We start from the raw sequence: 50,436 nt of genomic DNA, 5'->3' as shown, positions 1-50,436 counted from the left end.
CATATTGGTCGGTGACGATGACGGTGAGGTTCCACCTGTTCCCATTCCGAACACAGAAGTTAAGCTCACTCGTGCCCAAGATAGTTCGCTGGAAACGGCGCGTGAAAATAGGTAGTCGCCGACTTAAGTGAAAGCTCTGAGATGAAAGTCTCAGGGCTTTTTTGTTGTGTATTACCGAAATGCGAAGATACAGTTTGTTCAAACCGCGCAAAGCGTGCTACTTGACAAACTGGCTACTATGTAATACAATATAGATAAGCTACAACGCATTACATAGTAGGTGGAAAGGAGGAAGTTGAATGGAAAATAATGCACAGCTGCTAAAGGGTGTATTGGAATATTGCGTGCTGCGGCTGATTGAAAAAGAACCAACCTATGGCTATGAAATAGTGATGCAGTTAAAACAGGTCGGTTTTGCAGAGATCAGCGAAAGCACGCTGTATCCGCTGCTTTTACGCTTGGAGCAGCAGGAGAAGGTGACAGTGGAGCGGCGACCTTCTCCCAAGGGACCAAGCCGGAAGTACTATGTGATCACCGAAAGGGGGACGGATTCTCTTTTGGATTTTCAACAGGAATGGAACCGACTGTGCGGTTTGGTAGAAAAGATTTTTCGGGAGGATAGAAGATGAACAACTATTTTACCATGCGAAGAGCGAACCGTCTGCGCGTAAAACTGCTCAACAGCAAAAGCCAGGAGCAAATCAGAGAGGTTATTCGATATCTGCGGCGTACCAGTTGGGATGAGTGCGGCGTAGAGCTGATATACAGTGACCTGATCGATATGGCGGTGCAGGCCAATGAGAATGGGCAGGAACTATTCAACGTGATTGAGGATGCAAAAACCTTTGCTGAGGAGGTTAAGTCAAGCCTTAAAACTTTGAGGACTGGAGATTATTTCTGGTTTGTGGCACCATTGTATTTCTTCTTTGGCTGGGGGATAGGGGGTCTGCTGCTGTATCCGGTGGTTCCGGACTGGGTGTTTGAACTCTCACTTGGGTATTTGGTGCAGCTTGTGGTCTGCATAACTGCTTTTTGCTGGCTATTCCGGAAGATGATGGAGCAGGCGGGGTTTCCGCCAAGCAAGCATCGTCTGAAATACTGCGGTTGGCTGGTGCTTTATATTGCAGTGCTGTATGCAACAGGTGCATTTTTTACACGGATCGCTGGAGCTTTTGTTTTGCTGCGCCTGCCGATTTTGCCTTATGCCCTTTTCAGCCTCCTGCTGGGTGCGGGGTTGTATGGCATAAAATTTTGGAAGTATGGCAAAGATGAACGCTTGAGAGAACGTATCTGAATCCTCCTTATGATGCACGTCTGTCGGACCGTGGAAAACGAGCTCATCCCTGATCTGAACAAAGTACAGAAGCGCTTCATCCTCTCCCGGATGAGGCGCTTCTTTTCTCATAGATGATGGGTGCTTACTGCCCTCCGTGGCGGCGGGCTTCGGCGGCAAGCTCCTGCTGCAGCGCGGCCTTGCGGTGATCGAGCAGCAGGTCTTTGTTGTACCGGAAATAGCGGTCACAGCCATTTTCGGTGATGAAGGCATGGGAAGCGGGGTTCAAGGTCAGCTCCGTGACGAACACCACCATCTCCTGGCTTTCGGCAAAGGCGTTCTCCATAAAGTCAAATGCAGCTTCCAGCGCGGCGCTGGCGGCTTCCTGTGCCTGATCCCGGGCCTCGGCAAGGGACTGGAACTGTGTGCGCAGGAGGTCAAAGGCGGGCTGTGTGCTTACAGCATTGGCGCGGCGCAGTTCCGCATCCCAGCTGCGGAGGGCGGCATACACCTGCAGGCGGGTATTCAGCGCGTCATGGCCCAGCAGACCGGCGGCACGCTGGCGCTGGGTCTCGGCATCATAGTCCGTGACCATCTGACCGAACAGGGTAAGCTCCCCATCCGGGATGTCCGCAGGCAGGGTGGAAAAGCCCTGTTTGGCCTCCCGCAGGAAGGCGTAGCAGGCATCGGCGACGGCATCGGCCTGCCGGGAAGCAGTGAACCGGGTGTTCAGACCGGACAGGATCAGACTGACCAGCGAGAGCCGTTCATCAAACGGTGCATTGAGCAGGCGGGCATAAACGGCCGGCTTGACCTGACCGGCCAGAATCTCCTCTACGCCGTAGTCGTCACGATACTTATAATAGAGATCAAGATAGGCAGAGAAGTCCTCTGCGATCTTCTGGTGCTGGAGATACTGCCGGATGAGTGCTTCATCTGCCTGCAGGTCCAGCGATTCATAGGTGTCCAGCAGGTTGGACAGATCCTCCCAGCCGCGGGCAGTGACGAACTGTGTGCCGTCCACGTCGGCGTTGATCTGGTAGAAGTTCTGGGGATGCAGATCAAGGTAGCTCAGGATGGCACTGTGGATGTGGGCTGTGCGGGCGTAATCCTTCCATACCTGCAGGTCGGGCTCAATGTCCATCCGACGGACACGATCCAGTGTGACGATATCGAAATCGCGGACGGATTTGTTATACTCCGGCGGGTTGCCTGCCGCCACGATGACCCAGCCGGCAGGCACAGCCTGGTTGCCGAAGGTCTTGCACTGCAGGAATTGCAGCATGGTGGGGGCCAGCGTCTCGGAAACGCAGTTGATTTCGTCGATGAAGAGGATGCCCTCTTTCAGGCCGGTGGCTTCCATCTTGGCGTAGACACTGGAAATAATCTCGCTCATGGTGTATTCGGTCACAGAGACATCCTTGTCGCCATAATGGCGCTGCCGGATGAAGGGCAGGCCCACGGCGCTCTGGCGGGTGTGGTGGGTGATGGTGTAGGCCACCAGTGCCACGCCGCACTCCCGGGCGGCCTGCTCCATGATCTGGGTCTTGCCGATGCCCGGAGGGCCCATCAGCAGGATGGGGCGCTGCCGGATGGAGGGGATGGCATACTCACCCAATGGGTCCTTGGCCAGGTAGGCTTTGACAGTGTGTTCGATCTCTTCTTTGGCGCGTTTGATATTCATAAGTTCACATCCTCACGAGTTGTTCAATTCACGGTAAGGGTCGTCCTCTTCGGCCAGCGCGTCGGCCAGTGCCGATGCGGCCCGGGCCGTTGGCCCTGAAAATTCATCCTCATCCAGAACCACCTTCATGGCCCAGGGGGGAACGTTGGCATCATCGAATTTTTCACCCAGGAACAGGAACGCGGTGTCGTAGGCCGGGCGGCGGGCCGGGTAGGTGCCCATGCCATCGGTAAAATAGAGCAGGCCCCGCAGGTTGGAGAACTTCTTCTCGGCGCAGAGTTGGTTCACATATTCAAAGGCAGGCCGGAAATCGGTGCCGCCGCCGCCCCGCAGCTCAAAGTGGTTCATGGCATGGATGAGCTCGTCTTCGTTACGGATGAGCAGATCCTGCCGGATGGCGTTGTCTGCCTGAATGAGATGCAGGTTCATCCGGTGGAAGAAGTTCTCCCGCCCTTTCAGCAGGGTGTAGGTTTCGGCCAGAAAGGCCCGTACCAGCTCGCCGGAGGTGGAGTAGCTGGTATCAATGACCAGCGCCAGCTCCTCGATCTTCTTGCTTTCCCGGGTCTCCAGGGGCTCGATCAGGGGCATGTTACCGTAGACCGACAGGCCGTAGGTGTAGAAGTTCAGGTCGAACTCATCCGGATCGAGGTGGACCTCCTCCCGGGTCACGCAGAACCGCCGCAGGAAATCCTGATAGCTCCGGCGGCTGCGATTGGCGGCCTTGACCTGCTGCTTCAGGGCGTCGGCACCGTCACCGGCTTCCTTGTCCCGCAGGTCCAGCTCGGTCTGCATCCGCTCACCGATCTTCTGCCACGTCTTCTGGGGCAGGGGCGTGGGCATCTGCTGGGGCTGCTCGGGGGCATCCTTGGGCCACAGGCGGTGGTCATCGGTGTAGAATTCCCGCTCCAGCTGGCGCAGAATGCCGGGGGTCTGGCCCGCCAGCCATCGGTAAGCCGGGGCAGCGGCCACCACCCTGCCCTCCGCGGTAATGGCGGCGTAGGCGTTCTGGCGCACCCAGGTCAGCGGGCGCTTGACACTGGAACGATTCAGGCTGTCCAGCACATTCTCCACGGCGATATCGCAGGCCAGATTCCACAGCCGGGCATCCCGCTTGCCCTTGAGCCAGAGATGCCGGAATACGCAGTGGAATACCGTGTGCAGATACAACCGATTGAGATATTTTGGGTTCTCCTGGTAGAGCCGCAGCAGGGCGCTGGGCTGATAATAGAGGTTCACGCCGTCTGTGGCCAGCACGCCGCACCGCTCGTCCGGTACCGGGGCCAGGGCACTGAGCGCCATATCCAGAAAGCGGAAGTCGAGGTACAGCCCGCTGCGCACCACAGCCAGCACCTCGCCGCCCATCCGGGCCTGCCACTCCTCGTGGGTCTCTGGCCGTTTGGATGCAAAGGGCTTGCGGGGGTCGAAGAATTTTTCTTTGGGCAAAAAATTCACCTCCTAGGGAAAGATTTCCTTCGTCCAACCTCTCCGTCATTGCTTCGCAATGCCACCTCTCCTAGTAGGCGAGGCCTTGGCACAACGCAAAGCTCTGTCTCTTCGCCAGGGGCTCCCCTACTAGGGGAGCTGTCGAGCGGATGCGAGACTGAGAGGTTGTACAGAGAAGCAGTTAAAAGTCAAAGCTGTAACGCTCTTTTTTAGGTTGCTTTTTCTGTTTTTGATGTTCTGCATCCATTAGCAATGCCGCGGCAGCTGCGTTGTCTGCCTTGGCGGCAAGCGCCGTGCCCTCAGCAAAGGCAGCAGCATCCAGCACATCCAGCGCCAGCAGATCCTTTATGCTGTCGGTATCCTGTGCCTTCAGCAGGCGCTGGAGCACAAGGCCGGTGTGAGAGGCCAGAAATTCACGGTAGGGGGCCTTTGCCTTTTCGGTCAGGTTCCATGGCCAACGCAGGCGGTCGAAGCAGAGCATGGCCGCCACGCCCTGATCCTCAGCAGCGTGGCCGTCGGGGAAGATGGCATCATATTCTGCGGAAAGGATTTTTCCATCCAGAAAACACTGTCTGTAATGATATCCCTGCCCCGAAAAGGTGTGAAGCAGGATGTGGGCGGGGCTTTCCTCTACGTCCTCCCAGTAGGCGGGGTACCATAGCCCTGCCCGGGGACGTGCCTCACCCGGGAGCCAGAACAGTGCCCGCACGGCCTCGGTGATGTTGTTCACAAGGGCGAACAGGCCGGTCTTTTCCTCAGGAGCGGCCCGGACAAGAAGGTCTGCCAGCGCAAAGCAGTTCAGGAACACGTCGCTGCCCACGGTCAGATCTCCGGCTCCCACACTGAGCCGCCGCAGCCTGCGGCAGTTGTAAAAGGCGCAGCTGCCGATGACCTGCAGGCTGTCCGGCAGGATGATCTCCTCCACGAAATTGCCGCACACCGGGTGCAGCTCCTCCGGGGCAGCAGCCCCTTCCCCGAAGTCAAGGTCATAGCGGCCATGCCGTCCGGTCAGGTCGCGGCCAAAGGCCTGCACAAGGGTGCAGGTGCCGTCCGGGCCGACTTCATAGCGGCAGAGCGCATCGGCCCCGGGCAGGCTTCTGGGCTTCTCGGAGAAGCAGTAGTCCCCCAGCTCGGTGATGGCCAGCACCCCGCCCTCCGGGCCCGGTACGCTTGCGGGAAGGGCCGCACAGGGCGCGTCGCCGTAAACACGGGTCAGGCGGGCGGTGTTCTTCTGTAACGGGATGATATCGATAAACATAGGGTCTCCTAACAAAAAAACTGCTGCACGGGCAGAGCCGTGCAGCAGTTGGGAGGGATGCGGTTACTGTGCGGCCTGTGAAGAAGCGGTAGAGGCGGCCGCATTGTCGGCAGCTGGAACCGTGCCGGTATTGGCAATATACAGGCTGAGGAACACACCCATGATGAGGGTGGCAACAGCCATCAGGATCGCATTCCGGATCAGATGCTTTTTCATCTGTTTGTACTCCTTTGAAAGGATTTACTTTGCAGGCTTGAAGCTGTCGCGCAGAGTGACCACGCGGTTGTACACGCCGGGGTTCTTGCTGTCCGGGGTGAAGAAGCCGGTGCGGACAAACTGGAACTTCTCGCCGGGCTTGGCAGCCTTCAGGCTCTCTTCCAGCTTGCAGCCCTTGCGCACCACAACGCTCTCGGGGTTCAGGTAATCCTTGTAGTCGCTGCCCTCGGGGATGGCGTTCATGTTGGCCTCGGTAAACAGCTTGTCGTACAGGCGGACTTCAGCATCCACAGCGTGGTCAGCGCTGACCCAGTGGATGGTGCCCTTGACCTTGCGGCCATCGGTGGGGTTGCCGTTGCCGGTCTCAAGGTCGGCGGTGCAGTGGATGGCGGCGATGCTGCCGTCGGGGTTCTTCTCCACGCTCTCGCACTTGACGATGTAAGCGCCCATCAGACGAACCTCGCCGCCAATGGTCAGACGCTTGAACTTCGGGGGCGGTACCTCAGCAAAGTCCTCGCTCTCGATCCACAGCTCGCGGGTAAAGGCGACCTTGCGGGTGGAGGCATCGTTGGCTTCGCGGTTGGGGTTGTTGGCTACCTCAAAGAATTCAGTCTTGTCGGCGGGGTAGTTGTCCACGACCAGCTTCACAGGGTCCAGTACGGCGATCCGGCGCTGGGCGGTCAGGTCCAGCTCACTGCGGATGCAGGCTTCCAGCTGACGCATGTCGATCAGGTTGTCGGACTTGGAGATGCCGGCCTCCCGGACAAAGGTGAAGATGGAGGTGGGGGTGTAGCCGCGGCGGCGCAGGCCGCACAGGGTCGGCATCCGGGGATCATCCCAGCCGTCCACGATGCCCATTTCCACCAGCTCGCGCAGGTAGCGCTTGCTCATCACGGTGTTGGTCATGTTCAGGCGGGCGAACTCGCGCTGCTTGGGGAACTCGGTGCCAAAGATATTCTCGATGACCCAGTTGTACAGGGGACGATGATTCTCGAACTCCAGGCTGCACATGCTGTGGGTGATGCCCTCAATGGCATCCTGGATGGGATGCGCAAAATCGTACATGGGGTAGATGCACCACTTATTGCCCTGGCGGTGGTGTTCAGCATACTTGATGCGGTAGATGGCCGGGTCACGCATGTTCATGTTGGGGCTGGCCAGGTCGATCTTGGCACGCAGAGTCTTTTCACCCTCCTGGAACTCACCGGCACGCATCCGGCGGAACAGGTCCAGATTCTCCTCCGGGGTGCGGTCACGCCACGGAGAGGGACGGCTGGGCTTGCCGGCATCGGCACCACGGTACTCGCGCATCTCGTCACGGGTCAGGTCGTCCACGTAGGCCTTGCCCTCCAAGATGAGCTTCTCGGCGTACTCGTAGCACTTGTCAAAGTAATCGCTGCCATAGAAGATGCCGCCGTTGGGGTCAGCGCCCAGCCAGTGCAGATCCTCAATGATGCTGTTGACATACTCCTCACCTTCGCGGGCGGGGTTGGTGTCGTCCAGGCGCAGGTTGAACTTGCCGCCATACTGGTTTGCGATGGACCAGTTGATGTAGATGGCCTTGGCGCTGCCGATGTGCAGGTAGCCGTTGGGCTCCGGCGGGAAGCGGGTATGGATCTCGCTGATCTTGCCCTCGGCCAGGTCAGCGTCGATGATCTCCGTCAAAAAGTTTTTATCTGCCATAGTGGTTTCCCCCTTGGTTTCAGGGCATCGCAGCCCGGAATTACACTTTCTTTCAATACACTTTATAATACACCATTTTTGGCTCTGCTTCAAGGCAAAAATACAAAGTAAGGGTGGTTTTCGGTGCCCCGGGCAGATTTCCGCATTCTGCGCACTTGACGAATGCACAAAAAAAGGGTATAGTATGGTAGTATTCATTTTTACGGGGTGTTGCGCAGTTGGTAGCGCGCCTGCTTTGGGAGCAGGAGGCCGCGAGTTCGAGTCTCGCCACTCCGATATAAGAAAAAGCCGCGATACAACGCTGGAAATTGCGACTGTATCGTGGCTTTATTTGTTGTATAAATGCTCTGAAAACTCTGGTTTGTGCGTCTTTTGTGCGTTATTGGCTCAAAAATGCTGACAGAACAGACAGAGTTGAACCGTGAAATTTGTACAGCTTTACACTGTTCAACAAGGACGAAAAGTGCTATATTGTTTATGGGGCAGGATAGGCATTTTATAACAGCCCCGCCGGAAAAGAGGTTGAATATGCTGTCTGACGCGAAGAAAAAGGCAAATGCCAAGTGGGACAAGGCCCATATGATGATTTTGGGCTGTAAGGTCCGTAAGGATTTTGCGGCCCAGTTCCGGGAGGCCTGTACCGCAGCGGGGACCACCCCCAACGCTGTTCTGAAACAGGCAGCGGAACAGTTTTTGAAAGAACACGCGGTATCAGAGGGGAAAACCGCCGTGGAAGAATGCGCATAATATCCATACGAAAGGACAGGTGCAACATGAGTACAAGAGAATTGGCAAGAACCCTGCTGGACGAGATGCCGGATCATGATTTGATCTATCTGGTGGCGTATATGCAGAGCTTAAAGGCTCTCAAGGATGCAGAAATTCCCAACGCCAAGACACAAGCGGCGATTGATGAAGTGGACAGCATGATTAGAACCGGCGAGGGAGAACACTTTGAAGGCTCTACCGCTGACTTCTTCGCTCAACTGGCGGCAGAGGGCTAAACCGTGTTAAAACTGAACACTTCCACGCAGTTTAAGAAAGATTATAAAACCTGCATCAAGCGGCATTATAAAATGGATTTGCTGCAGGCAGTTGTTGATGTACTGCGAGTGCCTGACGCATTGCCACAAAAGAACCGAGACCACAGCTTAACAGGCAATTATACCGGCTGCCGTGAATGCCATATACAGCCGGATTGGATTCTGATTTATCGGCAGACAGATACGGAACTGTACTTGGTTGCGACTGGTACACACTCCGATTTGTTCGGTTTGTGAGATGGGCGATTATGATTTGCCCGCTATGCAAGGGCGAAATGAAGCCCAGCACAACAGCCCTGCTGCTCATCATCGAGCGGCAGGGCTGTTGTATTGTTTCTGTCATTTAGATGATATAATCATTCCCCGCCTGATCGGGTGCGGCGAGGTCGGCCAGAGTGATCTTGCCAAAGTAGTCGGCGATCATGTCGTTCAGGCCCTTCCACATCGTATAGGTTCGGCAGTTGGGCATCCGTTCGCAGGCGGGAGCACCGGGCACAAGGCAGCTCACGGGGGCAAGGCTGCCCTCGGTCAGCAGCAGGATCTCTGCCACGGTGTACTGGTCGGGAGTGCGGGTCAGCCGGTAGCCGCCGCCCTTGCCGCGCAGACCTTCCAGAAAGCCGTTCTGCACCAGCACCTTCAGGATGTTTTCCAGATATTTTTCCGAGATCTCCTGCCGTTCGGCGACCTCCTTCAGCGGCACATACCGCTCCGCCTGGTGTTCGGCCAGGTCGATCATTACGCGCAGTGCGTAACGGCCCTTGGTTGAAACGATCATAGCTTTTCTCCTTATCAACCCCTCAGACGCTTTGCGCCAGCGGCCCAGTCAGGGGCGGCAATGCGCAGGCATGGATGGTGGGGTTGTCCTCTTCTCATTAACAAACCTATTATACAACAGGGTTTGTAACTTTTCAATCGCTTTTTTCGTTTCTTCCATTGACAAAGGGGGAAAAGAGGACTATAATACCATCAAACCTACAAACCATGTTGGTTTACAGGAAATATATAATGCGTCAGAATAACATCCCGGGCTCTGCGCCCGCAGAGGGAGGACTTTTACTATGAGCAAGATTTACACTTCCGCAGATCAGCTGATTGGCCACACTCCGCTGCTGGAGCTGACCCATATTGAGAAGGAAGCCGACCTGAAGGCCACCGTTCTGGCCAAGCTGGAATACTTCAACCCCGCCGGCTCTGTCAAGGATCGCATTGCCAAGAAGATGATCGACGATGCCGAGGCTACCGGCAAGCTGAAGCCCGGTTCCGTGATCATTGAACCTACCTCCGGCAACACCGGCATTGGTCTGGCCGCTGTGGCCGCTGCCAAGGGCTACCGCATCATCATCGTGATGCCCGAGACCATGAGCGTGGAGCGCCGCCAGCTGATGAAGGCTTACGGCGCAGAGCTGGTCCTGAGCGAGGGCGCAAAGGGCATGAAGGGTGCCATTGCCAAGGCGGATGAGCTGGCAAAGGAGATCCCCAACGCCTTTATCCCCGGCCAGTTCGTGAACCCTGCCAATCCGCAGGCACACATCGAGACCACCGGCCCTGAGATCTGGGAGGACACCGATGGTCAGGTCGATCTCTTTGTGGCTGGCGTTGGCACCGGCGGCACCGTTACCGGCGTGGGCAAGTACCTCAAGAGCAAGAACCCCAATATCAAGGTCGTGGCTGTGGAGCCTGCCTCCTCTCCTGTGCTGAGCAAGGGCGTTGCAGGTGCGCACAAGATCCAGGGCATCGGCGCGGGCTTTGTGCCGGATGTGCTGGATACCAAGGTCTACGATGAGATCATCACCGTGACCAATGAGGATGCTTTTGCGACCGGCCGCCTCATCGGCCACAAGGAAGGCGTTCTGGTGGGTATCTCTTCCGGTGCAGCGGTCTGGGCTGCGCTGGAGCTGGCAAAGCGCCCCGAGAACGCAGGCAAGAAGATCGTTGCTCTGCTGCCCGATACCGGTGACCGTTATCTGTCCACCCCGCTGTTTGCTGAATAAGCTGTAACCCCAAAGCCGCTGCGCAGAAATTTTTGCGCAGCGGCTTTTTTTGTGCTACAATAAACCCATCAATTCCAAGGAGAACTGTTATGAACTACTACGCCGCCCCGATGGAGGGGCTGACAGACCGCGTCTGGCGGCAGGCCCACCAGCGCTGGTTCGGTGCACCGAAGGCCCCGGTGCGGTACTATGCGCCGTTTCTCTCGCCGCCGGAGAACCGGGTGCTCATCAAAAAGAAGATGGCTGAGCTGGAACCGGCGGCCAACCCGGGAGTGCAGGTCATCCCGCAGCTGCTGGCAAAGGACGGCGAACTTGCGGCCTGGATGATCGGGGAACTGCGCCGGATGGGCTATACCGAGGTCAACCTGAACTTCGGGTGTCCCTCCGGCACCGTGACAGCCAAGGGCAAGGGTTCCGGAATGCTCCGAGACCCGCAGAAGCTGGATGCCTTTCTGGACGCTGTTTTTTCGCAGGCAGGTGGGTCGGTGTCGGTCAAGACCCGGTTGGGTGTGGCCCGGGCGGAGGAGTTCGGGGAGATCCTGAACGTTTACAACAAATACCCCCTCTGCGAGCTGACCGTCCATCCCCGGGTGATGAAACAGCTCTACCGTGGCCAGGCCGACCGGGAAGCCTTTGCTGCCTATCTGCCTGCCTGCACTGCTCCGGTCTGCTACAACGGCGATGTGACCACCGCGGATGACCTGCGGGCACTGGAAGCGGCATTTCCGGGACTGTCGGGCATCATGGTGGGCAGGGGCCTCATTGCAGACCCTGCTCTTCTGCGCAAGGCTGTGGGCGGCCCTGCCGCTTCCCGGGAAGAACTGCGCGGCTACCATGATGAACTCTATCACGGCTACACCGAAGCCTTTGGGATGGCCAGCTGTGCCGTGAGCCGGATGAAGGCCCACTGGTTTTACCTCATCCACCTTTTCGATGGGGCCGACGCACTGGAAAAGCCCCTGCGCAAGGCCCGGGAAGGCTGGGAGTATGAGACGGTGGTGAACCAGATCTTTGCCTGCTGGCCAAAATAAAAAGTCCGCTGCCTCCTGCGAGACAGCGGACTTGTGTAAGCGCGGCTCAGACGTTCAGGTAGCTGCGGAGCATGGCCTGCAGCAGATCGTCACGGTCAACTTTGCGGATGAGGGAGCGGGCTCCCTTGTATGTGGTGATATAGGTGGGATCTTCGGACAGGATATAGCCCACCAGCTGATTGACCGGATTGTAGCCCTTTTCCTTTAATGCATCGTACACCTGCTGTACGATCTCGTGAATCTCGTAGTCCTTTTTGTCGTGGATCGAAAAAATAGCAGTCGCGTCGCCCACGCAATGCACCCCCTTCGGTATCCCTCTCGCATTCCGTTCCGAGAGGTCATTGGAACTTATAGCCCATTGTACACGAAATGAACGCTGACTTCAAGATTCCAAGCTGGAATTTGCACACTTTGCCTAAAAATTTTTGAAAATTTGAGTAAAAAGAACGGAGCGAATTTTCCCGTTCAGGAGGTTTTTCATGGTCTACGGAATCGGCTGCGACCTGTGCAGCATTGCGCGGATGGAAAAGAGCCTGCTGGGCCCCCATGGCGCGGTCTTTGCACGCCGGGTGTTCGGCCCGGCGGAGCAGGCGGCACTGGGCCTGCCTCTGGCAGAAGAAGAGGGCACGGCCCGCCGCACCGCCCATACCGTGGCCAGCGCGGCGGCGGACTTTGCGGCCAAGGAGGCTTTCCTCAAGGCGGCGGGCACCGGTCTGCGGGAGCCCTTCTCCCTCTGCGAGATCGAAGCCGTCCGCCTGCCCGGCGGGGCACCGGCCTATCACTTTTCCGGCCGGAGCGCCCAGTGGGTGGAAGCACGCCGCCTGCGGGCACACCTTTCCCTGAGCCATGAAGACGGCATGGCCATGGCGTACTGCATCCTGGAAACGGAAACCTGAACTTCTCAGCTGCATACAATGGAATAAGCCCACGCGTGCATAGCGGCCCTGCAGTCGGCTCATACTAAAGGCAGAGCGACTGAGGATGCGCAAAACGCACCACATAGCGGGCGCATCCTCCAAAATCAGGGAGGGAAGATTCCATGGAGGTACACAGAGGAGAAGTTTTTTACGCCGATCTTTCACCGGTGGTGGGTTCGGAACAGGGCGGCATCCGGCCGGTGCTCATCGTCCAGAACGAGATCGGCAACCGGCACAGCCCCACCGTGATCGCAGCGGCCATTACATCCCGGCTGGACAAAGCCCGCCTGCCCACCCATATCAACATCCGGGCGGCAGATACCGGCCTTGCCAAGGACAGTGTGGTGCTGCTGGAACAGATCCGCACGCTGGATAAGCACCGCCTGCGCGAGCGGGCCGGGCAGATCACGCCTGAGGATCAGCGCCGGGTGAACCAGGCACTGGATGTCAGCCTTGGGCTGGACAGCTACTGACAAAAAATGAGACTGCCAAGGCCTGGCAGTCTCATTTTTTTGATGATTCCGGTTATTTTACGCTGTCCTGCGCGTCGTGGAGCAGGGCATATTCGCGGATCTTTTCCAGCGTCTGCTCGCTCAGGATATGCTCTGCCTTGCAGGCATCCTCGGCGGCGACCTCCTCGTCCACGCCAAGCTGCACAAAGAAGTGAGTCAGCAGGCGGTGGCGGCTATAAATGCGCTCTGCGATCTCGCGGCCCGGTTCCAGCAGGGTCAGGTTGCCCTCACCGTCCACCGCGATATAGCCGTTCTCCCGCAGCTTTTTCATGGCAATGCTCACGCTTGCCTTGGTATAGCCCAGCTCATTGACCACGTCGATGGAACGGACACGGCCCATTCTCTGGTTGAGCATCAGGATCGTTTCAAGATAATCTTCTGCGGATTGGTGGATCTGCATGATATCGGCCTCCTGCCTTCTTGATTCCCGGCCCGGGGCTGAAAACGCACGTCGGTTCGGTTTGTTATAGAATACCACATTCTCCCGGGGGATGCAAGCAATCCCTAAAAGTTTGCTAAAACAAACCGGCTGAAACATGAAAAATCTGTGGGTTTGTGCGCAGGAACCACCGGGCAGCAGGCAGGGGGAAAGGGAAGAGGGAGGTAAAAGGAAGGTTTTTTGTGTGAAACTCACAGTCTCCAACGTGTTTTTGAACAACAGCTGTGCAAGCCGCAGAAAATGGCTCCAAGACAGAAATTAGGTGTGTCGAAATCTGTTTTTTGTGATAAAATAAGAACAGATATGCGCTTTCAGCATCTGATTTCATCGTCAAGACAACAGGAACATTGAAGGAGTTGTAAGTATGTCCAACGAGATCAATCCGATGGCATTTTTCCAGGAACCCAGCGTGGCAGACCTGCGTCTGCTGGCCTGCCCCGGTGCAGAGGAGCTGACCAAGCTGATCGACCAGCATCTGGTGGAATGGGCAAAGTCCGCAGGCGTGGAGAAGGATAGCTTTATCATCCCCTGTGAGTGCCCCCGCTTCCAGAGCGGTGACGCAAAGGGCCTGGTCAGGGAGTCTGTGCGCGGCGACGATATCTTTATCGTTGTCGATCCGGGCAATTACAGCGTTACCTACAACCTGTTCGGTTACGAGAACCACCTCTCCCCGGATGACCATTTTGCCAACCTCAAGCGCCTGATCCAGGCAGTGGCCGGCAAGGCACACCGTGTGTCCGTTATCATGCCCAGCCTGTACGGCGGCCGCCAGCATCGCCGCGTGGTTCGCGAGAGCCTGGACTGCGCTGTGGCCCTGCAGGAGCTGCAGACCATGGGCGTGCGCAACATCATCACCTTTGATGCCCACGATCCCCGCGTTCAGAACGCTGTGCCGCTGCTCAGCTTCGACAATGCAATGCCCACCTATCAGGTGCTCAAGAGCCTGCTGAAGAAGAATCCCGAGATCAGCTTTGATAAGGAGAAGTTCATCGTGGTCAGCCCCGACGAGGGTGCCATGAACCGCAACATGTACTTCTCCAGCGTGCTGGGCTGCAACCTGGGCATGTTCTACAAGCGCCGCGATTACACCCGCGTGGTGAACGGCCGCAACCCCATTGTGGCACACGAGTATCTGGGCGATTCCGTTGAGGGCAAGACTGTTTTCATCGCCGACGATATCATCGCTTCCGGTGAGAGCATGCTGGAGGTTGCAGGCAACCTGAAGGAGCGCGGCGCTGCCCGCATCATTGCCAACGCGACCTTCCCGCTGTTCACCAGCGGCCTGAAGAAGTTCGATCAGGCAGTTGCCGATGGCAAGCTGGACTACGTTGTGGGCACCAACCTGACCTACCGCCAGCCCGAGCTGCTGACCCGCGACTGGTATGTTGACGTGGATGTCTCCAAGTATGCTGCCTACTTCGTGGTGGCACTGAACCACGATATGTCTGTTTCCAGCATCATCGATCCCATCAAGAAGATCGAGGCTCTGCTGGCAAAGCGCAGCTGATCAGAAAGAATGCAATGCAAAAGGAGCTGTACTCCCGTGGGGGTACAGCTCCTTTTTGTATGTACAGCATTCAGCAGAAGCCGGGACTGCTGCTCCTCAGCGGTTCCGGTAGGCCTCCGGGCCTTCCAGATACAGATCTCCGCCGTGGGCATCCAGGATGACAGTCAGGGGCATATCCTGCACGGTCAGGCGGCGGACGGCTTCACAGCCGAGGTCGGGCCAGGCGATGACCTCCAGCGTCTGGACGCTCTTGGCCATCAGGGCACCGGCACCGCCCAGAGCGGCCAGATAGACCGCGCCGTTGCGGACAACGGCTTCCTTGACAGCGGCATCCCGCTTGCCCTTGCCGATCATAATTTTGTTGCCCAGATCCAGCAGGCGGGGGCTCATGGCATCCATCCGGCCGCTGGTGGTGGGGCCGGCAGAGCCGATGACCTCACCCGGGCGCTCCGGAGTGGGGCCGACGTAGTAGATAGCGCTGCCCTCAAGATCGAAGGGGAGCGGTTCGCCCCGATCCAGTGCTTCGATCATCCGCTTGTGGGCCTGATCCCGGGCGGTGTATACCACGCCGGAGAGCAATACGGTATCGCCTGCCCTGAGGGGGGCCAGATCCTGGGCGGTGCAGGGGGTGGTCAGTCTGTATTCCATTGCAAAGCCCCTCCTTACAGCCGGGCCGACGCGCGGCGGGTGACATGGCAGGAAACGTTCACGGCCACGGGCAGGCCCGCCACATGGGTGGGCATCTGCTCAATGGCAAGGCCCAGACAGGTGGTCTGGCCGCCAAAGCCCTGCGGGCCGATGCCCAGTTCATTGATGGCGGTCAGCAGCTCCCGCTCCAGACCGGCATAGTAGGGATCGGGGTTGGGAACATCCAGCGGGCGGAGCAGTGCCTTCTTGGCCAGATAGGCCACCTTGTCAAAGCTGCCGCCCACGCCGATGCCCAGCACGATGGGCGGGCAGGGGTTGGAACCGGCCAGCTGGACGGTCTCCAGCACGAACTTCCGGAAGCCCTCCACGCCGTCGGCGGGCTTGAGCATCTGGATGCGGCTCATGTTCTCGCTGCCAAAGCCCTTGGGGGCCACGGTGATGGTGCAGCCGTCGCCGTCCACCAGATGAACGGTGATGGCTGCGGGGGTGTTGTCGCCGGTGTTGCCCCGGCGCAGCGGGTCGGCCACGATGCTCTTGCGCAGGTAGCCGTCGGTGTAGCCGCGGCGCACGCCCTCGTGGATGGCGGCCTCAAAGCTGCCGTCGATGTGGACATCGGTGCCCAGCTCCACAAACACGCAGGCCATGCCGGTGTCCTGGCAGATGGGCAGGTCTTTTTCTCTGGCGGCGCTCAGGTTGGACCACAGCAGGTCCAGGGTATTCTTTGCCAGCGGCCAGGGTTCTTCCTGCCGGGCCTTGTCCAGCGCCGCCTGCACATCCTGCGGCAGGCGGGTGTTGGCCTCGATGCAGAGCCGGGCTACGGTATCGGTGATGGCTTGTGCGGAGATGTTCCTCATCTCGTGTTCCTCCCTTTACAGGCGGGCAACGCCGGTCTCGCGGGCAGCCTTTGCCACGGCAGCAGCCACGGCCTCGGCCACACGGGGGTCGAACGCGCCGGGGATGATGTTCTCCTCGCTGCGGTCGGCATCGGTGATCAGGTCAGCGATGGCATAGGCGGCGGCCAGCTTCATCTGGTCGTTGATATCACGGGCGCGGACGCTCAAAGCTCCCTTGAACAGGCCGGGGAAGCAGAGCACATTGTTGACCTGGTTGGGGAAGTCGCTGCGGCCGGTGGCCATCACGCGCACGCCGCCTGCCTTGGCTTCGTCCGGCATGATCTCCGGGGTGGGGTTGGCCATGGCAAAGACGATGGCATCCTTGTTCATGGTCTTGCACAGCTCGGTGGTCAGGATGCCGGGGCGGGACACGCCGATGAACACGTCGGCTCCCTCGATGGCTTCCTTCAGGCCGCCCTTGATCTGGCGGGGGTTGGTCACTTCGCCCAGCCAGTTCTTGTGGGCCTCGGCGCTGTTGCAGCCCTTGTACAGGGTGCCGAACTGGTCCACGGCCACGATATCCTTGGCACCGGCGGTCATCAGCATCTTGATGATGGCAGTACCGGCAGCGCCGGGGCCGTTCAGGACGATGTGCACGTCCTCCATCTTTTTGCCCACCACGCGCAGGGCGTTGATGAGGGCAGCGGTCACCACGATGGCGGTGCCGTGCTGGTCATCGTGGAACACGGGGATATCCAGCTCCCGCTCCAGCGTCTCTTCGATCTCGAAGCACTCGGGGCTCTTGATATCCTCCAGATTGATGCCGCCAAAGGTGGGGGCAATGGCCTTGCAGGCCGCGATCACGCTGGCGGCATCGTGGGCATCGATACAGATGGGGAAGGCATCCACGCCGCCGAACTCCTTGAACAGCACGGCTTTGCCCTCCATCACAGGCAGACCGGCCTCGGGGCCGATGTCACCCAGGCCCAGCACGGCGGTGCCGTTGGAGACAACGGCCACCATGTTGCCCTTGAAGGTGTACTTATAAACATCGTCGGGGTTTTCCTTGATCTTGCGGCAGGGCTCGGCAACGCCGGGGGTGTAGGCGGTAGACAGGTCGTCGCGGGTCTTGACCTCCACCTTGCTGGTAATGCCCACCTTGCCGTGGTGGGTCTCGTGCATTTCAAGGGCGGCTTTGTTGTAATCCATGGGGTGTTCCTCCGTTTGTATCGGGCGCTTCCCACGGAAGGGAGCGGCCGGGGTTTCTCGTATCTCTTTTATTTTAACAGAACCGCGCGGGCATTTCCACCGGAAAAGCCGCTTTTTCGGCCGGTGCCCCGCAAAAGTCGGACAAACCCGGCGCTCTATTTGTGGAATTTCTGCAAAATTCTTTTCTTTTTCACTTTTGCCCTTTATAATAAGGTCTGTACTATGCGACCCGAATCTGAACCCGGCGGGATGCCGGTGTTCCAACAGGAGGAACTTTATTTTGAAAAAGATCATCACAAAGGCGGTCTGCCTGCTCTGCGCCGGTGCGCTGGTGCTGGGCGCAGCAGGCTGCTCCAAGTCCGCTGATTCTTCTTCTGCCGCTTCCAGCACAGCCGCCGCTGTTTACGGCAGCGCGGAAGATTACGATTACGAGAACTTCTCCTACAGCAGCGGTCTGGACGAGAACGGCTACTGGGAGGGCGTGAAGGCGCTTGACTATGTCACCTTGCCCGAGAACTTTGCAAGCCTTACCTTCAAGCGTTCTGAGATCGAGCCCACCGAGGAGGAGATCCAGAGCGAGATCGACAGCCTGCTCAGCGACCACGCCACCGAGAAGCAGGTGACGGACCGTGCCGCAGCGGACGGTGATACCGTCAACATCGACTATGCCGGTTCCGTGGATGGCGTTGCGTTCAGCGGCGGCACTTACAGCGGCTACAGCCTGACCCTGGGCAGCGGTACTTTCATCGATGGCTTTGAGGATCAGATCGTAGGCCACACCCCCGGTGAGACCTTTGATGTCACCGTGACCTTCCCGGAGGGATACAGCGATTCTACCGATTCCGAGGGCAACACCGTTGTTCTGAGCGGCAAAAAGGCTGTGTTCTCCGTTACCCTGAACTACATCAGCGAGAAGGTCCTGCCCGAGCTGACCGACGCGTGGGTGGCCGAGAACTACGGCGAGAGCGATGATGTTCACACCGTGGAGGAGCTGAAGGCGCTCTACCAGAAGATGCTCTACAACACCAACCTGCAGAACGCCATCATGGACGACCTGCTGGCAAACTCCACCTTCAAGGAGCTGCCCAAGGAGGTCACCGATTATCAGGTGAACCAGTGCCTGAACTACTACTACACCATGGCCAACTACTACGGTTACGATCTGGACAGCTTTGTGCAGACCGCCGCTGGCTATGAGAACGCCGATGACCTGCTGGAGGGAATGAGCGACAGCATCACCACCTACTCCAAGGAGGCTCTGCTCTATCAGGCAGTGGCCGAGACACTGGACATTGTGCCCACCCAGGAGCAGATCGATACCTATTCCTCCTACACCGGCACCTACGGTGAGAATTACTGCACCATGGTCGCCCTGATGGATGCCGTCACCGATGCGCTGACGGAGAGCGCAGTGGTGAGCTGAGAAAAGGATTGACATATCAGCGCTTTTTTGCTATACTGTTATCAGTGATTAGATTGCAGAAGCTTGTGGGGCCTGCGATCGGGGGAGCTCCTGCGGGGGCTCCCCTTCGTTTTATAATAAGAGGATGCTGCTATGCCAAAGCCATTTATGACCTATGACCAGCAGATTGCAAAGCTAAAAGAAAAACAGCTTATTATTCCGGACGATGCCAAGGCAAAAGAAGAACTGCGTCGGGTCGGCTACTACGCACTGATCACGGGGTATAAAGAACTGTTCAAAAATCCTACGACCCGCAATTACCGCGATGGCACGACGCTGGATGATATCGTGGCGCTCTACCATTTTGATGAGCACCTACGGGAGCTGACACTGCATTATCTTCTGCAGGTCGAACGCCACATCCGATCTTTGCTGAGCTATGCATTCTGTGACATCTTTGGCGACCAGCAGACGGCCTATCTGGATGCTGGAAATTTCAATGGAAGTTCGCCTAAGCGCCGGGCTGGGATTCAGGTGCTGATCGATAAACATCTGAATCCGCTTCTTACCCGGAAAAGCCAGCACGCTTACCTTGAACATTATAAGCGGGTTCATGGAAATGTACCGCTCTGGGTTCTGGTCAATGCCCTCACCTTTGGAACGCTTTCCAAGTTCTATGACCTTTCGGCACCACAGGTGCAAACTGCGGTCAGCTGTGAATTTGAGGGTATCAATGAGCAGCAACTCGTCAGACTGCTGGAAGTGCTGGCAGACGATCGAAACCGATGTGCACACGGCGAGCGCTTGTTCTCATACCGCTGTGCAACAAAGGATATCCCGGATCTGCCCATGCATCAGAAGCTTCAAATTTCCAAACGCGGCACTACTTACACGCAGGGCAAGCGCGATTATTTTGCGTTGGTCATTGCATTGCGTTACCTGCTCCCGGCAGAGGAATTTCTGGCCTATAAACGAAAGCTGAATGCCCTGATCCAAAAGGCGGTACAGGAGAACTCCCAGATTACAGAAAAGGCGCTGCTCAGTTTAATGGGCTTTCCGGAAAACTGGAAAAAAGTCTCGTCCTATCACAAGGTATAGCCAATGCCCTCTTCCATGCGAAGAGGGTTTTGCTTTTTTGCAAACAATTTGTGAATTGTTGCCGTACCATCGAAAACCCTATTGACAAAGTGGGGTGTTTGGAGTATAGTTTTAGCAGTCGAACAGATAGAGTGCTAAAAATGAAATGGCAATCGATCTGAAAGACTGCTGAAATAACACTTCCGGTACGAATGGAGGTCGATTCTATGAATACCAATCAATATACGCAGAAAACGCTGGAAGCTCTGCAGGCTGCCCAGCAGCTGGCTGTGGAGTACCAGCACAATGCTTTGGAGCCGGAGCATCTGCTGCACGCCCTGGCTTCGCAGGAGCAGGGCCTGATCCCGCAGCTTCTGCAGAAGCTGAACGTGGACCCGGGCAGCTTTGCCGCTGCCGTGGCCGAAAAGCTGTCGGCCCTGCCCCGGGTGTCCGGCTCCGGCCGTGACCCGGACAAGGTCTATATCTCGCAGGCAGCGGATAAAGTCCTGAGCGCCGCCGCCCGGGAAGCCAAGGCCATGAAGGACGAATACGTCAGTGTTGAGCATGTGTTCCTGGGCCTGCTGGATGAGCCGACCCAGAACACCACGGAGCTGTTCCGCGCTTTCAACATCAAGAAGGATGCGTTCCTGCAGCAGCTGACTGCCGTGCGCGGCAACCAGCGCGTGACCAACGACAACCCCGAGGATACCTACAACGCCCTGCAGAAGTACGGCCAGGATCTGGTCGATCTGGCCCGGAAGCAGAAGCTGGACCCCGTGATCGGCCGTGATCAGGAGATCCGCAACGTGATCCGTATCCTGTCCCGTAAGACCAAGAACAACCCCTGCCTGATCGGTGAGCCCGGCGTTGGCAAGACCGCCATCGCCGAGGGCCTGGCCCAGCGGATCGTGCGCGGCGATGTGCCCGAGAACCTGAAGGACCGCATCGTGTTCAGCCTGGACATGGGTGCGCTGGTGGCCGGTGCAAAGTACCGCGGCGAGTTTGAGGAGCGCCTGAAGAGCGTCCTGAATGAGGTCAAGAAGAGCGAGGGCAAGATCATCCTCTTCATTGATGAGCTGCACACCATCGTGGGTGCGGGCAAGACCGACGGTGCTATGGATGCAGGCAACCTGCTCAAGCCCATGCTGGCCCGGGGTGAGCTGCACTGCATCGGCGCAACCACGCTGGACGAATACCGCCAGTATATCGAAAAAGACCCCGCTCTGGAGCGCCGGTTCCAGCCGGTGCAGGTGGATGAGCCCACAGTGGAGGACACCATCTCCATCCTGCGTGGCCTGAAGGAGCGCTATGAGGTGTTCCACGGCGTGAAGATCAGCGATAATGCGCTGATCGCCGCCGCAACCCTCTCTGACCGCTATATCACGGACCGTTTCCTGCCGGATAAGGCCATCGACCTGGTGGATGAAGCCTGCGCCATGATCAAGACGGAGATGGACAGTATGCCCAGCGAGATGGATGATCTGGCCCACCGCATCACCCAGCTGCAGATCGAGCAGGTCAGCCTGAAAAAGGAGACCGATGCCCTGAGCCAGAGCCGCCTGCATGAGCTGGAAAAGGAACTGGCTGAGCTGCAGGATAAGTTCCGCAGCATGAAGGCAAAATGGGAAAACGAGAAGAACGCCATTGGCAAGGTGCAGACCCTGCGTGAGCAGATCGAGCAGACCAATGCCGCCATTGAGAAAGCCCAGCGTGAGTATGACCTGAACAAGGCTGCTGAGCTGAAATACGGCAAGCTGCCCGAGCTGCAGAAACAGCTGGAAGCGGAGGAAAAGCTGGCCAACGAGAAGAAGGAGGACAGCCTCCTGCGTGACCGCGTGACCGACGAGGAAATTGCCCGGATCGTGGCCCGCTGGACCGGCATCCCGGTGGAGAAGCTGGTAGAGGGTGAGCGCGAGAAGCTGCTGCATCTGGACGATGTGCTCCACAAGAGAGTCATCGGTCAGGACGAGGCCGTGACCAAGGTGAGCGAGGCCATCCTGCGCAGCCGCGCCGGGATTGCCAACCCCAACCGCCCCATCGGCAGCTTCCTCTTCCTCGGCCCCACCGGTGTGGGCAAGACCGAGCTGGCCAAGGCGCTGGCACAGGCTCTGTTTGACGATGAGCGCAACATGGTGCGTATCGATATGACGGAGTATATGGAGAAGTTCAGCGTCAGCCGCCTGATCGGCGCGCCTCCGGGATACGTGGGTTATGAGGAGGGCGGTCAGCTGACCGAGGCTGTTCGCCGCAAACCCTACAGCGTGGTGCTGTTCGATGAGGTGGAAAAGGCCCACCCCGATGTGTTCAACATCCTGCTGCAGGTGCTGGACGATGGCCGCATCACCGACAGCCAGGGCCGTACCGTGGACTTCAAGAACACGGTGATCATCCTGACCTCGAATCTGGGCAGTGACATCATTCTGAACGATCTGGAGCAGCGCCGGGCACAGGGCACCAACGAACTCAGCGACGAGGCAAAGCATCAGATCGACCTGCTGCTGAGGAGCAAGTTCCGCCCCGAGTTCCTGAACCGTCTGGACGAGATCGTCTACTACAAGAGCCTGACCAAGGACGAGATGCGCAAGATCGTGGATCTGCAGCTGGCAGACCTGCGCAGCCGCATGGACGAGGGCAAGCATCTGAATCTGGACGTGACCACCGCCGCCAAGGACTACATCATCGATTCTGCCTACGACAGCGTCTATGGTGCCCGCCCCATCAAACGGTTCATCCAGAGCCGGGTGGAGACTTTGATCGCCAAGGCGATCATTCAGGGCCGCTATGCCGAGGGCAGCACCCTGACCGTGGATTACGACGGAAATGCCCTTGTGCTGAAATGATTTTCCACAGTTTTACCAGTTTTGTACCTCTGTGCCGGCTGTAATGCTTGCATGGGGGTGCGGAATATGATATTATAACAAGTAACATTGATGTGCTTTTCATCGCGGAACAGCCACGGTGGAAAGCACATTTTTGTATCCCTAGGAAAGAACTCCTTCCGTCATCGCTGCGCGATGCTACCTCCCTCGGTGAGGGAGGCTGACCGTGCGGCAAGGCTCCCTCTTTGAGGGAGCTGGCTGTGAAGCAGACTGAGGGAGTCCGTTCTTTAATAAAAAACAGAAAGTTGAGTGTGATTTTCCTTTATTATGGACGATGGCAGTATGACGCTCTGGGCAGCGCTGGTGATCCTGGTGGGCTTCTCCGCCTTTTTCTCCGCATCCGAGACCGCATTTTCCTCCCTGAATCAGATCCGCCTGAAAAGCCGCGCCGAGGACGGCGATTCCTCTGCCGCCCGGGTGCTGAACATGGCGGAGCAGTATGACAAGCTGCTTTCCACCATCCTCATCGGCAACAATATCGTGAACATCGCCGCCGCTTCCATCGGCACCATCCTGTTTACCCAGATGCTGGGTGCCGAGCGGGGCGCAACGATGTCTACCATTGTGCTGACGATCATCGTGCTGATCTTTGGCGAAGTGACTCCCAAGAGCCTGGCCAAGGAGATGCCGGAAAAGGTGGCCACGGCAGTCTCGCCCTTCCTTGTGCTCCTGATGGCCCTGATGACCCCGCTGACCTGGCTGTTCACCCAGTGGAAAAAGCTGCTGGGCCACTTTGTCCACAGCGGCGAGGCCGATACCATCACAGAGGGTGAGCTGATGACCATGGTCAGCGAGGCTGAAAATGACGGCGAACTGACCGACCGGGAAAGCGAGCTCATCCGCAGCGCCATCGAGTTCGATGACGTGGAGGTGGAGGAGATCCTGACCCCCCGTGTGGATGTGGTGGCTGTGGAGGATGATATCCCGCTGGAGGAGCTGGCCCAGACCTTTGCGGAGTCCGGTTACTCCCGTCTGCCTGTCTACCACGGCACCATTGATAACATCATTGGTGTGGTACATGAAAAGGATTTCTATATCGCCCGCCTGAAAAAGGCGACCAAGATCGATGATCTGGTGGTGCCCACCCTGTATACCACGGGCTCCACGCAGATCTCCCAGCTGCTGCGCACCCTCCGGGAGCAGCACCACCACCTGGCCGTTGTTGTGGACGAATACGGCGGCACCGAGGGTATCATCACGCTGGAGGATATCCTGGAAGAGCTGGTGGGTGAGATCTGGGATGAGCACGACGAGGTCACTGAGGACTTCCGCAAGCAGTCGGACGGCAGCTGGCTGGTGTCCGGCTCTGCCAGCGTCGATGATCTGTATGAGGAGCTCGACCTGCCGGAGGAAGAGGATATCGATTCCAATACCGTCAACGGTCTGGTGCAGGAAAAGACCTGCCATCTGCCCAAGGTAGGCGACCGCTTTACCCTGGGCGAGTACGATGGTGTTGTTACCCGCACCGCCAAGCGCCGCGTGACGGAAGTGCGCCTGACCCCCGCCGCCCCGGCTGAGGATGCCGAGAAGGACGACGAAAAGGATAAGCGCTTCTCCCGCCTTGCACAGCGCGGGGAGAGCCGCTGACAGAAGCGTAAGATAGAAACAGTGAAACGCCGCCGGGTGGAGCTTTTGGCTCTGCCCGGCGGCGTTTTCTTGATTCAAGTCCTTGCCCGCGGCCCTGCACTGTGCTAAACTGAATAAAATACAGAACGCAGGAGGACAAGGAACTTGAAACGGATGTCGAAGTTTGCGCGCCGGTGTGCGGCGCTGATGCTGGCGGTGGTGCTGCTCTGCATGGCAGTGCCTGCCGCCTTTGCAGCGGAAGGGGACACCCTGCCCGCCGGTGCCACCACCATGGGCGGTGCCAACACTACTCTGATCCCGGACGAGGAGGAAAACTGCCTGAGCTGGCTCTTCGGCTCTGGCGATACCATCACCATGCCCTACCTGAACGTCAAGGGGCAGGGCCTGCGCCGGAACGTGACCCTGGATCTTGAGGACTGTCTGGTGGGCATCACCTACACCGAGCTGGGCTCCATCGGCAGCTATGTCAGTGACGCGGCGGCACAGCAGGCGTGGAAAGCGCAGGCGGTGGCCATCCACTCCTATCTGGAATACCACAAGAAATACGGCTCTTCGGCCAACGCGCTGGTGTACACCCCCGTGGATCAGATCCCTTCCTCTGCCCGCAGCGCCATCCGCAGGGCAGTATCTGAGGTCAAGGACGAGGTGCTGACCTGCAACGGCAGCGTCATCGATGCAGTGTGGTCGGCCAGCGCGGGGTACAACACCCAGACCGGCGTGTACGGCACCTGCTCCGGTCTGGATGCCTGGGGCACCGATGTGCCCTATCTGCAGAGCGTGGAAAGCCCCTACGAGGAGCAGTATCACAACCTGATGCGCCGGATCATCGGCAAGGATTACCGCTACATCGAGTATAACGACAGCAAGACCGGCCAGCCCTACGAGAGCGCCGACACCACTCATAAGGATCTGGGCGGCTTTGTCCAGTACAATACCTTTGTCTCGAACGGAAAGAGCTACCGCTACATCGGCCAGTTCGTTTCCTCCCGTTATTGCTTTGATTTCAGCGCGGACGAGAACGGAACCCCCTGCATGAACTACTATGGCTTCGGCCACGGTGTGGGCATGAGCCAGTGCGGCATGGTGGGCTATGCGCAGGAGCAGGGCATGGGCTACCGGGACATCCTGCGCCACTACTATACCGGCGTGTCCTTTGGCACGGTGGGCAGCGGCAGCTCGAACGGCGGCCTGTTCGGCTGGCTGTGGAGCCTGCTGGGGCTGTAATAAATTTTGCACCGGAAAGCGCAGGAAATGCGGAAAAGCGCTTCTCAAACGGGACGAAATCTGGTATACTATTATAGTTTGTAAAAATGCGTCTGGGCGGAGGAATGGCCCAGTGAAGTGGAGAAGTCGGAATGCAGTTGGAGAAAGCAAAGGAAACAAAGCAGGACATGGAGCGCTGCCGCCTGCTGGCACAGCGCATTGCGGAGGAGCTGGCCCCGGCAACAGCTGCGGTGCTGAACGCCGAGACCCCGGCACTGGAAAAGGCCCTGCACCGGGCGGGCGTGGATGCCAATCCCTTTACAGTGGCTGCCCGGCAGGCAGACCTGCTGGTGGTGGAGGACCCCGCCTGGGTGGAGATGCCCGCGCAGCTGCCCGGACAGGTGCTGCTGGTGTTTACCGGCAGCAACGTGGCTGAGGGCTGGGCCGAGGAGCTGGCCCGCCGGGGCTACTACCGGGATTTCCGCTGGCGCAGCCGGGGCCGTGCCCAGCAGTCGGCTCTGTACTGCACAGTCCAGCCTGCCACCGCCGAGATGATCGCGGGCTATGAGAAGGAGCTGGATCTCCTGCGTGACCGGATGGTGCGTGCCGAGCGCACCTGCAACGAGGAAGCCGCCCTCATTGAGCGGCTCCGCAGCGACCTTTCCCTGAGCCGCAGCCATGCCAAGAACCTGGAAAAGACTCTGAACGAGGTGACCAGCTCTACCTTCTGGAAGCTGACCTGGCCCATGCGGTATGTTGTCAGCAAGAGCCGCCAGATCTGGCACACCTTCCCGCTTTTCGTCCTGCTGGGTGAGCTGCGCCGGGACGGCATCTCGGGAGTGCGGGAGCACGCCCGCGCCAGGCGGGAGTATGCCGCCCTCTTCCCGGGGAACCTCCTGCGGGCCGACCGCTTTGCCCCGGTGGAGCTGCTGGTCAGGCAGGCGAACGATCAGCCTGCCGGTCCCAAGATCAGCATCGTGGTGCCTCTGTACAACACCCCGCTGGATTTCCTGGACGAGATGCTGGATTCCGTGGTGAACCAGACCTACAAGAACTGGGAGCTCTGCTGCGTGGATGCCGGTAAGGACGAGGCCGTAGGCCAGCATGTGCAGGTCCGTGCGAAGGCCGATGCACGCATCCGGTATCAGAAGCTGGAAAAGAATGAGCTGATCCCTGGCAACACCAACAAGGGCTTTGAGATGGCTACCGGTGAGTATATCGCCCTGCTGGACCACGATGACCTGCTGCATCCCTGCGCCCTGTGGTACGCGGCCAGGGCCATTGCCGAGCAGAAGGCCGACTTTGTCTACACCGACGAGGCGACCTTTGAGGGGAAGCCGGAGCATGTGGTGCTCTACCACTTCAAGCCCGATTTCATGCTGGACAACCTCCGCTCCAATAACTACATCTGCCACCTGACCGTGTTCAGCCGCGCCCTGATGGAGCGGGCCGGCGGCGGCGAGCGGATGGAGTACAACGGCAGCCAGGATTACGAGCTGTTCCTCCGCCTGACGGAGCAGGCTGAGAAGATCGTTCACATTCCTCATGCCCTGTATTACTGGCGCTCCAGCCCCGGCAGCACGGCGGCAGATATCTCCGCCAAGACCTACTGCATCGACGCAGGCATTGCGGCCCTCAAGGCCCACTATGCCCGCTGCGGGATCGCTGTGGACGATGTTGCCCTCATCCCCGGCACTCCGGGCTATTACAAGACCGATTACACCATTGAGCACCCGGGCCGGGTGAGCATCCTCATCCCCACCTGCGACCACATCCGGGATCTGGAGCTCTGCGTGGATTCCATCTATGCCCGCACCACCTACCCGGATTTTGAACTCATCCTCATCGAGAACAACAGCAAGCAGCCCGAGACTTTCCGCGCCTACGAGCGGATGCAGAAGGAACACCCGGACAACCTCAAGGTCGTGACCTGGGAGGGCAAGGGCTTCAATTACAGCGCCCTGAACAACTTTGGCGAGCAGTATGCCACCGGCGAATATCTGCTGCTGCTCAACAACGATACCGAGGTCATCACCCCCAACTGGCTGGAGGAAATGGTCATGTACGCCCAGCAGAAGCGGGTGGGCTGTGTGGGTGCAAAGCTGCTCTACCCCGATGACACCATTCAGCATGCCGGCATCGGCTTTGGCATCGGCGGCGTGGCGGGCCACCTGCACAAGTATTTCCCGGCGGCATCCGATGGCTACATGGGGCGGCTGAACTATGTGCAGGATGTTTACGGCGATACCGCCGCCTGTCTGCTCATCCGCAGAGAGATCTATGATGAGATGAACGGCCTGGACGAGAGCTATGCCGTGGCCTTCAACGATGTGGATTTCTGTGTCCGTGTGCGGGAAGCGGGCTACACCAACGTGTTTACCCCCTTTGCCCAGCTCTACCACTACGAGAGCAAGAGCCGCGGCACCGAGGACAACCCCGAAAAGCAGAAACGCTTCCAGGGCGAGGTGCTCCGCTTCCAGGCCCGCTGGGGAGACCTGCTGGCCGCGGGCGATCCCTGTACCAACCCCAACTTTGATATCCAGCGTGAGGACTTCACGCTGAAGATCCTGCCTTTGGAGTGAATTGATGAAACTATCAGCCTGTATTGTTGTTTACAACGGCTATGACGAGGCGCTGAAGGCGGCGCAGACGGTGCTGCACTGCACGCGCCGCTACCCGGTGACCCTGTATCTGGTGGACAATGCCAGCCCGGACGGCAGCGGCAAAAAGCTGGAGCAGGCCGTGGCGGACGGCCTGCTGGCAGCAGGTCCGGGCCAGCAGGTGGTGGTGCACTGCCGCACCGAGAACGGCGGCTTTGGCACCGGCCACAATATGATCCTGCCCGAGCTGGACAGCGATTTCCACTTTATCCTCAACCCGGATATCCAGCTGACCGCTGATACCCTGAGTGATCTGGCCGACTGGATGGCCGCCCACCCGGATGCCGTGATGGCCCGGCCCTCGCTGGTGTTCCCGGACGGCAAGCCCCAGCAGCTGCCCCTGCGTCGGTGCGCCCTGCGGCCCATGCTCTACCGCCAGCTGCCCCGGCTCAGCTTCTGGAAATGCCAGAACGACCACTACCTGATGCTGGATGAGGACCTGACCAGGCCCATCGAGATCGAGTTCTGCACCGGCAGCTTTTCCGGTGTGCGCACCAGCACCTTCAAGGCGGTGGGCGGCTTTGACGAGAGCTACTTCATGTATGTGGAGGATGCGGACCTCACCCAGAAGATGCGCACCCGGGGCAAGGTGTATCTGGTGCCCCAGTATACCGCCATCCACGCCTGGCACCGCGCTGCCCACCGGGATCTCAAGCCCGCCCTCTGGCAGACGGGAAACCTGCTGAAGTATTTCCATAAGTGGGGCTTCAAGTGGTAAGAAACGCTCCACCATCGCGATGTGCTGCCGCCGTGGGCGGCTGAACGGTTCTGTTTGACGGCCTGTTTCGGAAAAAATTCTGGAACAGGCCGTTTTTTCTTGCTTTTTTTTCGATTTGAGAGTAGAATAAGGTGTAAAACTATCTGATGCCGCCCCGCGCGGCCGGAACTTTTACCCTGTAACTTTGTTGACAGCGGACGCAGCTCCGCTTTGAATATTACGAGGTGAGCGTTTCACCCCGTATAGCTGCACAACTTTTTCAATACAAATAAAGGAGTGCACAAATTATGAAAGGCATTATTCTGGCCGGCGGTGCCGGCACCCGGCTTTATCCGTTGACGATGGTCACCAGCAAGCAGCTGCTGCCTGTCTACGATAAGCCCATGATCTACTATCCTCTGTCCACCCTCATGCTGGCGGGCATTCAGGATATCCTGATCATCTCCACCCCCACTGATACGCCGCGCTTTGAGGCGCTGCTGGGCGATGGCAGCCAGTACGGCATCCATCTGCAATATAAGGTCCAGCCCTCTCCCGATGGTCTGGCACAGGCCTTTATTCTGGGCGAAGAGTTCATCGGCGACGACTGCTGCGCCATGATCCTGGGCGACAACATCTTCTACGGCAACGGCTTCTCCAAGATCCTCAAGACTGCCGCCGCCAATGCAGAGACCAAGGGCCGCTGCACTGTGTTCGGCTACTATGTGCAGGACCCCGAGCGTTTCGGCATCGTGGAATTTGACCAGAACGGCAAGGTGCTGAGCGTGGAAGAAAAGCCCGAGCACCCGAAGAGCAATTACGCCATCACCGGCCTGTACTTCTACAACAAGGAAGTGGTCCAGATGGCAAAGCAGGTCAAGCCCTCTGCCCGCGGTGAGCTGGAGATCACGACCCTGAACGATATGTACCTGAAGAAGGACGAGCTGGATGTTCAGCTGCTGGGCCGCGGTTTTGCATGGCTGGATACCGGCACGATGGAGAGCCTGGTGGATGCCGCCGACTTCGTCCGCATGGTCGAGAAGCGTCAGGGAATCAAGATCAGCGCTCCCGAAGAGATCGCCTTCAAGTACGGCTGGATCGACCGCGAGACCCTGCTGGAGAGCGCTTCCCGCTATGGTAAGAGCCCCTACGGCCAGCACCTCAAGAACGTGGCCGATGGAAAACTGAGATATTGATGCAGGAGGGGAATCACCCATGAAAATCATCGTCACCGGCTGCAAGGGCCAGCTTGGCACCGAGATCATCAAGCAGCTGCGGGAGGGCCGCAGCGAGATCGGCCCCATTCCCGAAAAGCTGATGAATGCCACCGTGATCCCGGTGGACCTGCCGGAGCTGGACATCTCCAACTATAAGATGGTGGATGACTTCATCCGCCGCCAGCGCCCGGATGTCATCATCAACTGCGCCGCCTACACCAACGTGGATGGCTGCGAGGTGAACCACGACGCAGCCTTCAAGGCAAACGCTCTTGGCCCCCGCAATCTGGCACAGGCCGCCGAAAAGACCGGTGCCCGCCTGGTGCATGTCTCCACGGACTATGTGTTCTCCGGCCGTGAGAACGGCGGCATTGCACAGGACGAGGCCACCATCCCCGGCCCCATCAGCGCCTACGGCTCCACCAAGCTCATGGGCGAAAAGTATGTGGAGCAGTTCTGCCACCGCCACTTCATCGTCCGCACGGCATGGCTGTACAGCTACTACGGCAAGAACTTCGTCAAGACCATCGTCAACGCCGGCCGGAAATTCGGCAAGCTGGAAGTGGTCAACGACCAGTGCGGCAACCCCACCAACGCGGTTGACCTGGCCCATGAGTTGCTGCAGCTCTGCGTGACCCATGAGTACGGCCTGTATCACTGCACTGGTGAGGGCATCTGCTCCTGGTACGATTTTGCTTCCGAGATCATCCGCCTGTCTGGTGTGGATGCCTCTGTGGCCCCCTGCACCAGCGAGGAGTACAAGGCCAAGCATCCCGAAAGCGCCGACCGCCCCAAGTGGAGCGCACTGGACAACCGGATGCTCCGCTGCACCGTGGGCAACGATGTGCGGGACTGGAAAGAGGCCCTGGCCTGCTTCTTCGCCCACTGGGACGGCGAGAATGGGATGAAAACGAATTAAACCTCTCAGTCAATGCTTCGCATTGCCAGCTCCCCTAGTAGGGGAGCCCTTGGCATAGCGAGAAACAGCTGCGCAAAACCTGAGAATGATAGAAATAAAGGGAAGATAATACTTTATGAAAAAATATCTGATCACCGGCTGCGCCGGTTTTATCGGCTCCAACTTTGTCCACTATATGCTCAAGAAGTACCCCGAGATCCTGCTGGTCAACTTGGATAAGCTGACCTACGCGGGCAATCTGGAGAACCTGAAGGATGTGGAGGGCGACCCCCGCCATGTGTTCGTGCAGGGCGACATCTGCGACAAGGAGCTGGTGGAGAGCCTGTTTGCAAAGTACGATTTCGATTATGTCATCAACTTTGCCGCTGAGAGCCATGTGGACCGCTCCATCAAGAACCCCGAGATCTTTGTCCAGAGCAACGTCATGGGCACCGTGAACCTGCTGCAGCGTGCAAAGGAAGCCTGGTACGATGCCGATGCCAAGACCTGGAAGGAAGGCAAGAAGTACCTGCAGGTCTCCACCGATGAGGTCTACGGCGCTCTGGGTGCCGAGGGCTACTTCATGGAGACCACCCCGCTGTGCCCCCACAGCCCCTACTCCTCCTCCAAGGCCAGCGCTGATATGTTCGTTATGGCATTCCACGATACCTACGGTATGCCCATCAACATTACCCGCTGCTCCAACAACTACGGCCCCTATCAGTTCCCCGAGAAGCTGATCCCCCTGATGATCAACAACGTCAAGCACCACAAGCAGCTGCCTGTCTACGGTGACGGTATGCAGATCCGTGACTGGCTGTACGTTGAGGATCACTGCAAGGCCATCGATATGGTCTGCAACGGCGGCAAGATCGGCGAGGTCTACAATGTGGGCGGCCACAATGAGCGCCCCAACATCTTCATCGTCAAGACCATCATCGCGCAGCTGCACGATCGCCTGAAGGACGACGGCATCAGCGAGGATCTGATTAAGCACGTTGCCGACCGTCTGGGCCATGACCGCCGCTACGGCATCGACCCCACCAAGATCAAGAACGATCTGGGCTGGTACCCCGAGACCCCGTTCGAGAAGGGCATCGTCCTGACCATCGACTGGTATCTCGACCACGAGGAGTGGATGGAGCACATCACCAGCGGCAACTACCAGAAATACTACGAGGAAATGTACAAGAATAAGTAAGTTCTTGTTCGGTATATTGAAAAAGAGGGAACGTCCATCCGCAGACTGTTCGTAAAACAGTATTCAACAAATGACACGGCAACTGGATGTCAGGATTGGTTACTGTTCACTCCGCTAGGTCTAAAAAGCAAAAAGTCCCATGCCCGCACCGCCAAAGTGCTGGGCATGGGACTTTTTGCGTCTGGGAACGGTACACCTCTATCGAGGTGTAACATACTAGACTTTGTACCAAAGTCGTGTGCCAAAGGAGATTGTGCTCCTTTGGAATTTCCGTCATCATAGAGGAAAGAAACAATCTATTAACTTTCCCATGCAGCAACAATGCTTCTTTCTGGGTTTTGAGGATCAATAGTCACCTTTATAGGTGTTCCCTTGCTCACGAGAGGATTGAACCAAAACCAATGGGACTGTCCATAATAAGTGTCTTTTCCAATCTTATATTGGTACCGGATCACCCAAGGATAAATTACATCTTCATCAGCAAGGTGATAGGTACTCATGTGGAATTTTATGTGAACCCTTTTTACTGCATTAACTTTTCCGGAAACAATTTTTCCGTTTTTCAGCAGGTCTGCTTTGCGGATGTCTGTAATCCATGCTACCCCGATAATTGCGATAGCAATAAGCCACGCAGCTATGAGTGCCCCGATTCCAACTTGCTTATAGGCGATAGAAATCAGAAAAGCAACAAAAATCCCAACAGCACCAAGAATATGGAGCAGATCTTTAGAAAAGAACTTATGGATTTTTTTCATGGAGAGACACTTCCTTTCACGAGGTTTTGTTACACTTGGAATACGGATAAACCGGGAAGAAGATTGCGGTCATGCCGGAAAGATTTCTCAGCCCAAACTGATTCCCATGCGTTTTGCAACGGTGAGGAGCTCGCAGCCCTCAGGGATATTGCGGGTCTTACCGGCGATATCCTCCAGACGGTTGGAGATGACGTGGTTGTTCACGAGAGCCACCGTAACGCCGTACTGCTCGATCTCCACCAGCTTGGCGGCGTAGCTGCCGAACTGGGTAGCCAGCACACGGTCGTAGGCGCTGGGGCTGCCGCCGCGCTGCATGTGGCCCGGGATGCAGACCCGGGTCTCCATGCCGGTCTTTTTCTGGACGGCGACGGCAATGCGGTTGGTGGCGGTGGTGTAACCGGCCTCGGCGCGCTTGGCGGCCCACTCCTTGCGCTTCAGCTTGGCCTCGTCCACGTTCATGGCACCCTCGGCCACGGCGATGATGGAGAAGTTGGAGCCGCGCTTTGCCCGGCGCTCCACGGCCTCGCAGACGCGGTCGATGTCGTAGGGCTGCTCGGGCAGCAGGATGATATCCGCGCCGCCTGCAATGCCGGAGTAGAGGGTCAGCCAACCGGCCTTGTTGCCCATGATCTCGATGCACATCACGCGGCTGTGGCTGCCGGCGGTGGTGTGGATGCGGTCGATGACCTCGGTGGCAATGTCCACAGCGGTGTGGAAGCCAAAAGTCACATCGGTGCCGTAGATATCGTTGTCGATGGTCTTGGGCAGACCGATGATGTTCAGGCCTTCCTGCGAGAGCAGGTTGGCGGTTTTATGGGTGCCATTGCCGCCCAGGCAGAGCAGGCAGTCCAGCTTTGCGTCCTTGTAGGTCTTTTTCATGGCCGCGACTTTATCGATCTTGTCGTCCTCGACCACGCGCATCAGTTTGAAGGGGGTGCGCTTGGTGCCCAGAATGGTGCCGCCCAGTGTCAGGATGCCGCGGAAGTCATCCTCGCACATCTCCTTGTATTCGCCGTTGATCAGGCCGTGGTAGCCGTTCAGGATGCCCACGATCTCCACATTATCACCCATCCGGGCATACAGTGCCTTTGCCACGCCGCGAATGGTTGCGTTCAGGCCCGGGCAGTCGCCGCCGGAGGTCAGGATGCCAACACGTTTTTTCATCTCACAAATCCCTCGTTTCCTCTTGATCTTTCCCGCCGCAGAGCAGGGGATATCTGGTACTATAAGAGTATTCCCAAAGGGGAAATGTGTCAAGAAAAAATTTTGTAAAAAGAAAAAAGAGACACACCGAAGTATGTCTCTTTTTCAATCGGAGCAGCGGGATTTGAACCCACGGCCTCCTCGTCCCGAACGAGGCGCGCTACCAACTGCGCTATGCCCCGAAAATACCGCAGCCGGAAGGCGACTGCGGTTTTCTGGTTGGGGATGAGAGAATCGAACTCCCACAAGTAGAGTCAGAGTCTACCGCACTACCACTATGCAAATCCCCATCATTCTGTTGTCGTCAGCTTTGAACCTCGCCGCTGACAAGGAATATTATACTATACGGCCCGGGTCTTGTCAACACTTTTTTTGAGATTTTTCGCCTGAGCAGAAAATGCCAAAAACTTTCTCTTTCCGGCAAAGTATGTTAGAATAGAGCCACTAAGATTCAGGAGGATATTTTTATGCTGAAACGTCTGCGCGCAAAGCATCCCGTCGGCTTCTGCGTTTTATCCGAGGTGCTGTTTCTGGGCAGCCTGCTGCTGGCATCCTATCTCATTGTGTTTGCACTGGTGCTTTTTGGGGTGGACCTGGAACGGGTGGACTCCTACTTCCTCAGCGCCGTGCAGGAGGCGGTGGGCATGGTGGTGGCGTTGGTCATTCTGGGCCGCACCGGTAAGATGTACCTGCTCCGCCGCCGGGGCAGCGGCTTTTTCAATGGGCTGCTGGTGGGAATGTATCCGCTGGTGCTCATCGGTTACAGCCTGTATACCAAGCTGATGTTCGGGATGCCCGAGGATGGCCAGCTGCAGCCTGCGTTCAGCATCTTCAGCTTCTTTTTGAGCATGGCACTGGTGGGCGTGGCGGAGGAGTTCATCTTCCGCGGGGTCATTGCCCAGAGCCTGCTGGAGCGCTTCGGCACCGGCAGGGCGGGGGTCTGGAAAGCCTGCCTGCTGTCGGGCCTGCTGTTTGGCGCGGCCCACCTGACCAATCTGCTGTCCAGCGCTCCCTTCGGTGTGCTGATGCAGTGTGTCTTTGCGGCATCGCTGGGTACGCTGTTCGCAGCCATCTATTTCCGCACCGGCAACCTGTGGGTCACGGTGTTCCTGCACGGGGCCATGGACATTGCCTCTATGCTGGTGGGCGGCCTGTACGGCACGGAGGACGTGGCCGAGAGCATTTCGGGCTATGATGCCAGCATGATGCTCTCGATCTTGATCTATCTGATCCCGACTCTCTTCCTGCTGCGCAAAAAGAAGATCGGCGAGGTGGCGCTCTACTTTGGCCGGGACTGCGCCCCGGCAGCTGCTCCGGCCCCGGAGGAAAACGGGGAACGGCTCCGGTAAGGCCTCTTGCCTTTTGAAACAAAAAGGATTACAATCAGTCAAGGCAAACCGAGAGACAAATACTTCGATTCGGAGGAGAAGATATTATGGCATGTACAACGCTTCTGGTTGGTAAAAACGCATCCTATGACGGCTCCACCATGATCGCCCGCAACGACGATTCCGGTTCCGGCCATTTCACGGCAAAGAAATTCGTGGTGGTCCAGCCCGAGGAGCATCCGGCGGTCTACCGCTCGGTGCTGTCCCATGTGGAGATCCCGCTGCCCGGTGACCCCATGCGGATGACCGCCATGCCCAACGCCGTGGAGGGCAAGGGGATCTGGGCCGCAGCCGGTGTCAATGCCGCCAATGTCGGCATGACCGCCACCGAGACCATCACCTCCAACCCCCGCGTGCTGGGCGCTGACCCGCTGGTGGTGTACCAGCCTGCCAGGGGGGAGCAGCCCGAGGTGCCCGGCGGCATCGGCGAGGAGGACATCGTCTATCTGGTGCTGCCCTACATCCACACCGCCCGCGAGGGCGTGGAGCGGCTGGGCAAGCTGCTGGAGACCTACGGTACTTACGAGATGAACGGCATCGCGTTCCAGGATGTGAACGAGATCTGGTGGCTGGAGACCATCGGCGGCCATCACTGGATGGCACGCCGCGTGCCCGATGACAGTTATGTGGTGATGCCGAACCAGCTGGGCATCGATGCCTTTGATCTGGACGATGCCTTTGGCGCGCAGGAAAATCATCTCTGCTCGGCTGACCTGAGGGAGTTCATTGCAAAGTATCACCTCGACCTGGCACAGGACGGCGTGTTCGACCCTCGTGCCGCCTTTGGCAGCCACACCGATTCCGACCACGTTTACAACACGCCCCGCGCCTGGTACATGCTGCGTACCCTGAACCCCACCACTTGGGTCTGGGATGGCCCCGATGCCGACTATACCCCGGCTTCCGACGACCTGCCCTGGTGCATGGTGCCTGAGAAGAAGATTACCCCCGAGGATGTGAAATATGTGCTGTCCAGCCATTATCAGGGCACGCCGTATGATCCGTATGCAAGCTACGGTGCCAGAGAGAACCGGGGCGTTTACCGCTCCATCGGCATCAACCGCAACGACTTTGTGGCGCTGATCCAGCTGCGGCCTGATCTGCCCGCCGACCTGCAGGCAGTGGAGTGGGTGGCCTACGCCTCCAATGCCCTGAACGCCATGGTGCCCTTTTACGCCAATGTGGAGACGACCCCGGCCTATCTGGCCGGCACCACCGGTGAGGTGTCCACCGACAGCTTCTACTGGGTCAGCCGGATGATCGCTGCGATGGCGGATGCTTCCTATGGCAAGTCGGTGTTCCATGTCGAGCGCTATGAGCTGGGGGTGCTCTCCGCCTGCCGTGCCCTGCTGAATCAGTATGACGCAAAGCAGCTGGCCGAGACCGACCCCGCCCGCCGTGTCGCCCTGCGCCAGGAGGCCAACGAGGCCTTGGCTGCTGAGGTCAAGGCCCGCGCCGCCGACACGCTGGATAAGGTGCTGTTTGAGCTGAGCAGCAATATGAAGAACGCATATTCTCGTTCGGATATGTGATATTTGAACGATAAAATCCATCTGGTAGAAATAACAATGCCCTGTACCATGCAAAACGGTACAGGGCATTGTTGTTTTGAAAGATAATTTAAGCGGCCAGAGCGGTCTTGATGGCGTTCATCACGGCATCGCTGTTCTCACAGCACACCATGACCACTTCGCCGGTGGGGACAGTGGCCACCTTGGCGGAGGCGGCGATCTGATACTGATCCTCGAGGTAGTGCTCCATCGTCTGCTGCTGGTTCTGGATATAGGCATCCATTGCGTCCACGACCTCCTGCGTCTTGCCCTCAGCAGGCTTGACGATGGCAACGCCGTAGCTCTGCACCATCATGGCAGAGAGGGAGGCGGCAAGATCGGTGTAGCTGCCCTCGGGCAGGTCCAGCAGGGGGAGCAGCATGTTCTGGATCTCATCGTTCAGGTCATCCGCCGGATAGCTGGCGCTGTAGCCGTACTGGGCGGTGAACTTGCCGTCCTCTGCCGGGGAGAAGATCATATAATAATCATTGTCCTCGGCTTCCCGGGCATCGTGGATGATCTGGGTGTAGTTTTTGGGGGTGGTATCTTTTTTGCTGCCGCAGCCGGTGAACACCAGCAGGGCACAGCCAAGAGCCAGCAGAGCGGCAAGAATGCGTTTTTTCATGGTCGTAGTTCCTTTCGTCTGACAAAGGCAGGGTGATCGTGATCAGTCTGCCCGCCTTTGGGGGCGTTTATGCAGCCGCTGAACAGCGGCCTTGTATCAGGAATACGGCCCGGAAGGCCGGAAGATTGCACAGCAGCTGTAACAGTTCTGTGAACGGCTTACAGCTGCAGTGCTTCCAGATCACCATGGTTGACCGGAGTAGAAAGGATGATCTGGGTGCTGGTGGTGCCCAGCTTCTGGAACTGCAGGATCAGGTGCTCCAGCTGGGGCATGCTGCCGCAGCTGACCTTGATGAGGAAGGTGTAGGCACCGGTGACATGGTAGCACTGCAGCACCTCCTTGCTGTTCTGCATCAGCTCCACCAGCTCGTCCCGGTGGCTGGGTGTGACGGACAGGCTGATGAGCGCATCCACATAGACACGGTCTGCCGGGCGGTTCAGCACCACGGTGTAGCCGCTGATGATGCCGTCGGTCTCCAGCTTGTGGATGCGGCTGGAAACAGCCGGGCTGGTCAGTGCCACCTGCTCGGCGATCTCCTTGACGGGCATCCGGGCATTTTTTGCGAGAAGGGAGAGGATCTTGCGGTCTAAATCGTCCATGAGAAAGGTCTCCTTTTATATTTTTGTTGAATTGTACAAAAATTTTTGAAAGTAAAGTTTTACTGTTGTCGTAATCGCATAAACTGCGGAAAAACTCGCTTTTGTGTTTTCTGTGTTAATTATATAAAGTTTTGATCGAAATGTAAAGTGCTAAATTAAAGCAAATGTCAAAAATTTTGTTTGACAAGAAAAGAAAAAAGCGTATAATACATATCGCAGGGCACGGTAAGCGCCGAAGACTGCGCAAAACACGTTGTTTCTCAAGTGCCTGCATTTGAATTGCGATTCCCAACTTTATATACTTTCCCACCCCTCTATACACAAAAACCCGCTGCCAGGCGGGTTTTTGTGTATAGAGGGGATTTTTTTATTTGTTCGAGACGATAGGACGGCGGGGAGTTTCCCAAAGCAAGTGTCCGGAGGGTGGGACCCGACTGCCGTCAGGCAGTTGGGCGGGGGATGGAATGCCCCGTATCACTTGCGTGGGAAAGCTCCCCAACGGCCGATTCCCTTTATTAAACCAAGAATCCTTCAAAACAGTGCAGGTCCTCGGTTTTGACGATGCCTTCCAGATAAAGCCCGTCCTCCCGGTATTCCTCCACCTGCACGCTGCCCCGCTCCCGCATGGGGGCGGCCAGGCCCAGCTTATCATAAGGCAGCAGCACCCGGATGGTGTGCACCCGGTCACTGAGCAGCTCGTCCAGCTTTTTCAGCAGGGCATCCAGACCGTAGCCGGTCTTGGCGCTGGTCAACAGGATGTCCGGGTCAAAGTTCAGGGCATTGGGCTTGTCACACTTGTTGTAAACGGTCAGACGGGGGATGTCGGCACAGTCCAGCCCGTCCAGGACCTCATCGGTAATGGCCAGCTGCTCTTCCCGCTGGTCGTCGCCCGCGTCCGCCACCCGCACGATGACATCAGACCATGCGGCTTCCTCCAGCGTGGATTTGAAAGCCTCCACCAGATTGTGGGGCAGACGGGAGACAAAGCCGACCGTGTCCACCAGCAGAACGGCCATGCCGCTGGGCAGCACCAGCTTCCGGCTGGTGGGGTCCAGGGTGGCAAACAGCATGTCGGCCTCGGCCACGCTGGGGCCGCACAGGGCATTCATCAGGCTGGATTTGCCTACGTTGGTGTAACCCACAAGGCTGACCACCGGCATCCCGGTCTTGGCCCGGGCCTTGCGGCTCTCGCCCCGGCGCTTTTCCATCTCGGCCAGCTTTTCGGCCAGTGCGTCGATGCGGGCGTGGACGTGGCGGCGGTCCAGCTCCAGCTTGGTCTCACCGGCACCACGGCGGGCACCACCGCCGCCGCCGCCACCGCCGCCCTGGCGGCTCAGGCTCTCGCCCATTCCCTGCAGGCGGGGCAGACGGTAGCGCAGAAGCGCCAGCTCGGTCTGCAGCTTGCCCTCGTTGGTCACGGCGCGGCTGCGGAAGATCTCCAGGATCAGCATGGTGCGGTCAATGACCTCCATGCCGCCCAGCGCCGTGGAGATGTTGCGGATCTGGCTGCCGGTTAGCTCACCGTCAAACACGGCACACTCGGCACCCAGCTCCGCGGCGGCAGCGGCGGCCTCCTCCAGCTTGCCGCTGCCCAGCACGATGCCGGTCTCGGGGGTCTGCCGCTTCTGGGTCACGGATGCCACAGCCTCCATGTGGTTGGCCTCGCAGAGTGCAGCCAGCTCGTTCAGGCTGCGCTCACAGTCCCAAAGCCCCTGATCCAGGGCCAGTAAGATGACCTTTGTGGGGGGCGTTTCTACTAAAATGTCATAAAGTTCGCTCAAAATAAACCTCTCAGTTCTTCGTAATGTTCTCTTGTCAATGCGTAGCACCTGCAGGCAACCGGTGTGCCGTCAAATTTGTGGTAGACAGCATCGTGGTCGTAGACAAAGCCGGCTTTCTGCTGGACCCGGCCGCTGGCAGGATTTTCAAACGCATGGCAGCAGGCCAGCCAGCTGCTATCTGTATTTTTGAACCAGTATTCTACAACTGCTTTTAGCGCTTCGGTGGTAAAGCCTTTGTTCCACCAGGCCTTGCCGATGCAGTAGCCCACTTCCCACACGCTGTTCGTGTGGTCGAAGCCGGGCCAGGGGTCACGCTCCGGCTCGGCGGAACTGGATGTGAACACGCTGATGGAGCCAAACACCTGCCCGGTGGCCTTTTCCACAATGCCCCACTCGTAGTAATCTCCATTGGGGTAGAGCAGTGCCCATGCGGCCAGCAGTTCCCGGGTCTCGTCCACGTTTTTGTGGGGCTCCCATCGCAGCCAGCGGGTCACGTCCGGGTCGTTGGCCCAGTTGGCGTACATCATGGGGGCATCCTCCGGGGTCAGCGGGCGCAGAAGTAGCCGCTCCGTTTCGATCGTTTGTGTGCCTGCATGGCGCATGATACATCTCTCCTCACATGTAAAAGTTACGCATAGGATAGCACAAAACTGCCCTGCCTGCAAGCTGTGGCACGAAAAAACGCTTGACAAGAGGCGAAACTTTATTAAACTGAAGGAAGAGAGCAACAAAAAAACTCCCCGGAGCCCGGGGAGTGGAAGGTTATTCTGCGCTGAAGTCGGTTTTGAGGATGGAGACCCAGTTGCTTTTACCATAGAGGAACCGGAGAATGTGGACGACCTGAGCGGGTTCCTCGATTTGATAAAAAGCCATATAGTTTTGAACAATGATAAAGTGAATGCCAAGGCCATACAAAAACGGGTCATGGACAACAGGATTCTGATTAGGAAAACGATCGAGCTTCTGTAAACTGGTTCCAACACTTTCTGTCAGAAAATCAGCCGCGATGGGATTTTTTAAGGTCAGATCAATATAGTCGTAAGCTTCCTGAATGTCTCGTTCAGCGGCATCAGTGACGTGAATATAGTAGCTCATCGGCGATTCCTCCGATTTCGCAGGTCAGCCATTACTTCATCAAGTGGACGCTCGCGTCCGGCGGCAACATCGTCCAGACCTTCCTGGAGCTTGGAATACAGCTCAAAGCGGCCTGCCAGCTCTTCGTAGGTTTCAATGCTCATCACGGCCAGATCGCCCTTGCCGTTTTTGGTGATGAACACCGGCTCTGCGTAGGTGTGGCAGAAGGTAGAGATATCATTGTAGTTGTTGCGCAGGTCTGCGCTGGAACGAATCTTCGGCATGAAAATACACCTCGCTTTCATAACAAAATTATACCTGAATTTTTTTATATTCGCAAGAGGGAACTGAGGGAAAAGGAGACATTTTATGAAAGACATCCGCGAACTGTTACAGACCCGCCCCCTGCTTTTTGATGGTGCCATGGGTACTTATTATAAGGCGGCTCCCGGGGTGGAGTGCGAGCAGGCCAACCTGACCGACCCGGCGGGGGTGCTGGCTGTCCACCGGGAGTATCTGGCGGCAGGGGCTGATGCCGTCAAGACGAATACCTTCAGCCTGCCCCGGCTGGCGGCGGCACACGCGCCCGGCTGGGAACAGCTGGCGCAGGCAGGCTGGCAGCTGGCTGTGCAGGCCGCAGAGGAGACGGGTGCCGCTGTTTTTGCCGACCTCGGCCCGGCTCCGGATACCGAGGCGGTTCCGGCGGGGCAGGTATATACGGCTGTGGCAAAGCAGTTTGCGGCGCTGGGGGCCAGGAATTTCCTGTTTGAGACCCTGAGCTCCGATGCGGGCATTCTGGATGCCGTGGGGGCCATCAAGGCGGAAGTGCCGGATGCCTTTGTGCTGGTGTCCTTTGCGGTCCTGCCCGACGGCTACACCCGGGAGGGCATGTACTGCAAAGACCTTGCCCGGCGGATGCAGGAAAGCGGCATCGTGGATGCCGTGGGCCTGAACTGCGTGTCGGCACCCGGTGCCATGCGCACACTGGCAAAGCAGCTGGGGGGCACGCTGCCCCTGTCGGTCATGCCCAACGCGGGTTATCCCGTTGTCACCCGGACGCAGGTGAAGTATCAGGGCAGGCCGGAGTACTTTGCAAGGGAGCTGGGCCGTCTGGCCGCCGAGGGCACGGTTCGGATCCTGGGCGGCTGCTGCGGCACCACCCCCGCCCACATTGCCGCACTGCGGGCGGAGCTGGACAGCCTGCCCGTGGTGAAAAAAACGGCTCCGGCAGAAGAGTTTTCCACCGTGAAGGAACAGACGGTGGAAAACGAGGATGCTTTTCTGCGTAAGCTGAACGCAGGGGAAAAGGTCATTGCCATTGAGCTGGATTCTCCCCGCAATGCGGACCTGACCGGTTATCTGGAAGGGGCAAAAAAGCTGCAGGCGGCGGGCGCTGACCTGCTGACCATTGCCGACTGCCCCATTGCACAGGCCCGGATGGATTCCTCTCTGGTGGCCTGCCGGGTCCACCGGGAGCTGGGGCTGTGCACCCTGCCCCACATGACCTGCCGTGACCGCAACCTGAACGCCACCAAGGCCCTGCTGCTGGGCCTGTACGCCGAGGGCGTGCGGGAGGTGCTGGCCATCACCGGTGACCCCATCCCCACGGCAGAGCGGGACGAGGTGAAGAACGTTTACCAGTTCAACTCCCGCAAGCTGGCCCAATACATCGTCTCGCTGGCAGGGGAAGGCCGGGAGATGCCCGGCCCCATGACCGTGTTCGGTGCCCTGAATCTGAACGCCCGCAACTTTGATGTGGAGCTGCGCCGGGCAAAGGAGAAGCTGGAAAACGGCATGAGCGGCTTTCTGACCCAGCCGGTGCTCTCGGCACAGGCGGTGGAAAACCTGAAAAAGTCCCGGGAGACGCTGGGGGCCGATGCAAGGATCCTGGCCGGTATCATGCCGGTGGTCAGCCAGCGCAACGCCATCTTCATGGAGAACGAGATCAACGGCATCCATGTGGAGGACTGGATCATTGAAAAGTTTGCCGGGCTCGACCGTGCCCAGGGCGAGGAGCTGGGGCTTGCCATCTCGCTGGAAATGGCAAAGGCCGCCCTGCCGTATGCGGACGGCCTCTACCTGATGACCCCCTTCAACCGGGTGGCCCTAATGGAGCGGCTGATCGGCAGATTGAAGCAGGAAGTTCTCGGAGCATATTGACAAAACGCCAAAAAAACGTTATATTCTTTGTATAAATGCAACGAGAAAGAGTGTGCGCGGCAAACCGCCTTGCAGAGAGCCGGGGGCAGGTGAGAGCCCGGCAGGTAAGCGCTGCGCACTGTCGCTTTTGAGCAGGGGCGGTGAAGCCAGTAGCCGCCCTCGGAGCTGCCCCACGTTACCGGGGCATCAAGGGGCACGGGCTGTGTTTGCAGCCGGTGCAATTTGGGTGGTACCGCGGTATGTAGTTTACAGCCGTCCCATGGAACGTTCCGTGGGGCGGCTTTTTTCGTCCCACTCATCACATTTTTGGGAGGATACAATGAAAGAACTCGCAAAACAGTACGATCCCAGCCAGGTGGAAGACCGTATCTACCAGTTCTGGCAGGACGGCGGCTACTTCCACACGGAAGCAGACCCCGACAAGAAGCCTTACACCATCGTCATGCCCCCTCCGAACGTGACCGGCCAGCTCCACATGGGCCATGCGCTGGATAACACCATGCAGGATGTGCTCATCCGCACCAAGCGGATGCAGGGCTATGCCGCCCTGTGGGTGCCCGGCACCGACCACGCATCCATCGCCACCGAGGCCAAGGTCGTGGAGGCCATGCGTGCCGAGGGCCTGACCAAGGAGATGGTGGGCCGCGACGGTTTCCTGGAGCGCGCCTGGGACTGGAAGACCAAGTACGGCAACCGCATCGTCAGCCAGCTGAAAAAGCTGGGCACCAGCTGTGACTGGCAGCGGGAGCGCTTTACCATGGACGAGGGCTGCTCGGATGCCGTCAAGGAAGTGTTCGTGCGCCTGTACGACAAGGGCCTGATCTACCGCGGCAACCGGATGGTCAACTGGTGCCCCCACTGCAACACCTCCATCTCGGATGCCGAGGTGGAGTACGAGGAAAAGGACGGCAATTTCTGGCACCTGCTCTACCCGGTCAAGGAGACCGGTGAGATGCTGGAGCTGGCAACCACCCGCCCCGAGACCATGCTGGGTGATACCGCTGTTGCCATCAACGGCGAGGACCCCCGCTATGCCCATCTCCACGGCTGCCATGTTGTCCTGCCCCTGCTGAACAAGGAGATCCCCATCGTCTGCGACGAGCACGCCGATATGACCAAGGGCACCGGTGTCGTCAAGATCACCCCCGCCCACGACCCCAACGACTTTGAAGTGGGTCTGCGCCATAATCTGCCCATCGTCCGGGTGTTTACCTACGACGGCCACATGACCGGTGCTGCCGATAAGGCCGCTGCCGATGCACTGTTTGCCGCAGGCAAGAACACCGTGAACGAGCCCGAGGTGCTGGACTGCGGCAAGTACGCCGGCATGACCACCCTCGAGGCCCGCAAGGCCATTCTGGCAGACCTGAAGGAGGGCGGCTTCCTGAAGGAGATCGAGCCCCTGAAGCACGAGGTCGGCACCTGCTACCGCTGCCACTCCACCATCGAGCCCATGGTCTCCAAGCAGTGGTTCGTTAAGATGGAGCCGCTGGCAAAGCCCGCCATCGAGAGCGTGGAGAAGGGCGAGATCAAGTTCGTGCCCGAGCGCTTTACCAAGAACTACCTCAACTGGATGAAGGGCACCCGCGACTGGTGCATCAGCCGTCAGCTGTGGTGGGGCCACCAGATCCCGGCCTTCTACTGCAATGACTGCGGCGAGACCGTGGTCGCCAAAGAGATGCCCTGCACCTGCCCCAAGTGCGGCGGCAGCCACTTCACCCAGGACCCCGATACGCTGGATACCTGGTTCTCCTCCGCTCTGTGGCCTTTCAGCACTCTGGGCTGGCCCAACGAGGACAGCGCGGACCTGAAGTACTTCTACCCCACCAATACGCTGGTCACCGGCTATGATATCATCGGCTTCTGGGTCAGCCGCATGATCTTCTCCGGCCTGGCCTACACCGGCAAGGCTCCCTTCGACACTGTCTGCATCCACGGCATCGTCCGCGACAGCCAGGGCCGCAAGATGTCCAAGAGCCTGGGCAACGGCATCGACCCGCTGGAGGTCATTGCCCAGTACGGCGCGGATGCACTGCGCTTCATGCTGCTGGACGGCTCCACCCCCGGCAACGATATGCGTTACAGCGAAAAGAAGGTGGAGGCTGCCCGCAACTTTGCCAATAAGCTGTGGAACGCTACCCGTTTTGTCCTGATGAACCTGCCCGAGGACTTCCAGCCCGGCCTGCCCGAGGAGAGCAAGCTGGACATGAGCGACAAGTGGGTGCTGACCAAGCTGAATCAGGTGGCCGGTGCCATGACCGACAACCTCGACCACTTCGAGATGGGGCTGGCCGCTGCCAAGATCAACAGCTTCATCTGGGATGTCTACTGCGACTGGTTCATCGAGATCGCAAAGCCCCGCCTGAACTCCGGCGATGCAGAGCAGGCAGATACCGCCCGCCGTGTGCTGGTGTATGTGCTGGACAAGGCCCTCAAGCTGCTGCATCCCTTCATGCCCTTCATCACGGAGGAGCTGTATCAGGCCCTGCCCGGCTCCGCCGAGACCATTATGACCCAGAGCTGGCCCACCTTTGACGAGGCACACAACTGGGCCGAGGAAGAGGAAGCCTTTGAAAAGGTCATGGACTACATCAAGGCAGTCCGCACCATGCGCACCGAGATGAATGTCCATCCTGCCAAAAAGACCAGTATGATCATCGAGACGGCTGATCCCGCTCCCTTCCGGAATGCAGAGGTCTATCTGGCAAAGTTTGCCTTTGCTACCGACGTGACCTTTACGGAAAAGTACGAGGGCAGCACCGATGGCATGGTGCAGGTGTCCACCCACACCGCCCGCGGCTTTATCCCCATGATGGAGCTGATCGACCGCGAGAAGGAGCTGGCCCGCCTGAACAAGGAAAAGGCCAAGGCCGAGAAGGAACTGGCCATGTTTGAGAACCAGCTGGCCAACCCCAAGTTCGTGGAGCGTGCCCCCGCCGCTCTGGTGGAAGAGATCCGTGCAAAGCGCACCAACAGCCAGAGCAAGCTGGCCAACATCGAGCAGAGCATCAAGGCTCTGGGCTAAGCGGATGCAGGAACAGAATCAACGCACCTCCCCGTGGCTCATCGCGTGGCGGGTGATCTTTACTTTTGCCCTCATCGGCTGCATCGTGTTCATCTTCTCCAACTCTCTGCAGATCGCGGATGTGTCCGAGGGGGCCAGCGGCCGGGTACTGGGGATACTGCAGGGCATCCTGCGGCATCTGGGGCTTCCCGGTGCCGCTGACCGGCTCACCATGCACATTGTGCGCAAGCTGGCGCATTTCTGCGAGTATCTGCTGGAAGGCTTCCTGCTCATGCTCTGCCTGCGGGTGTACACCCGGCACTTCTTCAAGCATGTGTCCTGGCCCATACTGGGCGGCCTGCTCACAGCCCTGACCGATGAGACCATCCAGCTCTTTGTGCCGGGCCGCAGCGGCCAGGTCACCGATATCTGGATCGACTTTTCCGGAGTGATGACCGGCCTGTTGGTGGGGCTCATCCTGCTGGGGCTTGTCCGGATGTGCATCATTCTCTATCAACATCGAAACGAGGTTTGACGCAATGACCATTGAACAGGCAAATGCCTATTTTGCATCTCTGCCCGAGGGCTTTGCCCCGGCCCGGCAGCTGCAGGAAGCCCTCTCTGCTAAGGCAGGCCGGGTGGATTATCTGGGCGTAGCCGGTACGGCTGGCAAAACGACTGCCGCCGCCCTCACGGCGGCGGTGCTCAGGGCTGCCGGCCTCGTTACCGGCAGCTACCACGCAGGCTGTGAGCCGCTCTCTGCCCGCATCCGGGTGAATGGGGAGCCTGTGGCACCGGAGCTGCTTGCACAGGCCGCCGAGACCTTGAGCGCCCGGGAGACCCTGCCCCGTGCTGCCGCCGAGCTGGCTGCCGCTGCCCGCTGCTTTGGCGAGGCAGGCTGTGCGCTGGCCGTGGTGGAGCTGCCCGATGCGGGGCTTGCCGAGGCCCTGCCCAAGATGCCGGTCTGTGCGGTCACCTCCATCGGCCCGGACGGCATCAGCGCCTCACTGGAGCGCTCCGCCGCGCTGGCGGCCGGTGTCATGCGCAGGGGCAGCATCTGCGTCACCGCGCCTGAGCAGCCCAAGGCTGTGGTCAGTGAGCTCATCGTGGCCGCCGGTAAGGCAGACTGTGAGCTGGTCGTGCCGGACTCCGATGACATCACCTTCCTCGAAGCCGAAAAGTTTGCCAGCCGTGTGGACTACGGCGGCTATACCGTGCCGCTGGCCTTCCTGGGCCGTCACGCGGCGGGCAGTGCAGCCATTGCGGTGGAGCTGGCCCTGGCTCTCTGCAAAAAGGGCTATGACATCCCCGATGAAGCCATTCTGGAAGGTCTGGCCGCTGTGGAGAACCGCAGCAGCATCCGGGTCCTTTCCCAGCGCCCGCTGGTGGTGCTGGATGCCTGCCGCACCCCGCAGCAGGCCATTGCCCTGCTCCGCGTCCTGAACATGGCCAAGGTGCGCCACCTGAGCGCTGTCATCGGCCTGGCAGAGGAAGAAGGAGCCGAGGCCTTCTTCTCCGCGCTGGAAAGCGGCTTGACGGCTGAGACCCAGAAAAAAGACCGTACCACCATGCCCGGCATGAGCGAGAATCCCTTTGATAAGGTGTTCCTCGTTCCCCCGGCGGGTACGGATGCCGCCATGACCGAGCGCCTGCTGGAAAAGGCACGCTACCACTTTGATGCCGAGCTCTGCGGGAGCCTGGCCGAAGCCGTGGAGCTTGCCCGGGCCAACAGCCGCCGCGGCCTGCTGATCTGCGGCGGCGAAGCCATCGCACTGGAAGCTGCCGATCTGCTGGCTGAAAAGTAAGCGACACCCTTTTCTAAAATATGCCCGAAAGAGCCTGTACACTGATGAAAACGTGTACAGGCTCTTTTATTTTGGTTTAGAGGAAACCGCTCGGGCTATGCTTCGCTCTGCCGCCCTTCCGGAAAGGGGAAGCCTCTGGCAGGCCGGACAAGCCTGAGCGATTCACGCAAGGAAAGGACAGAAAATGGCAACAGTTACATTCAGTGCGGCGGACGATCTGCTCTATGCCTATCTGGCAGGTGAGATCGACCACGATGCCGCACAGAACCTGCGCATCCAGCTGGACGATGCCCTTTTGGCCCGCACCCCCAAAACACTGGTGCTCGATCTGGGCGGGGTTGGGTTTATGGATTCGTCCGGGGTGGGGCTGATTCTGGGCCGCCAGCGCTGCGCCCGCAGTCTGGGCGGAACCCTGCGTATCCAGCACGCCCCGGAGCAGCTGCGCCGCGTTCTGCGGCTGGCCAATATCCCCTGCACGGATGCAGGACAGGAGGAATGAAGATGAAAGCGGAAAACACGACCAGGATCCAATTTGATTCCCTCAGCGTCAACGAAGCGTATGCCCGCGGTGCGGCGGCGGCTTTTCTGGCCCGGTATGATCCCACTGTGCCCCAGCTGGCTGACCTGAAAACGGCGGTATCCGAAGCCGTCACCAACTGCATCGTCCACGCCTACCCCGACCGGGTGGGGCCCATCACCATGACAGTCTCCGTTTATCCGGGGCGGGTGGTCAGGATCGTGATCGCAGACAAAGGGGTCGGCATCCCGGATATCCCCAGAGCGATGGAGCCACTCTTCACCACCGGCAACCCGGAGGAGCGCTCCGGTCTCGGTTTTGCGGTCATGCAGAGCTTTATGGATAAAGTCAGTGTGCGCTCCGCTCCCGGCCGGGGCACCCGGGTCATTCTGACAAAGCATCTGGAGGAAAAGCCCTCTACATAAAAGGAAATGAGGGAATACCATGGTAACGGACAAGACCCGGCGCAGTGCATTCATTGAACAGAACCTCGGGCTGGTACACGCCTGTGCCGGACGCTTCCGGGGCAGGGGCATTGAATACGATGATCTCTATGGGGCGGGCTGTATGGGGCTGGTCAAGGCGACCGACGGCTTTGATGAAGGACGCGGGGTCTGCTTTTCTACCTATGCAGTGCCAGTGATCCTGGGCGAGATCAAAAAGCTTTTCCGGGAGGGCGGCACAGTCAAGGTCAGCCGCTCCTTAAAAGAACTGGGGCTGCGGGTCAATGCGGCGCGGGAACATCACAGGAAGCTCTGCGGCACCGAGCCGACCCTTTCTCAACTGGCAGAAGAGCTGGGGGAGAGCGTGGAGAACATCACGCTTGCGATCCAGGCTGCACAGCCCGCCCTGAGCCTGACCCCGGAAGGGGAGAACAGTGACCGGCAGATAGATATCCCGGTGGAATCCCCGGAGGAAGAACTTGCGGATAAGATCGGCCTGGCCGAGGTGCTGGAAAGTCTGCCGGAAGAGGACCGGCTCCTGATCCGTCTGCGTTTTTATGCCAACCGCACCCAGAGTGAGACGGCAAAAGTGCTGCATACCACGCAGGTACAGATCTCCCGGCGGGAGCGCAAGATCCTGCGCAAAATGCGGGAGCGGCTATTGGAATGAGCCGTGCAAAAGAAAATAGGGCTTTTCTTGAAAAATGTAAAAAAAGGGCTTGCTTTTTGTCTGAGTCTGTGCTAGAATATATTACTGTCAGGCGGATGTCTGACACGAACGCTTCAGAAAAAACGGATGAAAAGTGACGAAGGTCGATTGGTTCTTCTAAGAACTTCAAAAAATCTTCAAAAAAGTGCTTGACATTCTAACACAAACGTGCTAAAATGTATAAGCTATCAGCCGCTAAGGCTGAGGCGCACAGGACCTTGAAAATTGAACAATATCGAAAAACTTGTAACGGAACCTATTTTCGTGTTGGAAAAACACGTTAAACAATTCCAAACAAAGTAATTCACACAGGAC

48 protein-coding genes, 3 tRNA genes, 1 rRNA gene and 1 other annotated feature are annotated in these 50,436 nt (G+C 58.3%); of the genes, 31 read left to right on the top strand and 21 right to left on the bottom strand.

What is annotated here, in order from left to right:
* Positions 1–7: 7 nt before the first annotated feature.
* From rrf to P0G09_RS15130, 3 genes are all read left to right on the top strand, one after another.
* Positions 8–124 (top strand): 5S ribosomal RNA (rrf, locus tag P0G09_RS15140).
* Positions 125–299: 175 nt separating this feature from the next.
* Positions 300–629, top strand: a complete 330-nt coding sequence (locus P0G09_RS15135; protein WP_005936428.1) for a PadR family transcriptional regulator — start codon at positions 300–302, stop codon at positions 627–629.
* Positions 626–1,294: a hypothetical protein gene (locus tag P0G09_RS15130; protein WP_275253063.1), complete on the top strand. Its 669-nt coding sequence runs from the start codon at positions 626–628 to the stop codon at positions 1,292–1,294. The genes P0G09_RS15135 and P0G09_RS15130 overlap by 4 nt, the downstream gene beginning before the upstream one ends.
* A gap of 124 nt (positions 1,295–1,418) precedes the next feature.
* Here P0G09_RS15130 and P0G09_RS15125 read toward each other — a convergent pair whose 3' ends face one another.
* The 5 genes from P0G09_RS15125 to P0G09_RS15105 form a co-directional block, all read right to left on the bottom strand.
* Positions 1,419–2,957: an AAA family ATPase gene (locus tag P0G09_RS15125; RefSeq protein WP_275253062.1), complete on the bottom strand. Its 1,539-nt coding sequence runs from the start codon at positions 2,955–2,957 to the stop codon at positions 1,419–1,421.
* A gap of 12 nt (positions 2,958–2,969) precedes the next feature.
* Positions 2,970–4,409 carry a VWA-like domain-containing protein gene (locus tag P0G09_RS15120; RefSeq protein ID WP_342760538.1) on the bottom strand — a complete coding sequence of 480 codons (1,440 nt, stop codon included), beginning with the start codon at positions 4,407–4,409 and terminating at the stop codon, positions 2,970–2,972.
* A gap of 172 nt (positions 4,410–4,581) precedes the next feature.
* The gene (locus P0G09_RS15115; RefSeq protein ID WP_275253060.1) at positions 4,582–5,658 is read right to left on the bottom strand and encodes a leucine-rich repeat protein; all 1,077 of its coding nucleotides are present in this window, start codon (positions 5,656–5,658) and stop codon (positions 4,582–4,584) included.
* 63 nt (positions 5,659–5,721) lie between these two features.
* Entirely contained in the window at positions 5,722–5,874 is a 153-nt protein-coding gene (locus P0G09_RS15110) for a hypothetical protein (protein WP_005936439.1), read from the bottom strand.
* Between the two features lie 24 nt (positions 5,875–5,898).
* On the bottom strand, positions 5,899–7,557 hold the full coding sequence (locus P0G09_RS15105) for a glutamine--tRNA ligase/YqeY domain fusion protein (protein WP_275253059.1): 1,659 nt from the start codon (positions 7,555–7,557) through the stop codon (positions 5,899–5,901).
* 203 nt (positions 7,558–7,760) lie between these two features.
* On the opposite strand from P0G09_RS15105, the gene P0G09_RS15100 reads away from it, so the two are divergent.
* The 4 genes from P0G09_RS15100 to P0G09_RS15085 all read left to right on the top strand — a co-directional run bounded on the left by P0G09_RS15100 (position 7,761) and on the right by P0G09_RS15085 (position 8,837).
* Positions 7,761–7,833: transfer RNA gene (locus tag P0G09_RS15100), tRNA-Pro, on the top strand.
* Positions 7,834–8,085: 252 nt separating this feature from the next.
* A complete protein-coding gene (locus P0G09_RS15095; RefSeq protein WP_117477396.1) occupies positions 8,086–8,304 on the top strand; it encodes a hypothetical protein in 219 nt (72 codons plus the stop codon).
* A 26-nt stretch (positions 8,305–8,330) separates the two neighbouring features.
* Positions 8,331–8,561: a hypothetical protein gene (locus P0G09_RS15090; RefSeq protein WP_156060035.1), complete on the top strand. Its 231-nt coding sequence runs from the start codon at positions 8,331–8,333 to the stop codon at positions 8,559–8,561.
* 3 nt (positions 8,562–8,564) lie between these two features.
* Positions 8,565–8,837, top strand: a complete 273-nt coding sequence (locus P0G09_RS15085) for a type II toxin-antitoxin system YafQ family toxin (RefSeq protein WP_117536023.1) — start codon at positions 8,565–8,567, stop codon at positions 8,835–8,837.
* Positions 8,838–8,943: 106 nt separating this feature from the next.
* Here the strand turns inward: P0G09_RS15085 and P0G09_RS15080 are convergent, their stop codons facing one another.
* A complete protein-coding gene (locus P0G09_RS15080) occupies positions 8,944–9,375 on the bottom strand; it encodes an RrF2 family transcriptional regulator (RefSeq protein WP_117477394.1) in 432 nt (143 codons plus the stop codon).
* Between the two features lie 283 nt (positions 9,376–9,658).
* Here P0G09_RS15080 and cysK point away from each other — a divergent pair, with 283 nt between their 5' ends.
* A complete protein-coding gene (gene cysK, locus P0G09_RS15075; RefSeq protein ID WP_275253058.1) occupies positions 9,659–10,591 on the top strand; it encodes a cysteine synthase A in 933 nt (310 codons plus the stop codon).
* A gap of 89 nt (positions 10,592–10,680) precedes the next feature.
* Positions 10,681–11,622, top strand: a complete 942-nt coding sequence (locus P0G09_RS15070) for a tRNA-dihydrouridine synthase family protein (RefSeq protein ID WP_275253057.1) — start codon at positions 10,681–10,683, stop codon at positions 11,620–11,622.
* 46 nt (positions 11,623–11,668) lie between these two features.
* Here P0G09_RS15070 and P0G09_RS15065 read toward each other — a convergent pair whose 3' ends face one another.
* Positions 11,669–11,914, bottom strand: coding sequence for an IreB family regulatory phosphoprotein (locus tag P0G09_RS15065; protein WP_005936452.1), 246 nt, complete (start codon positions 11,912–11,914; stop codon positions 11,669–11,671).
* A 187-nt stretch (positions 11,915–12,101) separates the two neighbouring features.
* Between P0G09_RS15065 and P0G09_RS15060 the strand changes: the two genes are divergently transcribed.
* Together P0G09_RS15060 and P0G09_RS15055 are read left to right on the top strand one after the other, a co-directional pair.
* Entirely contained in the window at positions 12,102–12,518 is a 417-nt protein-coding gene (locus tag P0G09_RS15060; protein WP_117506159.1) for a holo-ACP synthase, read from the top strand.
* Between the two features lie 143 nt (positions 12,519–12,661).
* Positions 12,662–13,012, top strand: a complete 351-nt coding sequence (locus tag P0G09_RS15055) for a type II toxin-antitoxin system PemK/MazF family toxin (RefSeq protein ID WP_005936458.1) — start codon at positions 12,662–12,664, stop codon at positions 13,010–13,012.
* A 52-nt stretch (positions 13,013–13,064) separates the two neighbouring features.
* Here P0G09_RS15055 and P0G09_RS15050 read toward each other — a convergent pair whose 3' ends face one another.
* Positions 13,065–13,451, bottom strand: a complete 387-nt coding sequence (locus tag P0G09_RS15050; protein WP_035395062.1) for a metal-dependent transcriptional regulator — start codon at positions 13,449–13,451, stop codon at positions 13,065–13,067.
* Between the two features lie 403 nt (positions 13,452–13,854).
* On the opposite strand from P0G09_RS15050, the gene P0G09_RS15045 reads away from it, so the two are divergent.
* Entirely contained in the window at positions 13,855–14,997 is a 1,143-nt protein-coding gene (locus P0G09_RS15045; protein ID WP_215666469.1) for a ribose-phosphate pyrophosphokinase, read from the top strand.
* A gap of 96 nt (positions 14,998–15,093) precedes the next feature.
* On the opposite strand, the gene P0G09_RS15040 is transcribed toward P0G09_RS15045, so the two are convergent.
* From P0G09_RS15040 to P0G09_RS15030, 3 genes are read right to left on the bottom strand one after another with little or no spacing between them, the layout of a single operon-like run.
* Positions 15,094–15,645, bottom strand: a complete 552-nt coding sequence (locus tag P0G09_RS15040; protein ID WP_005936462.1) for a Fe-S-containing hydro-lyase — start codon at positions 15,643–15,645, stop codon at positions 15,094–15,096.
* A 14-nt stretch (positions 15,646–15,659) separates the two neighbouring features.
* Positions 15,660–16,499, bottom strand: a complete 840-nt coding sequence (locus P0G09_RS15035) for a fumarate hydratase (protein WP_098923225.1) — start codon at positions 16,497–16,499, stop codon at positions 15,660–15,662.
* A gap of 15 nt (positions 16,500–16,514) precedes the next feature.
* Complete coding sequence (locus tag P0G09_RS15030) at positions 16,515–17,687, bottom strand: malic enzyme-like NAD(P)-binding protein (RefSeq protein ID WP_098923223.1); 1,173 nt, start codon at positions 17,685–17,687, stop codon at positions 16,515–16,517.
* A 280-nt stretch (positions 17,688–17,967) separates the two neighbouring features.
* Between P0G09_RS15030 and P0G09_RS15025 the strand changes: the two genes are divergently transcribed.
* The 10 genes from P0G09_RS15025 to rfbB all read left to right on the top strand — a co-directional run bounded on the left by P0G09_RS15025 (position 17,968) and on the right by rfbB (position 32,508).
* Positions 17,968–19,110 (top strand): trigger factor, encoded by a 1,143-nt coding sequence (locus tag P0G09_RS15025; RefSeq protein ID WP_275253056.1) that lies wholly within the window; start codon positions 17,968–17,970, stop codon positions 19,108–19,110.
* 147 nt (positions 19,111–19,257) lie between these two features.
* Positions 19,258–20,187: an Abi family protein gene (locus P0G09_RS15020; RefSeq protein ID WP_227611987.1), complete on the top strand. Its 930-nt coding sequence runs from the start codon at positions 19,258–19,260 to the stop codon at positions 20,185–20,187.
* A 206-nt stretch (positions 20,188–20,393) separates the two neighbouring features.
* Positions 20,394–23,006, top strand: coding sequence for an ATP-dependent chaperone ClpB (clpB, locus tag P0G09_RS15015; protein ID WP_275253055.1), 2,613 nt, complete (start codon positions 20,394–20,396; stop codon positions 23,004–23,006).
* 306 nt (positions 23,007–23,312) lie between these two features.
* Entirely contained in the window at positions 23,313–24,632 is a 1,320-nt protein-coding gene (locus P0G09_RS15010) for a hemolysin family protein (protein WP_275253054.1), read from the top strand.
* 153 nt (positions 24,633–24,785) lie between these two features.
* Positions 24,786–25,856 (top strand): sporulation protein SpoIID, encoded by a 1,071-nt coding sequence (locus tag P0G09_RS15005; protein ID WP_005936481.1) that lies wholly within the window; start codon positions 24,786–24,788, stop codon positions 25,854–25,856.
* A gap of 131 nt (positions 25,857–25,987) precedes the next feature.
* Complete coding sequence (locus P0G09_RS15000) at positions 25,988–28,417, top strand: glycosyltransferase family 2 protein (RefSeq protein WP_275253053.1); 2,430 nt, start codon at positions 25,988–25,990, stop codon at positions 28,415–28,417.
* 4 nt (positions 28,418–28,421) lie between these two features.
* On the top strand, positions 28,422–29,213 hold the full coding sequence (locus P0G09_RS14995) for a glycosyltransferase (protein WP_117534606.1): 792 nt from the start codon (positions 28,422–28,424) through the stop codon (positions 29,211–29,213).
* A 287-nt stretch (positions 29,214–29,500) separates the two neighbouring features.
* Positions 29,501–30,388 carry a glucose-1-phosphate thymidylyltransferase RfbA gene (gene rfbA / locus P0G09_RS14990; protein WP_005936491.1) on the top strand — a complete coding sequence of 296 codons (888 nt, stop codon included), beginning with the start codon at positions 29,501–29,503 and terminating at the stop codon, positions 30,386–30,388.
* Between the two features lie 19 nt (positions 30,389–30,407).
* On the top strand, positions 30,408–31,328 hold the full coding sequence (gene rfbD, locus P0G09_RS14985; protein WP_005936494.1) for a dTDP-4-dehydrorhamnose reductase: 921 nt from the start codon (positions 30,408–30,410) through the stop codon (positions 31,326–31,328).
* Between the two features lie 115 nt (positions 31,329–31,443).
* A complete protein-coding gene (gene rfbB, locus P0G09_RS14980) occupies positions 31,444–32,508 on the top strand; it encodes a dTDP-glucose 4,6-dehydratase (RefSeq protein ID WP_005936500.1) in 1,065 nt (354 codons plus the stop codon).
* Positions 32,509–32,807: 299 nt separating this feature from the next.
* Here rfbB and P0G09_RS14975 read toward each other — a convergent pair whose 3' ends face one another.
* From P0G09_RS14975 to P0G09_RS14960, 4 genes are all read right to left on the bottom strand, one after another.
* Entirely contained in the window at positions 32,808–33,263 is a 456-nt protein-coding gene (locus P0G09_RS14975) for a DUF3592 domain-containing protein (RefSeq protein WP_156182604.1), read from the bottom strand.
* 87 nt (positions 33,264–33,350) lie between these two features.
* Positions 33,351–34,427, bottom strand: a complete 1,077-nt coding sequence (locus P0G09_RS14970) for an ATP-dependent 6-phosphofructokinase (protein ID WP_275253052.1) — start codon at positions 34,425–34,427, stop codon at positions 33,351–33,353.
* Positions 34,428–34,575: 148 nt separating this feature from the next.
* A tRNA-Pro gene (locus P0G09_RS14965) sits at positions 34,576–34,648 on the bottom strand.
* Positions 34,649–34,682: 34 nt separating this feature from the next.
* Positions 34,683–34,756, bottom strand: a tRNA-Gln gene (locus P0G09_RS14960).
* 177 nt (positions 34,757–34,933) lie between these two features.
* Between P0G09_RS14960 and P0G09_RS14955 the strand changes: the two genes are divergently transcribed.
* Entirely contained in the window at positions 34,934–35,815 is an 882-nt protein-coding gene (locus P0G09_RS14955; RefSeq protein WP_097771811.1) for a type II CAAX endopeptidase family protein, read from the top strand.
* Positions 35,816–35,901: 86 nt separating this feature from the next.
* Positions 35,902–37,386, top strand: a complete 1,485-nt coding sequence (locus P0G09_RS14950) for a C69 family dipeptidase (protein WP_275253051.1) — start codon at positions 35,902–35,904, stop codon at positions 37,384–37,386.
* 88 nt (positions 37,387–37,474) lie between these two features.
* Here the strand turns inward: P0G09_RS14950 and P0G09_RS14945 are convergent, their stop codons facing one another.
* From P0G09_RS14945 to P0G09_RS14920, 6 genes are all read right to left on the bottom strand, one after another.
* Positions 37,475–38,029, bottom strand: a complete 555-nt coding sequence (locus P0G09_RS14945; RefSeq protein WP_207684800.1) for a DUF4358 domain-containing protein — start codon at positions 38,027–38,029, stop codon at positions 37,475–37,477.
* 158 nt (positions 38,030–38,187) lie between these two features.
* Positions 38,188–38,628: an Lrp/AsnC family transcriptional regulator gene (locus tag P0G09_RS14940; RefSeq protein WP_097771813.1), complete on the bottom strand. Its 441-nt coding sequence runs from the start codon at positions 38,626–38,628 to the stop codon at positions 38,188–38,190.
* A 515-nt stretch (positions 38,629–39,143) separates the two neighbouring features.
* Positions 39,144–40,409, bottom strand: a complete 1,266-nt coding sequence (gene hflX, locus P0G09_RS14935) for a GTPase HflX (protein ID WP_275253050.1) — start codon at positions 40,407–40,409, stop codon at positions 39,144–39,146.
* Positions 40,406–41,011, bottom strand: coding sequence for a GNAT family N-acetyltransferase (locus P0G09_RS14930; protein ID WP_275253049.1), 606 nt, complete (start codon positions 41,009–41,011; stop codon positions 40,406–40,408). Before P0G09_RS14930 ends, hflX begins: the two co-directional genes overlap by 4 nt.
* 160 nt (positions 41,012–41,171) lie before the next feature.
* Positions 41,172–41,504 carry a type II toxin-antitoxin system RelE/ParE family toxin gene (locus tag P0G09_RS14925; protein WP_275253048.1) on the bottom strand — a complete coding sequence of 111 codons (333 nt, stop codon included), beginning with the start codon at positions 41,502–41,504 and terminating at the stop codon, positions 41,172–41,174.
* A complete protein-coding gene (locus P0G09_RS14920; RefSeq protein WP_207697827.1) occupies positions 41,501–41,767 on the bottom strand; it encodes a type II toxin-antitoxin system prevent-host-death family antitoxin in 267 nt (88 codons plus the stop codon). Before P0G09_RS14920 ends, P0G09_RS14925 begins: the two co-directional genes overlap by 4 nt.
* 85 nt (positions 41,768–41,852) lie before the next feature.
* On the opposite strand from P0G09_RS14920, the gene P0G09_RS14915 reads away from it, so the two are divergent.
* From P0G09_RS14915 to P0G09_RS14885, 7 genes are all read left to right on the top strand, one after another.
* Entirely contained in the window at positions 41,853–43,643 is a 1,791-nt protein-coding gene (locus P0G09_RS14915) for a bifunctional homocysteine S-methyltransferase/methylenetetrahydrofolate reductase (RefSeq protein WP_275253047.1), read from the top strand.
* A gap of 31 nt (positions 43,644–43,674) precedes the next feature.
* Positions 43,675–43,906 (top strand) — a binding site (T-box leader).
* 56 nt (positions 43,907–43,962) lie between these two features.
* A complete protein-coding gene (locus P0G09_RS14910) occupies positions 43,963–46,668 on the top strand; it encodes a valine--tRNA ligase (RefSeq protein WP_275253046.1) in 2,706 nt (901 codons plus the stop codon).
* A gap of 4 nt (positions 46,669–46,672) precedes the next feature.
* Positions 46,673–47,182 carry a VanZ family protein gene (locus P0G09_RS14905; protein WP_098923192.1) on the top strand — a complete coding sequence of 170 codons (510 nt, stop codon included), beginning with the start codon at positions 46,673–46,675 and terminating at the stop codon, positions 47,180–47,182.
* A 4-nt stretch (positions 47,183–47,186) separates the two neighbouring features.
* Positions 47,187–48,452: a folylpolyglutamate synthase gene (locus tag P0G09_RS14900; RefSeq protein WP_275253045.1), complete on the top strand. Its 1,266-nt coding sequence runs from the start codon at positions 47,187–47,189 to the stop codon at positions 48,450–48,452.
* A gap of 184 nt (positions 48,453–48,636) precedes the next feature.
* Complete coding sequence (locus tag P0G09_RS14895; protein ID WP_005936547.1) at positions 48,637–48,951, top strand: anti-sigma factor antagonist; 315 nt, start codon at positions 48,637–48,639, stop codon at positions 48,949–48,951.
* A 2-nt stretch (positions 48,952–48,953) separates the two neighbouring features.
* A complete protein-coding gene (spoIIAB, locus tag P0G09_RS14890; RefSeq protein WP_035395071.1) occupies positions 48,954–49,394 on the top strand; it encodes an anti-sigma F factor in 441 nt (146 codons plus the stop codon).
* A gap of 19 nt (positions 49,395–49,413) precedes the next feature.
* On the top strand, positions 49,414–50,082 hold the full coding sequence (locus tag P0G09_RS14885) for a sigma-70 family RNA polymerase sigma factor (RefSeq protein WP_117477378.1): 669 nt from the start codon (positions 49,414–49,416) through the stop codon (positions 50,080–50,082).
* The last annotated feature ends 354 nt before the right edge of the window (positions 50,083–50,436 follow it).

The sequence above is a fragment of the Faecalibacterium sp. DFI.5.82 genome (genome assembly GCF_029076575.1).
GTDB classification, from domain to species: domain Bacteria; phylum Bacillota; class Clostridia; order Oscillospirales; family Ruminococcaceae; genus Faecalibacterium; species Faecalibacterium duncaniae.
Note: the sequence above shows the minus strand (reverse complement) of the source record. Positions and strands in the feature narration are given on the sequence as shown.

Coding starts and splice junctions, on each gene's coding strand:
- P0G09_RS15135 (WP_005936428.1), top strand. CDS start 300: ATGGAAAATAATGCACAGCTGCTAAAGGGTGTATTGGAATATTGCGTG.
- P0G09_RS15130 (WP_275253063.1), top strand. CDS start 626: ATGAACAACTATTTTACCATGCGAAGAGCGAACCGTCTGCGCGTAAAA.
- P0G09_RS15125 (WP_275253062.1), bottom strand. CDS start 2,957: ATGAATATCAAACGCGCCAAAGAAGAGATCGAACACACTGTCAAAGCC.
- P0G09_RS15115 (WP_275253060.1), bottom strand. CDS start 5,658: ATGTTTATCGATATCATCCCGTTACAGAAGAACACCGCCCGCCTGACC.
- P0G09_RS15110 (WP_005936439.1), bottom strand. CDS start 5,874: ATGAAAAAGCATCTGATCCGGAATGCGATCCTGATGGCTGTTGCCACC.
- P0G09_RS15105 (WP_275253059.1), bottom strand. CDS start 7,557: ATGGCAGATAAAAACTTTTTGACGGAGATCATCGACGCTGACCTGGCC.
- P0G09_RS15095 (WP_117477396.1), top strand. CDS start 8,086: ATGCTGTCTGACGCGAAGAAAAAGGCAAATGCCAAGTGGGACAAGGCC.
- P0G09_RS15090 (WP_156060035.1), top strand. CDS start 8,331: ATGAGTACAAGAGAATTGGCAAGAACCCTGCTGGACGAGATGCCGGAT.
- P0G09_RS15080 (WP_117477394.1), bottom strand. CDS start 9,375: ATGATCGTTTCAACCAAGGGCCGTTACGCACTGCGCGTAATGATCGAC.
- cysK (WP_275253058.1), top strand. CDS start 9,659: ATGAGCAAGATTTACACTTCCGCAGATCAGCTGATTGGCCACACTCCG.
- P0G09_RS15070 (WP_275253057.1), top strand. CDS start 10,681: ATGAACTACTACGCCGCCCCGATGGAGGGGCTGACAGACCGCGTCTGG.
- P0G09_RS15060 (WP_117506159.1), top strand. CDS start 12,102: ATGGTCTACGGAATCGGCTGCGACCTGTGCAGCATTGCGCGGATGGAA.
- P0G09_RS15055 (WP_005936458.1), top strand. CDS start 12,662: ATGGAGGTACACAGAGGAGAAGTTTTTTACGCCGATCTTTCACCGGTG.
- P0G09_RS15050 (WP_035395062.1), bottom strand. CDS start 13,451: ATGCAGATCCACCAATCCGCAGAAGATTATCTTGAAACGATCCTGATG.
- P0G09_RS15045 (WP_215666469.1), top strand. CDS start 13,855: ATGTCCAACGAGATCAATCCGATGGCATTTTTCCAGGAACCCAGCGTG.
- P0G09_RS15040 (WP_005936462.1), bottom strand. CDS start 15,645: ATGGAATACAGACTGACCACCCCCTGCACCGCCCAGGATCTGGCCCCC.
- P0G09_RS15035 (WP_098923225.1), bottom strand. CDS start 16,499: ATGAGGAACATCTCCGCACAAGCCATCACCGATACCGTAGCCCGGCTC.
- P0G09_RS15030 (WP_098923223.1), bottom strand. CDS start 17,687: ATGGATTACAACAAAGCCGCCCTTGAAATGCACGAGACCCACCACGGC.
- P0G09_RS15020 (WP_227611987.1), top strand. CDS start 19,258: ATGACCTATGACCAGCAGATTGCAAAGCTAAAAGAAAAACAGCTTATT.
- clpB (WP_275253055.1), top strand. CDS start 20,394: ATGAATACCAATCAATATACGCAGAAAACGCTGGAAGCTCTGCAGGCT.
- P0G09_RS15010 (WP_275253054.1), top strand. CDS start 23,313: ATGGACGATGGCAGTATGACGCTCTGGGCAGCGCTGGTGATCCTGGTG.
- P0G09_RS15005 (WP_005936481.1), top strand. CDS start 24,786: ATGTCGAAGTTTGCGCGCCGGTGTGCGGCGCTGATGCTGGCGGTGGTG.
- P0G09_RS15000 (WP_275253053.1), top strand. CDS start 25,988: ATGCAGTTGGAGAAAGCAAAGGAAACAAAGCAGGACATGGAGCGCTGC.
- P0G09_RS14995 (WP_117534606.1), top strand. CDS start 28,422: ATGAAACTATCAGCCTGTATTGTTGTTTACAACGGCTATGACGAGGCG.
- rfbA (WP_005936491.1), top strand. CDS start 29,501: ATGAAAGGCATTATTCTGGCCGGCGGTGCCGGCACCCGGCTTTATCCG.
- rfbD (WP_005936494.1), top strand. CDS start 30,408: ATGAAAATCATCGTCACCGGCTGCAAGGGCCAGCTTGGCACCGAGATC.
- rfbB (WP_005936500.1), top strand. CDS start 31,444: ATGAAAAAATATCTGATCACCGGCTGCGCCGGTTTTATCGGCTCCAAC.
- P0G09_RS14975 (WP_156182604.1), bottom strand. CDS start 33,263: ATGAAAAAAATCCATAAGTTCTTTTCTAAAGATCTGCTCCATATTCTT.
- P0G09_RS14970 (WP_275253052.1), bottom strand. CDS start 34,427: ATGAAAAAACGTGTTGGCATCCTGACCTCCGGCGGCGACTGCCCGGGC.
- P0G09_RS14955 (WP_097771811.1), top strand. CDS start 34,934: ATGCTGAAACGTCTGCGCGCAAAGCATCCCGTCGGCTTCTGCGTTTTA.
- P0G09_RS14950 (WP_275253051.1), top strand. CDS start 35,902: ATGGCATGTACAACGCTTCTGGTTGGTAAAAACGCATCCTATGACGGC.
- P0G09_RS14945 (WP_207684800.1), bottom strand. CDS start 38,029: ATGAAAAAACGCATTCTTGCCGCTCTGCTGGCTCTTGGCTGTGCCCTG.
- P0G09_RS14940 (WP_097771813.1), bottom strand. CDS start 38,628: ATGGACGATTTAGACCGCAAGATCCTCTCCCTTCTCGCAAAAAATGCC.
- P0G09_RS14930 (WP_275253049.1), bottom strand. CDS start 41,011: ATGCGCCATGCAGGCACACAAACGATCGAAACGGAGCGGCTACTTCTG.
- P0G09_RS14925 (WP_275253048.1), bottom strand. CDS start 41,504: ATGAGCTACTATATTCACGTCACTGATGCCGCTGAACGAGACATTCAG.
- P0G09_RS14920 (WP_207697827.1), bottom strand. CDS start 41,767: ATGCCGAAGATTCGTTCCAGCGCAGACCTGCGCAACAACTACAATGAT.
- P0G09_RS14915 (WP_275253047.1), top strand. CDS start 41,853: ATGAAAGACATCCGCGAACTGTTACAGACCCGCCCCCTGCTTTTTGAT.
- P0G09_RS14910 (WP_275253046.1), top strand. CDS start 43,963: ATGAAAGAACTCGCAAAACAGTACGATCCCAGCCAGGTGGAAGACCGT.
- P0G09_RS14905 (WP_098923192.1), top strand. CDS start 46,673: ATGCAGGAACAGAATCAACGCACCTCCCCGTGGCTCATCGCGTGGCGG.
- P0G09_RS14900 (WP_275253045.1), top strand. CDS start 47,187: ATGACCATTGAACAGGCAAATGCCTATTTTGCATCTCTGCCCGAGGGC.
- P0G09_RS14895 (WP_005936547.1), top strand. CDS start 48,637: ATGGCAACAGTTACATTCAGTGCGGCGGACGATCTGCTCTATGCCTAT.
- spoIIAB (WP_035395071.1), top strand. CDS start 48,954: ATGAAAGCGGAAAACACGACCAGGATCCAATTTGATTCCCTCAGCGTC.
- P0G09_RS14885 (WP_117477378.1), top strand. CDS start 49,414: ATGGTAACGGACAAGACCCGGCGCAGTGCATTCATTGAACAGAACCTC.